General features: G+C 65.2%; 50 protein-coding genes (1 of these 50 running past the window's edge). 19 read left to right on the forward strand and 31 right to left on the reverse strand.

What is annotated here, in order from left to right; translation table 11 throughout:
- Positions 1-369 precede the first annotated feature (369 nt).
- From NR187_RS30750 to NR187_RS30760, 3 genes are all read left to right on the forward strand, one after another.
- Positions 370-1,575 carry an efflux RND transporter periplasmic adaptor subunit gene (locus NR187_RS30750; protein ID WP_211384066.1) on the forward strand — a complete coding sequence of 402 codons (1,206 nt, stop codon included), beginning with the start codon at positions 370-372 and terminating at the stop codon, positions 1,573-1,575.
- Entirely contained in the window at positions 1,572-4,739 is a 3,168-nt protein-coding gene (locus NR187_RS30755; protein ID WP_256808870.1) for an efflux RND transporter permease subunit, read from the forward strand. The genes NR187_RS30750 and NR187_RS30755 overlap by 4 nt, the downstream gene beginning before the upstream one ends.
- A 164-nt stretch (positions 4,740-4,903) precedes the next feature.
- Positions 4,904-6,094: an ABC transporter substrate-binding protein gene (locus tag NR187_RS30760; RefSeq protein WP_211384068.1), complete on the forward strand. Its 1,191-nt coding sequence runs from the start codon at positions 4,904-4,906 to the stop codon at positions 6,092-6,094.
- Positions 6,095-6,176: 82 nt separating this feature from the next.
- Here NR187_RS30760 and NR187_RS30765 read toward each other — a convergent pair whose 3' ends face one another.
- From NR187_RS30765 to NR187_RS30780, 4 genes are read right to left on the reverse strand one after another with little or no spacing between them, the layout of a single operon-like run.
- A complete protein-coding gene (locus tag NR187_RS30765) occupies positions 6,177-6,563 on the reverse strand; it encodes an MAPEG family protein (protein WP_256808872.1) in 387 nt (128 codons plus the stop codon).
- A 27-nt stretch (positions 6,564-6,590) separates the two neighbouring features.
- Positions 6,591-7,673, reverse strand: coding sequence for a lipocalin-like domain-containing protein (locus NR187_RS30770; protein ID WP_256808874.1), 1,083 nt, complete (start codon positions 7,671-7,673; stop codon positions 6,591-6,593).
- Positions 7,663-10,125, reverse strand: a complete 2,463-nt coding sequence (locus NR187_RS30775) for an ABC transporter permease (RefSeq protein WP_256808875.1) — start codon at positions 10,123-10,125, stop codon at positions 7,663-7,665. The genes NR187_RS30770 and NR187_RS30775 overlap by 11 nt, the downstream gene beginning before the upstream one ends.
- On the reverse strand, positions 10,122-10,775 hold the full coding sequence (locus tag NR187_RS30780; protein WP_256808877.1) for an ABC transporter ATP-binding protein: 654 nt from the start codon (positions 10,773-10,775) through the stop codon (positions 10,122-10,124). Before NR187_RS30780 ends, NR187_RS30775 begins: the two co-directional genes overlap by 4 nt.
- 143 nt (positions 10,776-10,918) lie before the next feature.
- On the opposite strand from NR187_RS30780, the gene NR187_RS30785 reads away from it, so the two are divergent.
- On the forward strand, positions 10,919-12,244 hold the full coding sequence (locus tag NR187_RS30785; RefSeq protein WP_256808878.1) for an MFS transporter: 1,326 nt from the start codon (positions 10,919-10,921) through the stop codon (positions 12,242-12,244).
- A gap of 109 nt (positions 12,245-12,353) precedes the next feature.
- On the opposite strand, the gene NR187_RS30790 is transcribed toward NR187_RS30785, so the two are convergent.
- The 10 genes from NR187_RS30790 to soxX form a co-directional block, all read right to left on the reverse strand.
- Positions 12,354-13,562, reverse strand: coding sequence for an MFS transporter (locus NR187_RS30790; protein WP_256808879.1), 1,209 nt, complete (start codon positions 13,560-13,562; stop codon positions 12,354-12,356).
- A 156-nt stretch (positions 13,563-13,718) separates the two neighbouring features.
- Positions 13,719-13,892, reverse strand: coding sequence for a hypothetical protein (locus NR187_RS30795; RefSeq protein ID WP_256808880.1), 174 nt, complete (start codon positions 13,890-13,892; stop codon positions 13,719-13,721).
- Positions 13,893-13,980: 88 nt separating this feature from the next.
- Complete coding sequence (locus NR187_RS30800) at positions 13,981-15,021, reverse strand: MBL fold metallo-hydrolase (protein ID WP_256808881.1); 1,041 nt, start codon at positions 15,019-15,021, stop codon at positions 13,981-13,983.
- Between the two features lie 153 nt (positions 15,022-15,174).
- Positions 15,175-15,630: a hypothetical protein gene (locus tag NR187_RS30805; RefSeq protein ID WP_256808882.1), complete on the reverse strand. Its 456-nt coding sequence runs from the start codon at positions 15,628-15,630 to the stop codon at positions 15,175-15,177.
- 5 nt (positions 15,631-15,635) lie between these two features.
- Positions 15,636-17,381 (reverse strand): thiosulfohydrolase SoxB, encoded by a 1,746-nt coding sequence (soxB, locus tag NR187_RS30810; RefSeq protein ID WP_211384077.1) that lies wholly within the window; start codon positions 17,379-17,381, stop codon positions 15,636-15,638.
- A gap of 55 nt (positions 17,382-17,436) precedes the next feature.
- Positions 17,437-17,754 carry a hypothetical protein gene (locus NR187_RS30815; RefSeq protein WP_211384078.1) on the reverse strand — a complete coding sequence of 106 codons (318 nt, stop codon included), beginning with the start codon at positions 17,752-17,754 and terminating at the stop codon, positions 17,437-17,439.
- Positions 17,751-18,614 carry a sulfur oxidation c-type cytochrome SoxA gene (gene soxA, locus NR187_RS30820; RefSeq protein WP_211384079.1) on the reverse strand — a complete coding sequence of 288 codons (864 nt, stop codon included), beginning with the start codon at positions 18,612-18,614 and terminating at the stop codon, positions 17,751-17,753. The genes NR187_RS30815 and soxA overlap by 4 nt, the downstream gene beginning before the upstream one ends.
- Entirely contained in the window at positions 18,614-18,925 is a 312-nt protein-coding gene (gene soxZ, locus NR187_RS30825; protein WP_211384080.1) for a thiosulfate oxidation carrier complex protein SoxZ, read from the reverse strand. Before soxZ ends, soxA begins: the two co-directional genes overlap by 1 nt.
- Before the next feature lie 11 nt (positions 18,926-18,936).
- On the reverse strand, positions 18,937-19,422 hold the full coding sequence (soxY, locus tag NR187_RS30830; protein WP_211384081.1) for a thiosulfate oxidation carrier protein SoxY: 486 nt from the start codon (positions 19,420-19,422) through the stop codon (positions 18,937-18,939).
- Positions 19,423-19,459: 37 nt separating this feature from the next.
- Positions 19,460-19,813 (reverse strand): sulfur oxidation c-type cytochrome SoxX, encoded by a 354-nt coding sequence (gene soxX / locus NR187_RS30835; RefSeq protein WP_211384082.1) that lies wholly within the window; start codon positions 19,811-19,813, stop codon positions 19,460-19,462.
- A gap of 301 nt (positions 19,814-20,114) precedes the next feature.
- On the opposite strand from soxX, the gene NR187_RS30840 reads away from it, so the two are divergent.
- Positions 20,115-20,789: a DUF938 domain-containing protein gene (locus tag NR187_RS30840; protein WP_211384083.1), complete on the forward strand. Its 675-nt coding sequence runs from the start codon at positions 20,115-20,117 to the stop codon at positions 20,787-20,789.
- A 177-nt stretch (positions 20,790-20,966) separates the two neighbouring features.
- On the opposite strand, the gene NR187_RS30845 is transcribed toward NR187_RS30840, so the two are convergent.
- Complete coding sequence (locus tag NR187_RS30845; RefSeq protein WP_211384084.1) at positions 20,967-23,036, reverse strand: prolyl oligopeptidase family protein; 2,070 nt, start codon at positions 23,034-23,036, stop codon at positions 20,967-20,969.
- Between the two features lie 199 nt (positions 23,037-23,235).
- Here NR187_RS30845 and NR187_RS30850 point away from each other — a divergent pair, with 199 nt between their 5' ends.
- Positions 23,236-24,483 carry an MFS transporter gene (locus NR187_RS30850; RefSeq protein ID WP_211384085.1) on the forward strand — a complete coding sequence of 416 codons (1,248 nt, stop codon included), beginning with the start codon at positions 23,236-23,238 and terminating at the stop codon, positions 24,481-24,483.
- A 130-nt stretch (positions 24,484-24,613) separates the two neighbouring features.
- Positions 24,614-25,852, forward strand: a complete 1,239-nt coding sequence (locus NR187_RS30855; RefSeq protein ID WP_256808884.1) for an MFS transporter — start codon at positions 24,614-24,616, stop codon at positions 25,850-25,852.
- Between the two features lie 69 nt (positions 25,853-25,921).
- Here the strand turns inward: NR187_RS30855 and NR187_RS30860 are convergent, their stop codons facing one another.
- A complete protein-coding gene (locus NR187_RS30860; protein ID WP_211384087.1) occupies positions 25,922-26,416 on the reverse strand; it encodes a VOC family protein in 495 nt (164 codons plus the stop codon).
- Positions 26,417-26,505: 89 nt separating this feature from the next.
- The gene (locus NR187_RS30865; protein WP_211384088.1) at positions 26,506-27,051 is read right to left on the reverse strand and encodes a carboxymuconolactone decarboxylase family protein; all 546 of its coding nucleotides are present in this window, start codon (positions 27,049-27,051) and stop codon (positions 26,506-26,508) included.
- 139 nt (positions 27,052-27,190) lie between these two features.
- On the opposite strand from NR187_RS30865, the gene NR187_RS30870 reads away from it, so the two are divergent.
- Positions 27,191-28,390, forward strand: coding sequence for an acyl-CoA dehydrogenase family protein (locus tag NR187_RS30870; RefSeq protein WP_256808885.1), 1,200 nt, complete (start codon positions 27,191-27,193; stop codon positions 28,388-28,390).
- Positions 28,391-28,536: 146 nt separating this feature from the next.
- Entirely contained in the window at positions 28,537-29,676 is a 1,140-nt protein-coding gene (locus NR187_RS30875) for an acyl-CoA dehydrogenase family protein (protein ID WP_211384090.1), read from the forward strand.
- Positions 29,677-29,917: 241 nt separating this feature from the next.
- Here the strand turns inward: NR187_RS30875 and NR187_RS30880 are convergent, their stop codons facing one another.
- From NR187_RS30880 to NR187_RS30940, 13 genes are all read right to left on the reverse strand, one after another.
- Positions 29,918-30,955 (reverse strand): amino acid ABC transporter substrate-binding protein, encoded by a 1,038-nt coding sequence (locus NR187_RS30880; RefSeq protein ID WP_211384217.1) that lies wholly within the window; start codon positions 30,953-30,955, stop codon positions 29,918-29,920.
- A 132-nt stretch (positions 30,956-31,087) separates the two neighbouring features.
- On the reverse strand, positions 31,088-31,681 hold the full coding sequence (locus NR187_RS30885) for a L,D-transpeptidase (protein ID WP_211384091.1): 594 nt from the start codon (positions 31,679-31,681) through the stop codon (positions 31,088-31,090).
- A 241-nt stretch (positions 31,682-31,922) separates the two neighbouring features.
- Entirely contained in the window at positions 31,923-32,897 is a 975-nt protein-coding gene (locus NR187_RS30890) for a hypothetical protein (RefSeq protein ID WP_256808886.1), read from the reverse strand.
- Positions 32,898-33,003: 106 nt separating this feature from the next.
- On the reverse strand, positions 33,004-33,132 hold the full coding sequence (locus NR187_RS30895; protein ID WP_211384093.1) for a DUF2474 domain-containing protein: 129 nt from the start codon (positions 33,130-33,132) through the stop codon (positions 33,004-33,006).
- Positions 33,132-34,142 (reverse strand): cytochrome d ubiquinol oxidase subunit II, encoded by a 1,011-nt coding sequence (cydB, locus tag NR187_RS30900; RefSeq protein ID WP_256808887.1) that lies wholly within the window; start codon positions 34,140-34,142, stop codon positions 33,132-33,134. Before cydB ends, NR187_RS30895 begins: the two co-directional genes overlap by 1 nt.
- Entirely contained in the window at positions 34,139-35,548 is a 1,410-nt protein-coding gene (locus NR187_RS30905) for a cytochrome ubiquinol oxidase subunit I (RefSeq protein ID WP_211384095.1), read from the reverse strand. The genes cydB and NR187_RS30905 overlap by 4 nt, the downstream gene beginning before the upstream one ends.
- 142 nt (positions 35,549-35,690) lie before the next feature.
- Complete coding sequence (locus tag NR187_RS30910) at positions 35,691-36,254, reverse strand: thioredoxin family protein (RefSeq protein WP_211384096.1); 564 nt, start codon at positions 36,252-36,254, stop codon at positions 35,691-35,693.
- Positions 36,255-36,285: 31 nt separating this feature from the next.
- Complete coding sequence (locus NR187_RS30915; RefSeq protein ID WP_211384097.1) at positions 36,286-36,984, reverse strand: cytochrome c biogenesis CcdA family protein; 699 nt, start codon at positions 36,982-36,984, stop codon at positions 36,286-36,288.
- A gap of 506 nt (positions 36,985-37,490) precedes the next feature.
- Entirely contained in the window at positions 37,491-38,102 is a 612-nt protein-coding gene (locus NR187_RS30920; protein WP_211384098.1) for a sigma-70 family RNA polymerase sigma factor, read from the reverse strand.
- 302 nt (positions 38,103-38,404) lie between these two features.
- The gene (locus NR187_RS30925; RefSeq protein ID WP_256808888.1) at positions 38,405-39,142 is read right to left on the reverse strand and encodes a response regulator; all 738 of its coding nucleotides are present in this window, start codon (positions 39,140-39,142) and stop codon (positions 38,405-38,407) included.
- A gap of 10 nt (positions 39,143-39,152) precedes the next feature.
- Positions 39,153-40,898 carry a DUF3369 domain-containing protein gene (locus NR187_RS30930; RefSeq protein WP_211384100.1) on the reverse strand — a complete coding sequence of 582 codons (1,746 nt, stop codon included), beginning with the start codon at positions 40,896-40,898 and terminating at the stop codon, positions 39,153-39,155.
- The gene (locus NR187_RS30935; protein WP_256808935.1) at positions 40,868-42,898 is read right to left on the reverse strand and encodes an ATP-binding protein; all 2,031 of its coding nucleotides are present in this window, start codon (positions 42,896-42,898) and stop codon (positions 40,868-40,870) included. Before NR187_RS30935 ends, NR187_RS30930 begins: the two co-directional genes overlap by 31 nt.
- A gap of 54 nt (positions 42,899-42,952) precedes the next feature.
- The gene (locus tag NR187_RS30940; RefSeq protein WP_256808889.1) at positions 42,953-43,948 is read right to left on the reverse strand and encodes a TRAP transporter substrate-binding protein; all 996 of its coding nucleotides are present in this window, start codon (positions 43,946-43,948) and stop codon (positions 42,953-42,955) included.
- Positions 43,949-44,110: 162 nt separating this feature from the next.
- Between NR187_RS30940 and ugpB the strand changes: the two genes are divergently transcribed.
- The 10 genes from ugpB to NR187_RS30990 all read left to right on the forward strand — a co-directional run bounded on the left by ugpB (position 44,111) and on the right by NR187_RS30990 (position 55,357).
- Positions 44,111-45,475 carry a sn-glycerol-3-phosphate ABC transporter substrate-binding protein UgpB gene (ugpB, locus tag NR187_RS30945; protein WP_256808890.1) on the forward strand — a complete coding sequence of 455 codons (1,365 nt, stop codon included), beginning with the start codon at positions 44,111-44,113 and terminating at the stop codon, positions 45,473-45,475.
- Positions 45,476-45,697: 222 nt separating this feature from the next.
- Positions 45,698-46,657: a phosphotransferase gene (locus NR187_RS30950; protein WP_256808891.1), complete on the forward strand. Its 960-nt coding sequence runs from the start codon at positions 45,698-45,700 to the stop codon at positions 46,655-46,657.
- A gap of 235 nt (positions 46,658-46,892) precedes the next feature.
- On the forward strand, positions 46,893-48,515 hold the full coding sequence (locus NR187_RS30955; protein ID WP_256808892.1) for an ABC transporter substrate-binding protein: 1,623 nt from the start codon (positions 46,893-46,895) through the stop codon (positions 48,513-48,515).
- Between the two features lie 200 nt (positions 48,516-48,715).
- Positions 48,716-49,729: an ABC transporter permease gene (locus NR187_RS30960; RefSeq protein ID WP_211384105.1), complete on the forward strand. Its 1,014-nt coding sequence runs from the start codon at positions 48,716-48,718 to the stop codon at positions 49,727-49,729.
- Positions 49,730-49,732: 3 nt separating this feature from the next.
- Positions 49,733-50,632, forward strand: a complete 900-nt coding sequence (locus NR187_RS30965) for an ABC transporter permease (protein WP_211384106.1) — start codon at positions 49,733-49,735, stop codon at positions 50,630-50,632.
- A gap of 190 nt (positions 50,633-50,822) precedes the next feature.
- Positions 50,823-52,625, forward strand: coding sequence for an ABC transporter ATP-binding protein (locus NR187_RS30970; protein ID WP_256808893.1), 1,803 nt, complete (start codon positions 50,823-50,825; stop codon positions 52,623-52,625).
- Between the two features lie 26 nt (positions 52,626-52,651).
- Complete coding sequence (locus NR187_RS30975; protein WP_211384108.1) at positions 52,652-52,831, forward strand: DUF4089 domain-containing protein; 180 nt, start codon at positions 52,652-52,654, stop codon at positions 52,829-52,831.
- A 7-nt stretch (positions 52,832-52,838) separates the two neighbouring features.
- Positions 52,839-54,236, forward strand: a complete 1,398-nt coding sequence (locus NR187_RS30980; protein ID WP_256808894.1) for an AtzE family amidohydrolase — start codon at positions 52,839-52,841, stop codon at positions 54,234-54,236.
- A 1-nt stretch (position 54,237) separates the two neighbouring features.
- Entirely contained in the window at positions 54,238-54,630 is a 393-nt protein-coding gene (hpxZ, locus tag NR187_RS30985; RefSeq protein WP_211384110.1) for an oxalurate catabolism protein HpxZ, read from the forward strand.
- Positions 54,631-54,634: 4 nt separating this feature from the next.
- On the forward strand, positions 54,635-55,357 hold the full coding sequence (locus tag NR187_RS30990; RefSeq protein ID WP_211384111.1) for a GntR family transcriptional regulator: 723 nt from the start codon (positions 54,635-54,637) through the stop codon (positions 55,355-55,357).
- Positions 55,358-55,530: 173 nt separating this feature from the next.
- On the opposite strand, the gene atzF is transcribed toward NR187_RS30990, so the two are convergent.
- On the reverse strand, positions 55,531-57,203 hold the 3' portion of the coding sequence (gene atzF / locus NR187_RS30995) for an allophanate hydrolase (protein WP_249129081.1). 133 nt of this gene lie beyond the right edge of the window; 1,673 of the gene's 1,806 nt are visible here — the last part of the coding sequence; the start codon falls outside the window, past its right edge; the stop codon is at positions 55,531-55,533.

Raw genomic sequence — 57,203 nt, forward strand, 5'->3', positions numbered from 1 at the left:
GGCCTGCATGGTTCGAGACGCCCGCTTTGGCGGGCTCCTCACCATGAGGGTCTGATATCTCACCGCAAAACGCGACCTCATCCTGAGGGCCCGCCGTAGGCGGGCGTCTCGAAGGATGGGCCGCAGGCAAGCTGCCCGCCACGCTTTTCTTCATATGCGATTCCCCTGCCCTCCAGGGGAGGGTGACACCTTCAATGCGGCTCGGGCGCAGTCGACCATCCATCTGTCAACCCGCCATCCGGCCAGGGCGTCGCTCAAAGCAATGCGCGCGCTTTGGTCTTGAAGAGTTCATCATTGCCACCCATCTTGTGGCGCCCGCGGGGGGAAGAGTACCCTGCTTTTTCCGCGGCTTTTATGCGAGGACCTGGGATGGCTGGACCGGACGGAAGCGAGCAGTTTGTCAAAAAGCACGATTTCGTTTCGCCTCGGCCTTACACAATTGCCGGGCTTCTCGCCGCGGCGTTCGCGCTCACCGGTTGCGGACAGCCGACTTCGCAGGCGGGCGCCCCGCCGCCAGCGCCGGTCACCGTCGCTCAGCCGGTCAAGCGCACCGTCACCGATTGGGATGAGTTCACCGGCCGTTTCGAGGCGGTCGAGGAGGTGCAGGTGCGCCCCCGCGTCGGCGGCTTCGTCAACTCCGTCGAGTTCCAGGACGGCGCCATCGTGCACCAGGGCGATCTGCTCTACGTGATCGACCCGCGTCCGTTCGAGGCGGTGGCCGAACAGGCCGACGGCCAGCTGTCCGATGCGCGCGCCAAGGTGGAGCTTGCCAAGCGCGAGCTCGACCGCGGCCTGAACCTGGTTCAGACCAGCGCGGTCTCGGAGCAGGTCGTCGACCAGCGCCGCCAGGCCCTGCAGGCCGCACACGCCGCGGTGTCGCAGGCCGAAGGTGCGCTGAAGGCCGCCCGGCTCAATATCGAGTTCACGCATGTGACCGCGCCGATCACCGGCCGCGTCAGCCGCCATCTCGTCAGTCCCGGCAATCTCGTGCAGGGCAGTGACAACGGCTCGTCGACGCTGCTGACGTCGATCGTCACGCTCGATCCGATCTACGTCTATTTCGACATGGATGAGACCACGTTCATGAAGTACAGCAAGCTGTGGTTCGAGGGTAAGCGCCCGAGCTCGCGCGATACCGCGAACCCCGTGCAGGTGACGCTGGCCGGCGAGACCAAGCCGTCGCATGACGGCTCGATCAACTTCCTCGATAACCGCCTCGACGTCTCGACCGGCACGCTGCGCAGCCGCGCCGTGGTCAAGAACACCGATCTCTCGATCCTGCCCGGCCAGTTCGGCCGTATCAGGCTGATCGGCAGCGCGCCCTACGAGGCGCTGCTGATTCCGGACGTGGCGGTCGCGACCGACCAGTCCCGCAAGATCGTGTTCGTGGTCAAGCCTGACGATACCGTGGAAGCGCGTGCCGTGGTGCTCGGACCGCTGGACGAAGGTTTGCGCGTGATCCGCGAAGGCCTGAAGCCGGACGACCGCGTCATCGTCAACGGCATTCAGCGCGCCCGCGTCGGCGCCAAGGTCGCCCCGCAGACCGCGCCAGCGCCGGGCGGTGGCAAATCATGAACCTGGGCCGTCTCTCCATCAACCAGCCCATCCTGGCGATGGTGCTGTCGATCGTGCTGCTGATCGTCGGCGCGCTCGCCTACACCACGCTGCCGGTCTCCGAATATCCGCAGGTGGTGCCGCCGACCGTCGTGGTCACCACGCAATATCCGGGCGCGTCGGCGCAAACCGTGTCCGACACCGTCGCCGCTCCGATAGAGCAACAGATCAACGGCGTCGAGGACATGCTGTATCTCTACAGCCAGGCGACCTCGAACGGCCAGCTCACCATCACCGTCACCTTCAAGCTCGGCACCGACCTCGACAAGGCGCAGGTGCTGGTGCAGAACCGCGTCGCGATCGCGCAGCCGCAACTGCCCGACGAGGTGCAGCGCAACGGCGTCGTCACCCGCAAGAACTCGCCCGACATCCTGATGGTCGTGTTCATGCTGTCGCCGGACGACACCTTCGACCAGCTCTACATCTCCAACTACGCGCTGCTCCAGGTCCGCGACCAGCTGCTGCGGATCGACGGCGTCGGCGACATCCAGATCTTCGGCGCACGCGACTATTCGATGCGGCTCTGGCTCGATCCCGACCGGATCGCCAATCTCGGCCTGACCTCGGCCGAAGTGCTCGCCGCGATCCGGGCGCAGAACGTGCAGATCGCGGGCGGCCAGATCGCCGAACCTCCGATCGCCGACCGCGCCTTCCAGCCCAATCTCACCTTCACCGGGCGCTTGAAAGACCAGAAGCAGTTCGAGGATATCCTGATCAAGGCCGGCTCTGATGGCCGCACGGTGCGCCTGCGCGACGTCGCGCGCATCGAGCTCGGGGCGCTGGCGTATTCCACCAACAGCTTCCTGCTGCGCAAATCGGCGGTCGCCATGCTGGTGACGCAGCGGCCGGGATCGAACGCGCTCGCCACGGCAAAGAACATCTCCGACACCATGACGAAGCTCAAGGAGAGCTTTCCGAAGGGGCTCGACTACAATATCGGCTACAACCCGACCGAGTTCATCGCACAGTCGGTCCACGAGCTGATCAAGACCATCTACGAGGCCATGCTGCTCGTGGTGGTCGTCGTGCTGGTGTTCCTGCAAGGCTGGCGGCCGGCGATCATTCCGATCATCGCGATCCCGGTCTCGCTGGTCGGCACATTTGCAGTGATGGCGGCGCTGGGCTTCTCCATCAACAACCTTACCCTGTTCGGCCTCGTGCTCGCCGTCGGCATCGTGGTCGACGACGCCATCGTGGTGGTCGAGAATGTCGAGCGACATCTCGAGCACGGCATGAGCAGGCGCGATGCCGCGCTCAAGACCATGGAGGAGGTCGGCGGCGCGCTGGTCTCGATCGCGCTGGTGCTGTGTGCCGTGTTCGTCCCGACCGCGTTCTTAGGGGGCATATCCGGGCAATTCTTCCAGCAATTCGCCGTCACCATCGCGGTCGCGACCGCGATCTCCTGCTTCTGCTCGCTGACGCTGTCGCCGGCGCTGGCCTCGCTTCTCCTCGTTCCGCACGAGGAGAAGCGGCCGCCGGCGCGCTGGAATATCCTCGCCCGCGGCTGGAGCGCGTTCACGGGTGCCTTCAACCGCGTGTTCGACCGGCTGGCGCACGGCTATGCCGGTGTCGCCAATTTCGTCATCCGGCATTCTGTGGTGATGATCCTGATCTATGTGGTCCTGATCGGCAGTGCCGGCTGGCTGATCGGGACCACGCCGCAGGGCTTTATTCCGGCGCAGGACCGCGGCTACGTCATCATCTCCGTGCAATTGCCGGGCGCGGCCTCGCTGGCGCGCACCACCGAGGTCGTGCGCGAGATCGAGCGGATCTCGCTGGATACGCCGGGCATCGTCCGCGTCGCGGCGTTCGCCGGCTTCTCCGGCGCCACGCGCACGCAGGCCGGCAACGCTGCGGCGCTGTTCCCGGTATTCGAGGAGCCCGAGGCACGAATCAAGAAGGGGCTTACCGCAAATGCCATCACGGTCGAGCTGCGCAAGCGCCTGGCAGCGATCCAGGGCGCCTTCATCATCGTGATTCCGCCGCCGGCTGTGCCCGGCATCGGCACTGGCGGCGGCTTCACCATCCGCATCCAGGACCGCCAGGGTCGCGGGCCTGAACTGCTCGCCGCAGCCACCGACGAGCTCGTCGCCGCGGCGCGCAAATCGCCCTTGCTGCTCGCTCCGACGGTGTTCTCGCCGTTCTCGGCCAACACTCCGCAGCTCTTCGTCGACATCGACCGCACCAAGGCGCAGAAGCTCGGGGTGCCGATCGCCAACATCAACGACACGATCCAGACCTATTTCGGATCGACCTATGTCAACGACTTCAACCTGTTCGGCCGGACCTATCACGTCACCGCGCAGGCCGATTTTCCGTTCCGCAAAGAGCCGACCGACCTCGCGCGGCTGCGCACGCGCAACGCCTCCGGCGACATGGTGATGCTCGGCAGCGTGGTCGACTTCAGGGATGTCTCCGGCCCCGACCGCGTCGCCCGCTACAATCTCTATGCAGCATCCGAGCTCCAGGGTGAGCCAGCGCCGGGCGTGAGCTCGACCACGGCGCTCAACACCATCAAGAAGCTTGCGGACGATACCTTGCCGAGCGGCTTCACTTTCGAATGGACCGACCTTTCCTACCAGCAAATCACCGGCGGCAATGCCGGCCTGCTGGTGTTCCCGATCTGCGTGCTGTTCGTCTATCTCGTGCTCGCCGCGCAATATGGCAGCTGGACGCTGCCGTTCGCGGTGATCCTGATCGTGCCGATGTGCCTGCTCGCTGCGACCATCGGTGTGCGCATCATGGGGCAGGACGTCAACATCCTCACCCAGATCGGATTTGTCGTTCTCGTGGGGCTCGCGGCGAAGAATGCGATCCTGATCGTTGAGTTTGCGCGCGACATCGAAAAAGAAGGCAAGCCGCGGCTGGAGGCCGTGATCGACGCCTGCCGCCTGCGCTTGCGGCCGATCCTGATGACCTCCTTCGCCTTCATCCTCGGCGTGCTGCCGCTGGTGATATCGTCCGGCTCGGGCTCGGAAATGCGTCAGGCTGTCGGCGTCGCCGTGTTCTTCGGCATGATCGGCGTCACCCTGTTCGGTCTTCTGTTCACACCGATCTTCTATGTGGTGGTGCGGAACCTGGCCGAGGGGCGGAACGACAAGAAGCCGGAGGTCGTGGCTCCATAGGGCCGGGGTTGACCACTGGCGTATCGACCACCTCGGTGTCGGGACGACGCCGTTTGCTTGGCGCGTCCTCCAACTAACGACCAACATGAAATGGATGGGCAGGCCCGGGGTTCTTCATTAGTATCCGCGCGATTTCAAAACAGAAAACTGCTGGGAGCCAACGAATGAAATCAGCACTTTTGGCCGCTGTCGCAACCTCTGCCCTGTTGCTGGCGGCGCCAGCCTCCGCGCAGGGCGTCAAGATCGGCATCCTCAACGACCAGTCCGGCGTCTATGCCGACTACGGCGGCAAGTACTCGGTCGAAGCCGCCAAGATGGCGATCGAGGATTTTGGCGGCGAAGTGCTCGGCCAGAAGGTCGAGATGATCACCGCCGATCACCAGAACAAGCCTGACCTCGCCACCTCCATTGCACGCCGCTGGTACGACGCCGACAATGTCGACATGATCACGGAACTCACGACGTCGTCGGTGGCGCTGGCCGTGCAGGACCTGTCGAAGGAAAAGAAGAAGATCGACATCGTGGTCGGCGCGGCGACCTCGAGCATCACCGGCAGCGCCTGCTCGCCCTATGGCTTCCACTGGGCGTTCGATACCCATGCACTCGCGGTCGGTACCGGCGGTGCGCTGACCAAGGCCGGCGGCGATACCTGGTTCTTCCTCACCGCGGACTACGCCTTCGGCTACGCGCTGGAGAAGGACACCAGCGAGATCGTCACCCACAATGGCGGCAAGGTGCTCGGCTCGGTCCGCGTTCCGCTCAACTCGTCGGACTTCTCCTCCTTCCTGCTGCAGGCGCAGAGCTCGAAGGCGAAGATCGTCGGCCTCGCCAATGCGGGCCAGGACACCACCAACTCGATCAAGCAGGCGGCCGAGTTCGGCATCGTCTCCGGCGGCCAGAAGCTCGCCGGTCTGTTGATGACGCTTGCGGAGGTGAACGGCCTCGGGTTGCAGGCGGCGCAAGGCCTAGTCCTGACCGAAGGCTTCTATTGGGATCATGACGATGCGTCGCGGGCATTCTCCGAGCGCTTCTTCAAGCGCACCGGGAGAATGCCGAGCATGATCCACGCCGGGACCTATTCGGCGACGCTCAGCTACCTGAAGGCGGTGAAGGCCGCCGGCACCAAGGACACCGAAGCGGTCGCCAAGAAGCTGAAGGAGCTGCCGGTCGACGACGCCTTTGCCAAGGGCAAGGTGCTGCAGAACGGTCGCATGGTCCACGACATGTATCTGTTCGAGGTCAAGAAGCCCTCGGAATCGAAGAAGCCGTGGGACTACTACAAGCAGCTCGCCGTGGTCCCCGGCGACCAGGCTTTCCTTACCGCCAAGGAAAGCGGCTGCCCGCTGACCAAGTGACGCGGGGACCGCGCTAATAGCTCCGCCGTCGTCCCGGCCTTCGCGCCGGGACGACACTGAGTGTGTTGAGGTTGCTCGAGCCTCACACCAGCCGCAGCACCACTGCCCCCAGAGCGCCTGCCCACAACGCAATCGCGGCGATGCCCTGGATCGCAAAGCCGGGGCCGCGCTTTGCGGCGGCCTTCGAATAGCCGATGAAATAGACGATGCGGCCGATGATCCAGACCGCGCCGATTCCGGCTGCGACGGCATCGCCGATATGGATCGCAAACAGCCAGAGTGCCGGCAGGAAGATCGGCATCCATTCCAGCGTGTTCATCTGGATGCGGAAGGCGCGCTCGAAATCGGGATGGCCTGTCATCGCCGGCACCCTGACGCCCGTTTTGGTCCGCGACCGCGAGACATTGATGCAGGTGAAGAAATAGAATGCGATCGCCAGCAGCGTGACGAGGGCGGTGAGATGATACATGGCGAATCCCTTTGAAGAGGTCGCGGTTCAATACCCGGTCAGCTCGAGATAGCCAACGCCGTCATGCGTGCCGGCGAAGCTGATCGGTCCTTCCCAATAGGAGAAGCCGGTCCCCATCCAGGCTTTGGGATTGAGCGGCTTGCAGCGGATCGAGAACGACCGCGAGGGAATCGCGATCTGCCATTCCACCGGCAGCTTGCGTCCCGCAACCTCCGCTGTTGCGCTCGGAAACATCTGGATGTCGTTGCCTGCAATCATCTGCGTGCCGCCTGCGGCGGTGATCCAGTTGCCGAACGGATAATTCCGACCGTCCTTCTGCCGCAGCCGGTACAGCATCAGCTTGTCGCCGGATGACAGGTGCAGCGACAGCCAGTCCCAGCCGGTCTGGTCGGCGTCGAGCGGCTGGCTGCTCCATTCGCGGTCCATCCAGGCCTGGCCGGAGACATCGGCCGGCTTGTCGTCGATGGTGAGCGTGCCCCGCGCGCGGTAGAACGGCTGGCTGTAATAGTACGACGCTTGCCCGCGCTCCGACTTGCGGCTGTAGCCGCCATCGCCCTGCAGCACCACGGGACGATCGGCCTCCAGTGTCAGCGCGTAGCTGAAGTCGGTACCCGCGGCCTTCAGCGTCAGCGGCGCCAGGGTGCGATCGTCGCTGCGCTCGAAACCCTTCATCTCCCAATCGTCGATCCAGGCCGCAAACGGTTTTGCCGTGACGCCGGCCTGTCCGATCCCGCCGCGGGAAAATACCTCGTTGAAGCGGTGGTTGTCCGCGCGCGTCACTGCGGCGTGCGCCATCCAGATCTGCTGATTGGCCCAGCCTTCGCCCTGCGGTCCCGGCTGCGCCGCCTGACGGAACAGCGTCCATTGCAGGCCGCAAGCCGCGCCGCTCGCGTCGACGAGATTTGCCGTGAGATACCACCACTCGATGCGAAAATCAGGATGCGGCCCGTGATCGGCGGGAAAGGCGAACGTCTTTCCCGGCGTGACCTTCGCAAAGCCGTCGGCCGTCTCGCCGAGCCCGGCATAGCCTTGCGCGCCCGCACGGCGTGCAAGCGCGAGCGCAGCGATGCCGCCGAACAAAGCGCGCCGCGAGATTATGTCAGCGCTCATTGGCAAACACCTTGACGAGGTCCGCCGGTTGCATCCGCGCCAGCCTTATCATCGGGAGCAGTGCAGCAAGCAGCGACGCGACCAGCGCCACCGCGACCAGCCCCACCAGTTGCAGCGGAAACACGTGGAACGGCAGCCGCCAGCCGAACGCCTTCACGTTGACGATCGCGATCAGGCACCACGCCACGAGCAGTCCGAGCGGCACGGCAAGGAGCGATGTGAACAGCGCGACCGACAGCGTCTTGGTCAGCTCGATCGCGGCGAGGCGCGGCCGCGTGATGCCGATCGCCCACAGCGGCGCGAGCTGCGGCAGGCGGGAATTCGCCAGCGTCAGCAGGCTGGTCAGCAGCGCGATGCCCGCGACGCCGAGCGTGAAGGCGTTCAACGCCGACGTCACCGCAAAGGTGCGGTTGAAGATGCGGATCGATTCCGCCTTCACCGTCGCCTGGTCGGCGACGCTGCGGTCGTCGAGCGCAAACTGCTTCTGCAACGTCGCGATCAGGCCTGGGATGTTCTGCTTCGCGACGATGAGGCCGATCCGCGTCTGTGGCGTCTGCGGAAACTGTCGAATGAGCGCGGCGACGTTGACGGCGAGCTGCCCCTTGGGGTTGCCGTAATCGGCATAGATCCCGGCGATGTCGAGCTCCCAGCTCCCGCCCGGCGCCGGGACGTCGATGACATCGCCGACCCGGACGTTCAGGCGCCGGCTCAGCTGCTCGCTGATGAAGGCGGCGTTGCCCGGCACGAGCAGGGTCCAGGCGCGCGGCGCGGCTTCCAGCAGCGGCCAGCGCTCGCGATAGAGCGGGTGATCGGGTAGGCCGAGCAATTCGACCGGCTGGCCCTGAACCTGCGTCTCGGCGCGCCCGCCCGAGAGGATCGCCTGCACGTCGCTACGCTCCTTCAGCCAGCTCCGGATCGCGACGCCTTGCGCATTGTCGGAGGCGCTGATGTAGACGTCGGCCGCGAGCCGTCCGTTGAGCCAGCCGATGAAGGTGCGGCTGAACGTTTCCACCATGGTGGAGACCCCGACGTTGACGGCGAGCGCGAGCAGCAGCGCCATCAGTGCCAGCGACAATCCGGAAAGCTGCTGGCGGCTGTCCGCCCAGAACCACAGCGCCAGCGGGCCCCGTGCGAAACGCTGGCCCGCGAGCAGGAGGATCTCGAGGAAGGCCGGCAGGATCAGTGCCGCACCGAGCATCAGCGCTGCCAGCACGCCGAAGCCCGCGATCAGCGATTGTCCGTAGTGAAGCAGCAACAGTGCGACCGCGAACACGGCGCACGCCGCAGCACTTTGCAGGATCAGCCAGCGGCGCTGTCGCTGCTGCCAGGCATGCGGCTGCGCGGTGGCCAGCACCGGCATCCTGATCGCCTTGATCAGGCTGGTCGCCGCCGCAACAAGCGCGCCGGCAATGCTGATGCCAATGCCGGCGAGCCACCATTCAGGTCGCAAGCTGAGCTGTCCCGGGATCTGCGCGCCGTAGAGCCCGCGCAGCGACGCCGCAACGTCGGGCAAGAGCGCAGCCGCGATGAAATAGCCGCAGGCGAGCCCGATCAGTCCGGCGATCAGTGCCAATGCCACCAGCTCGACCACCAGCACGGTGTTGACCAGACGCGCCGAGGCACCGCAGGCTCGCAACGTCCGCAGCATCGGGAGCCGTTGTTCGAAAGCGAGGCCGACGGCGGAGTTGACGATGAAGAGGCCGACGAAGAACGACAGCAGGCCGAAGGCCGTGAGATTGAGATGGAAGCTGTCGGTGAGGCGTTCCAGCTCGGTCTCCGCATTCGGCTCGACCCGCTGCAATTGCTCGCCGACGACGCTTGCCAGCGGTGCGAGCTTGCCCCTGGGCTTGCCGATCAGCAGCCGCGAGACCTGGTCCGGCTTGTTCAGCAGCCGCTGCGCCACGCCGATGTCGACCACCAGCACATCGGGCACGAGCTGGGGCAATACGCGCAGCGGCGGCAGTTTTGCGCCGCTGCTGATCGCGGGTGCCGCGCCTTGCTGTTCCTGCAGATCGGCAAGCGTCTCTTGCGCGACCAATGTCTGGCCCGGCGCGGCAACAAAACTGCCCAGATCCGAAGCACCAAGGCGCGGCGCGTTGCCGACATCGGCCGGCAGCGTCACCGGCTCGATGCCGAGCAATCGCACTGCGCGTCCGTTGATCTGGACGCGTCCCTCCAGCATCGGCGAGACCGGCCAGCCGGCGCGGCGGAGCTTGACGAAAAGGTCCTGCGAGAAAGTCGCGGTATCAGGTGCGACCAGCATCGCCGTGCGAGTGCCGCCGAACGTTGCCGCCGCGCGGTCATAGGCGTTGCGGGCCTGCTGGTTGATCGCCTGCACGCCGCTCCACAGCGCGGTCGCCGCGATCAGCCCGATTAGGAGCGTCGCGAACTGCATCTTGTGGCGCCGCCAATGGCTGAGCAGCACCGCGAGGATCCACAGCGCGCGCTTCATGCGATCCGCCCCGCGTGCAAGGTGACGTGGCGGTCGAGCGTTGCGGCCAGATGCAGGCTGTGCGTCACCATCAGGAAGCCGCAGCCGTTGCGGATGACGAGATCGCGCGTCAGGGCCAGCACGTCCTCGGCGGTCGACTCATCCAGATTGCCGGTCGGCTCGTCCGCGAGCAGCAACGATGGCCTTGTCGCCAGCGCCCGGCCGATCGCGACCCGTTGCTGCTGTCCGCCTGATAATTGTTCCGGATAACGCTTGAGCAGGCCGCCGAGCCCGAGCCGCTCGATCAATTCCCTGGACCAGGCCGCATCGTGGCGGCCGGCGATCCGCGCCTGGAAAGCGAGATTGTCCGCGACGGAAAGGCTCGGGATCAGATTGAACTGCTGAAAAACCAGGCCGATCCGGTCGCGGCGCAGCTGCGCGCGCCCGGCATCGGAAAGCTTGGTGACCTCCGTGTCTTCCAGCCGGATCGTGCCGCCATCGGCGGCATCGAGCCCCGCGACGAGGTGCAGCAGCGTGCTCTTGCCGCTGCCGGACTCGCCGGTCAGCGCGACGCGTTCGCCGGCCTTGAGATCGAGATCGACACCGCGCAGCACATGGACCGGCTCGCCGGCCGAAGAGAATGTCTTGGAGAGGTTTCGGATACTCAGCACGATGGATGGCGCCGGACGGAATTAACGGAATTGCTGCGTAGCACACCTGCTGCGGAAATGCCGGGTTGCGTTGGTCTCGAAGCCGTTGTTAGCTCGCAAAACGACCAAATCAAAAAAGTGCCAAAAAGACGACGGGGAGAATCATGAGCGCTCAAGGAACGCCCAAGGTGGCGAGCGAGACGACCGGGACGCCAAAGGGAGCCTGGACCGTCACCTTTCTGCTGTTTCTGTTCATGCTGGTAAACTTCGCCGACAAGATCGTCGTCGGCCTCGCCGGCGTGCCGATCATGTCGGACCTGAAGCTCGAGCCGGAGCAGTTTGGCCTGCTCGGCTCCTCGTTCTTCTTCCTGTTCTCGATCTCCGCGATCGTTGTCGGCTTCATCGTCAACAAGGTGCCGACGCGCTGGGTGCTGCTCGCGCTCGCGGTGGTCTGGGCGCTGGCGCAGTTTCCGATGGTCGGCACCGTCTCCTTCACCACGCTCTTGATCTGCCGCATCGTGCTGGGCGCGGGCGAAGGCCCGGCCTTCTCGGTCGCCGCGCACGCGATCTACAAATGGTTTCCCGACGAGAAGCGGACGCTGCCGACCGCGATCCTGTCGCAGGGCTCGGCCTTCGGCGTCATCCTCGCGGTGCCGGCGCTGAACTGGGTCATCGTCAATCATTCCTGGCACTACGCCTTCGGCGCGCTCGGTGTCGTCGGCCTGATGTGGGTCTGTGCCTGGCTCGCGTTCGGCAAGGAAGGCCCGCTCGAGGATACCCAGGCACTGGCGGCGGCCGAGACGAAGATTCCCTACATTCAGCTGCTCACCTCCCGCACGTTCCTCGGCTGCGTCGCGGCGACGTTCGGCGCTTACTGGGCGCTGTCGCTCGGGCTGACCTGGTTCACGCCGTTCATCATCAAGGGCCTCGGCTTCTCGCAGAGCCAGGCCGGCTGGATCTCGACCCTGCCATGGCTGTTCGGCGCCACCATCGTGATCCTGACCGGCTGGATCTCGCAGCTGATGATGGCCCGCGGCTCGACCACGCGCATCGCCCGCGGCGTGCTCGGCTCCGTGCCGCTGGTCATCGGCGGCCTGATCCTGGCCACGATGCCGCATGTCCAAGGCGCGGCCCTTCAGCTCACCTTGCTCGTGGTCGGAACGGGCCTGTGCGGCGCCATCTACGTGGTCTGCCCGCCGATGCTCGGCGAGTTCACGCCGACCTCGCAACGCGGCGCGATCCTCGCAATCTACGGCGCGCTCTACACGCTTTCGGGCATCATCGCGCCCGCCGTGATGGGCACCGTGATCCAGCGGGCCGGCAGCATGCTCGACGGCTACATGACCGGCTTCACCATCAACGCCGCGATCATGGTCGGCTCCGGTCTGCTCGGGCTGCTCCTGCTCTGGCCGAACACTGAAAAGGCCCGGCTGACCGGCGCCGCCGCGCCGCAGGCCGGCGCGTTGAAGGGCGCGGTGTCGCCGATGTAGGGTCGGTGTTTCGCCCGCTCCAATCAATAGCTTCGTCCCGGCAAAGGTCGGGACGACATCCAGTGTGTTGATGCGGGACGACGATTGAATTTGTAGCGACCTTCGCCGCTCACGAACCGGTTTTCGCCCGCCGTTCGGTGAACGGCGACAGCACCACCGTTGCGAGCATGAAGATCACGGACGCCCCGAATACCCAGTGCGGCGCGCTCTGGTCCATGATCCAGCCGAACAGCAGCGGGCTGACGATGCCGCCGAGATTGAAGCCGGTGGAGACGATGCCGAAGGCGCGGCCGGCGGCACCGGGCGGCGCGGCATTACGCACCAGCATGTCGCGCGAGGGCGCGATCACGCCGGAGAGGAAGCCCGCGGCCGTCATCGTCGCGGTCAAAGCCCAGCCCGGCAGCGTCACCAAAGCGATCAGCAGCACGATTCCCGCGTTCGCGGCAAAGCAGGCCGCGGCGACGTATCCGTGACGCTCGGTATGGTCGGCGAGGAAGCCGCCCGCGAGCACGCCCGCGGCGCTGGCGCCGAGAAATGCGGTGAGCGCGATATTGGCGGCCGAATAGGACGTGCCATAGCCACTCATCAGCGCCACCACGCCGAAATTGTTGATGCCGGCGACCGACAGGCTGAGCAGCATGAACAGCGCCGTGAGCGTGATCAGCGCCGGGGTGATCACGGCCTGCTTCGGCGCGTTCGCTGCGCCCGGCTTTGCCTTGTGGGCACCGGCATCGGGAATGTTCATGACGACCAGCAGCAACGCCACCGCAACGCCGATCGCACCCGCTGCGATCAAAGCCCCGACACCGCCGGACACGACAACCAGCGCGGCGACAATCGCCGGCGCCACCGCGCCGCCGAAATAGCCGGCAAAGGTGTGGATCGAGAAGGCGCGGCCCATCCGCGCCTCGTCCATGTGCTCGGCGAGGATGGCGTAATCGGCGGGATGGTAGACGCTGTTGGCGAGCCCGAGCAGCACGGCGCAGGCGATCAGCGAGGCGTAGCTGAGGTGCAGGCCAAGCAGGATCAGCGCGACGCCGCCGAGCGTGAGGCCGCCCAGCAGGATCCTTCGCGCGCCAAAATGGTCGACGAGATAGCCGGTCGGCGCCTGCGTCAGCCCCGACACCACCGCGGACACGGTGAGCGCGAAGCCGAGCTCGATATAGCCAACGCCGAGCTGGCCTTTGAGGAACGGAAACAGCATCGGCAGGACCAGCAGATGGAAATGGCTGACCCAATGCGCGATCGAGATTCCGGTCAGCGTGCGCAGTGCACTGTCCGCCTTGCCTTGCTGCGGTGCAGCGAGAACGTCGACCATTGCAGTTCCGTTTTACGTTCCTTGGGGACGCGCAAACTATCGGGCACAGCGGTTATTTGTCCATGAACGCGGGCGCATGGCAGCTAGCGCGGGTCGGGGCGAAGGCGGAGTTTGCAGCGCGAGCAGGTGTTTAGAACGTCCGCCGCCGATCGCTGCTTACAGGGGCTCGTCATCCGGCCCGTAGCGGTCGCGCTTCGGCGTCGCGATGTCGCCGTCTTCGTAATCATCGTCGTCGGTGTCGCGCGTAGGCGGGGGCTTCTTCGCCTTGTCTTCCGCTGGCTTGTCGTCCGCAATTTTGGGCGGCGCGCTCGGCTTGCCGATCTTGGCCATGGCTGATCCCGGATGGTGATGCGTCATCCGACCCTATCCCGAAAACATGTGGGGAGCCTGACCTATCTCAAGGATCGCGGCAAAGACGTCAGCCGTGCACCACCGGCCCGCCGGCCTTCTTCCAGGCGTCGATGCCACCGGCGATATGCGCGGTGTTGGTGAGCCCGGCCTCCTTGGCGGCGGCCACCGCCATCGCCGAGCGTTCGCCGAAGGCGCAGAAGAACACGACGCGGCGGCCCGTCGCGGCCGCAACCTCGCGCAGCATGCCGCCGGGCTTCAGGCTCTCCTCGACGGACGGATAGGGCGTGTGCAGTGCGCCTTCGAGCATGCCGTGCTTCATCCGCTCGTTGGTCTCGCGCAGATCGACCAGCAGGATATCGGGTCGCCCGAGGACGCGGATCGCCTCGACCGCGCTCAGCGCGCGGCCCTCCTTCTCCAGCTCCTCCTGATGCAGGCCGACATGCATGTTGGCGGGCACCGCGACGTCCATCATCTTCGGATTGGGCAGCTTCAGATTGGCCATCAGCTCGATATATTCGTCGACCGAGCGCACCTGGAGCCGCGGATTGTAGCGCTTCTCCTCGCCGATGGTGGAGACGGTGTCGCCCTTGTAGTCGTGCGCCGGGAACACCATCGTCTCGTCGGGCAGCTTGAGCAGGCGGTTGAAGATCGACTCGTACTGCGCACGCGACGAGCCGTTCTGAAAGTCGGTGCGGCCGGTGCCGCGGATCAGCAGCGTGTCGCCGGTGAAGACGCGGTCGCCCATCAGATAGGAATAGGAATCGTCGGTGTGGCCGGGCGTGTACATCACGTCGAGCGACAGGCCCTCGATCGTCACCTTGTCGCCGTCGGCGACCCGCATCGCCACAACGTCGGCCTTGGTCTGGTCGCCCATCACGGTCATGCAATGGGTGCGGTCGCGCAACTCGCCGAGGCCAGTGACGTGGTCGGCGTGGAGATGCGTGTCCACCGCCTTGACCAGCTTGAGGTCGAGCTCGCGCAGCAGCTGGCAGTAGCGGTCGACCTTCTCCAGCACGGGATCGAGGATCAGCGCCTCGCCGCCGGGGCGGCTCGCGAGGACGTAGCTGTAGGTGCCCGAAACGCTGTCGAAGAGTTGGCGGAAGATCATGGCAGGGAGTCCGGCAATGGAACTGATTTCCAAGATTCTACTATGCCGAGGGCTATAAAGAGAAGCAATTCACTGTGTAAACAAGAAAATTTAGAAGATTCTTATTGCGGTGACGAGCTCCTGTCCTGCCCTCAAACTCGACGGGGGAGGGCCCTACGGCCGCACCAGCGTATACCCGTTCTCGCTGAGGAACAGGATCTGCCCGACCCCGACCTGCACCGGCGTGGCAGCGGGAATGAACTCAGGCCGCTTGCCCGTCTCCCGCTCCATCGTATCGACCGTGTTGAGGCAGATATCGAAGCGCACGCCCTGCGCGATCAGGCTTTCCACCTGCTTGCGGCGCTCGCTGCCGGACAGCAGCAGAGCGATGCCGGGGCCGAACGCCACCACCTCGATCGCGACCTTGTCGGGATCGTAGGCCTTCAGCAAATTGTTGGCGACGCTGAGCACCAGCGCCTGCTTCTTCGCGTCGCCGTCGGAGAGCTGCAGCACGATCCTGTGCTCGGCGAACGGCTTGTCCTGCAGCGGCACCTGTTGCGCAAAAGCGAGCGGTGTCGCGGCGCAGGTGAGCAGCACAAGCGCCAGCGCGCGAAAGACGAGCGACTGCATTATTACTATTCCGCAATGCCGGGGTTGTCCTCGACGCCTTTCAACGTGACGCCGTACCCAAGCCGTTCCGGCAACGTCCGGCCCGAGCGCAGATATTTGCCGACGACGTCCCACACCGGCGCTCCTTGCTGGCCGTTGATCGAGGCCCAGCCGGCGACCTTGTAGCGGTGGTTCGCGCTGAGGGCTTTGCCGTTGCCGAGCTTGAGATCGGAGATGCGGCTGCCGATCGCGGCCGTCGGCGTGCAGGTGTAGCTGAGCCCGCCGGCGCGCACCATGTCGCCGCCCTGCTGGTAGTATGGATCGGCATTGAAGAGATTGTCGCAGATGTCTTCCAGCACGTCCTTGATCTGGCCGCCGGTCATCGCCTGCACATAGGTCTCGGGATAGGTGATCGCGGTTTCCGCGAGCACATCCTCCATGGTCAGCGCCTGGCCGGACAGCGCGGTGACGCCCCAGCGAAAGCCCGGCGACAGCGCGATCTCGGCGTCGAGCTCGGTGCGCAGCGCGGTGCAGATCAATTCGTCGACGGGGCCGGAGAAATTGCCGCGGCGATAGAGCAGGCGGTCGAGCGTTGCGACCTTCTCCGACCAGTCGGTGACGTGCGGGGCGCGCAGTCGCCCGATCAGCTCGGCCATGGCGGGGTCGGGCTTGAGCAGCTCGGAATAGACCGGCAGCAGATGATATCGGACGTCGCCGACCTTGCCTTTTTCGAGCGTGAGATCGAGCACGCCCAAAAACTTCCCGTTGGAGCCGGCATTGGTGACGAGCGTCGTGCCGCCGGCATTCTTCACGGGGATGGGCTGCGGCACGGCGTCATGGGTGTGACCGCCGAGGATGACGTCGATGCCGGTGACCCGGCTCGCGAGCTTGAGGTCGACATCCATGCCGTTATGGGACAGCAGGATCACGGCATCGACCTTGTCGTGGCCGCGCAACGCGTCGACGTGCTTCTGCAATTCCTCCTCGCGGATGCCGAAGGTCCAGTCCGGCGTGAACCGTTTTGGATGTGCGATCGGCACGTAAGGGAAAGCCTGGCCGACGATCGCGACGCGATGGCCGCCGAGATCCTTGATCACAGACGGCTTGAACACGCGCCCCGTGGCCTTGTCGAAGGCGATCGCGTCGTTGAAGGCGGCTTCCTCGGTCAGGAAGACGTTCTGCGCCAGAAACTCGCCCTTGAAGCGCTCGAGATTGTCGCGCAGCACCTGCTCGCCATAGGTGAATTCCCAATGCCCGGTCATCGCCTCGATGCCGAGCAGATTGGCGACCTCGACCATGTCGCGGCCCTGCATGACATTGGCAAGCCCGGTGCCCTGCCAGAGATCGCCGCCGTCGACGAGCAGCGAACGGGCCTCGCCGACATCGCTGCGCAGACGATCGACCAGTGTCTTCAGATGAGCGAAGCCGCCGAGCTTGCCGAAGCGGCCCGCGGACTTCTCGAACTCCAGGCAGGTGAAGGCGTAGGCATCGGCACTGTTGGGCCGGATGCCGAATCGCTCGAGGAAGGCGCGGCCGACCAGGTGCGGCGGCCGGCCCGCCATCTCGCCGATGCCGATATTGACGCTGGGCTCGCGGAAATAGACCGGATTGAGCTGCGCATGGGTGTCGGTGAGGTGCAGGACCCGCGCATTGCCGAACCGTTCGAGGTCGTAGATGCCGGCGGTCTCGGCGCCGCGCGCGAGCTGCGGCAGGCCGAGCGATGCGGCCGCAAGGCCTGCACCCTTCAGGAAATCGCGGCGGCGGATCGCCATCCAGAAATTCTCCGCGCCCCTCAATGGTCGCAAGGCTGTTCCACTGGCGAACAGTCTAGCGGATTTCCATCGCCTTCCAGGCTTCTTTTTCGGACGTGGCCTGGAAGATCGACGCCTTGGCCAGCGCCTCGGCCTCCCTGGCTGCGGCCACGGCACGGTCGAAATCGCCGCCGTCCCCCGCCTTCTTCGCCGCGGCCAGCGCCGAGACGGTCACGGTCCATTGGTGACGCAAGCCGGCAGCCTCCTTCGATGCGGCGTCCGCGGCAGCGTAGGCCGCCTTGTAATCCGCCTCATTTGCCGCGCGCGCCGCCGGCGCGAGGCCCAGGGCGAGCATGGGGGCGAGCAGCATGGCCAGGACAAATGACCACTTCATGGCCGCGCTCCCGGGCCCGATATCGGCAGGCCGTTGGCGACGTAGGAGAGGAAATATTCGACGTCGCGATATTCATCCGCCTGCGGCTCCAGCGGAACCGCGCGAGTCTGGCTGTTGCAGGTGACGAAGCGGCGGCTGGTCGTGCCCATGCCGCTCCATTCGGAGCGGTAGATCGGCATCGCGTTCAGGATGCCGAGCGCCGGCGCCAGGATCTCGGCGCGGATACGTTCGCCCGGGCTCTGCACATGGCAGCTCGCGCAGGAAAAATTCATCTGGCCGCGGCGGGTGTAGAAATAACGCTTGCCGTTCTCGAATGCCGCCAGTGCGCGCGGATCATCGGGAATCTTGATGTCCATCGGCTTGCCGCGCGAGGTGAACGCCATGTAGGCGGTGAGCGAGGCCATCTCGTCCTTGACGTAGGAATAGGGCGCCTCGCCATTGGCTTCGCGGCAGCGGTTGAGCGCGAGCTCCAGCGTGACGACCTTGCCTTCCTTCGTGTCGAAGTAAGGATAGTTCTGGCGGATGCCGATGCCGCCGTTCGGGAAGCAGTCGGCATAGGTCTTGCCGTTCTTGAACGGCGTCGTGAACATGTCCTTGCCGGCGTCGAGCGCGAACTCGTAAGGCGGGAATTCCTCTTTCTCCTGCCACTGCCGCTTCATGTCGGCATTCATCGAATAGGGACCGTTGACGAAATCCTCGTGCTTCACGTTGGGGAATTTCTGGAAGAAGAAGTTCTGGAACGCTTTCGCGTCGGCCACGGGATCGACCTTGTCGGCGGCCACCACGCGCGGAGAGGTGAGGGCGAACGCGACGAGCGCGGCGCCGAGCGAGCCAAGCAGGAGGGCGGACCGGGCCTTCATCACGAGATCTTCGCGGTGGTCGTATCCGACGCACCCTTGTTGTCGGTCCAGGATACCTTGAGGTCGTCGCCCTTCCTGGCGCCCTTGAAGCTGAACTTGACGTAGGGGTCCTTGGAGACCGCGGTGCCCCAATCGGCGATGAAGACGTCCTTGCCGTTACATTCGAACTTCAGCTCCTGGATGAAATGCGCCGGGATCAGTTCGCCCTTGGAATCCTTGACGAAGCCGGAGTCCATGGGATGCTGGATCAGCGCCTGCACCTCGGTGGTGTCGCCGTTGGCGGTGGCGCGGACGCGAATGCTGGATGCCATCTCGGTTCTCCCTAGCCGCCGCAGCCGCCGACGGTGACCTTGACCTCTTTGGTCGCGCTGTAGAGCTTGCCGTCGGCTTCCACGATCGCGGTCAATTTGGTGGTCTTTGCCATCTTCAGGCGGTTGGCGACACTCGGCATGGTGCCGTCGGGAATCCTGTAGCTTGCCGCGAGCGCGTTCGGATTCTCGGCCACGAAGAACGAGATCGAGGTGACCTTGTCGAGCGTCGTCGTCACCGAGATCGGCACGACGCCGCCGTTTTCGGCGATCTCGGGGGCATCGAGCTTGACCTTGTCGGACGGCTCGGCGGTCTTGCCATAGAGCGCCTTGATCGCATCGGCCTCGTTCTTCTGCTTGAAGGCGTCTTCCGGATATTTGTCGTTGGCCGCGGCGCGGGCGGGAGCGAACGGCAGATTGCCAAGGCCGAGCAGCGCGACCGAGGCCGCGCCCTGAAGGAGCAGGCGCCGCGTCGGATGAGGGCCGGTGGTCGTGGTCATCAGAGGTCTCCTGGACAATCTCTTGGCGTGCCGGCGGTCACAGTGTTTGCAGGAAATCAACGATCGCGCTGATTTCCTGCTCGGTCAAAATCCTGTTCCGGCCGAACGGCGGCATCATGGTCTGCGGATTGCGCTTGGTCTCGTCGAAGATGATCGCGCTCAGCTCGTTGCGGTCGGGGTACTTCGCCTTGAGGTCCTTCAGTTCCGGCCCGATCGTGCCCGGCAGGTCGCCGCCCTTGATGACGTGGCAGGTCAGGCAATTGCCCTTGCCGCGGTCGAAGGCGAGCTTCTGGCCCTCGGCCACGGCGGATTGCGCCAGCGCCGGGCCGGCGAGGCCGGCGGCGAAGGCCAGCAGGAGGAGCAGGGCAGGCGTCCGGGAAAAAGCGGTCAAGGCGTCATTCCGAGGCGTTATGTCGTTGGTCTCGATCGCGGAAATAGAAGCGTTCCAAAGCACAAAGGGCATCGCCTGACAATCAAGACTATGCACGGGGCAAAATGGAGTTAATATCTTCCGCATTGCAACTAAAGAGATTGTCTGTTCGGCGGGTTTGGCCCCGAGAGTAAGGTCACTGGCGCGGGGGGCGGCTGTTTTCTCGGCGTATTTCCTGGACGTGTTTCCTCGACGTGTTTCCTAGGCGTTTGGGCGCTCATCCTGTTTTCATCGCGTTCTCGTTTTTTCAAGGGGACCTCACTTGGCGGACTATGTCGTCGAATTTGGCAGGGATGGCGGACGGGTCGAGCCGGACGGCCGGCTCGATGCGCCGGCATTTCATCGCAATCACGAACCGCTCTGGGCAGCACTGCAGAAGCATCTTGCGGGCTGCACCGGCAACGTCGTCGAGCTCGGCAGCGGAACCGGCCAGCATGTGGTCCATTTTGCCCGCCATTCGCCGGGCCTGATCTGGTGGCCCAGCGACCTCAACCAGCGCCACCTCAAGAGCATCGAGGCCTGGCGCGTTCATTCGGGCCTGCAAAACATCCGCTCGCCGCTGCGGATCGATCTCACCGATCCGGACTGGTGTCCTGAGATGAAAAGCGGACAGGCGCCGACAAGCCTTGCCGCATTGTTCTGCGCCAATGTCATCCACATCGCGCCATGGAGCGTGGCCGAGGGCCTGTTCGCCGGCGCCGGCCGCCACCTGCGGGCGGACGGCAAGCTGTTCCTCTACGGCCCGTTCAAGCGCGACGGCAAGCACACTGCGCTCAGCAATGCGGTGTTCGACACGTCCTTGCGCGAAGGCAATCCCGATTGGGGCGTGCGCGACATCAGCGATGTCGAGACGCTCGCTCGCGGGGTTGGCCTCCGTCTCGTCGATACGATCGACATGCCCGCCAATAATCTCACGCTGGTGTTTGCGCGGGCTTGAGGCGCGGCGTTGCTGCGAAGCCGCTCGGCCTCTATGGTTCGAGACGCGCCGTAAGGCGGCGCTCCTCACCATGAGGGTCTAGGACTTCGCCGCGAAACGAGACCTCATCCTGAGGAGTCGCGGAGCGACGTCTCGAAGGATGGCCGCGAAGCTCCTGCATCTCAGAACACTAGCCCGTCACGCCTCGCCGTCCCGCCAGCCGATCTTGTCCTTCAGGAACCGGAAGCCGAGCACCTCGAAGCCGGCGCGCTCCCTGTTGTCCTTGCCGTAGCCGTGGCCGCCGGCTTCCGGCTCGTAGAACCAGGCCTCATAACCCATCGCCTGGAGTTTTGCCGTCATCTTGCGCGCATGGCCGGGATGGACGCGGTCGTCGCGCCGCGTGGTGGCGATCAGGATCGGCGGATAGGTTTGGCCGGCTTTGACGTTGTGATAGGCCGAGTAGGTCTTCAGCCAGTCCCACTCCTCCGGCTTGTCTGGGTCGCCATATTCCGCGATCCAGCTCGCGCCGGCGAGCAGCCTGGTGTAGCGGCGCATGTCGATCAGCGGGATGGTGCAGAACAGCGCGCCGAACCGTTCGGGGTAGCGCACCAGCATGTTGGTGATGAGGATTCCGCCGTTCGATCCGCCTTGCGCGGCGATGCGCTTTGCGCGCGTCACGCCACGGCGGACCAGATCGGCGGCAACGGCCGCGAAATCATCATGCGACAGCTTCTTGCCGGCGAGCCGGCCGGCATCGTGCCAGCGCGTGCCGAATTCGCCGCCGCCGCGCAAATTCGCCTGCACCGTCGTGCCGCCGCGCTCCAGCCACAGCTTGCCGAGCGAGGCGTTGTAATAGGGCTTCACCGAATGGGCGAAGCCGCCATAGGCGCTCATATAGACCGGCGCATCCCCGGTCTCGCCGGCGGGACCGGTCTGAACATAGGGAATGCGCTCGCCGTCGATCGAGATCGCCTCGTGCTGCGTCACCACCAGACCGTCGGCGGTGAACGTCTTCGGCGCCTGTTTCAGCACGGTCGGACCTGCAACGCCGCGTTCCATCAGCAGCAGCGACGGCGGCGTCAGCGGGTCCTGCACATTGGCGAGCAAATCGCCATTGCTTTCGGAGGGATGGCGGTCGAGCGGCCAGATGTCGACGACGCCGATCTGCGGCAGGCCGGGAAGCGTCTCGCGGCTCCAGCCGGTGGCTGATGGCGTGCAGATCTCGAAGCGCGGCCTGAGCTCGTCGAGGATCGAGAGCACCAGCCTGTCTGCCGCCCAGAAGAAGCCCTGGACGGCGCGGCGCGGCGCCGGCTCGAACAGCACCGTGAATTCGCGGCCGCCGGCCAGAAAGACCGAAAGCGAGATGCCGAGCACGGCATCGGCCTTGTACGTCCGTCCGTCCACCGGCCAATCCGCGCGCGGCTTGACCGTGAGCCAGTCGCCCTGGGCTTGCAGTTCTATGTTGGTGGGAAGGTCCATCTTCGAGAGCGGACCGGTCTGGTCTCCGATCGAGACGCTGAAGTTGAAGAAATCCAGCATGCGGCCGAACCATATCGTTCGGTTTGATGTCATGCGATCGACATGGCAATACGCCGCCATATCGCTCGCCGAGGCTTCGAACAGCACCGTGGCCTGTTCGACCGGTTGGCCGCGCCGCCACAGCCGCACGGTTCGTGCATAGCCGGATGTCGTCGCCATGCCCTCGCCATGGGCGCTCGCCAGCAGCAGCGCGTCGGCATCGAGCCAGTCCACGCCGCCTTTCGCTTCCGGCAACGCAAAACCGTCCGCAACGAAGCTCTTCGTATCGAGGTCGAATTCGCGCAAGGTCACGGCGTCGCTGCCGCCGCGCGACAGGCTCAGAATGGCGCGCGAGCTTCCCGGCATCGTGGCGATGCCGCTCAGCAGCCAGTCTTCGCCTTCCTTCGCCGCGAGCCGGTCGACATCCAGCATGATCTCCCACGCCGGATCGGCCTTGCGAAATTCCGCCAGCGTGGTCCGCCGCCACAGGCCGCGCGGATTGGTGGCGTCCTTCCAGAGGTTGTGCAGATCGTCGCCGCGCCGGCTGACATAGGGAATGTTATCCGGGCGATCGTAGATCGCCGCGAGAATGTCGCGGTCGCGCGCGAAGGCCGCGCCGCCGAACGCGTCGAGCGTCAGGCTGTTCTGCCGCGCGACGAAATCGAGCGCCTGCTTGCCTTCGATCTCCTCCAGCCAGAGCCAGGGATCGTCGTCGGGAGCGCTGAGCGTGGGCCTGTCGTCGACGGTCATGAACGAAACTCCCGGAAGATTGCGGCGGATAGGATTTGATCGAGCGCAAGCCGTCAAGAGCGCGGCCCGCTATCATCCGTTTGATTGCGTCAGAGGCATGGCCTGCGCCCGTTTGCGCCGGTTGCCCGCCCTCCCGCGCCCCTCCATAGTGCCGGGAATCAACAGAGCCCCTTGAAGGCCCTTTGGGGCGGAAATGCCGATGCTAGACGTGACTTCAGCCAACGAGATCGTCGACGACGTCCGCGTGCGCGCCAACGTGGTGCGCCTTGCCGCCGCGCAGGCGCTGACCGGCGCCAACTCGGCGGTGATCTTCGCGACGGGCTCGATCGTCGGCGCCACGCTCGCGCCGGACATGTCGTTCGCGACCGTGCCGATCTCGATGTATGTGCTTGGGCTCGCCGCTGGCACGCTGCCGACCGGTGCGATCTCGCGCCGCTTCGGCCGCCGCGCCGCCTTCATCGTCGGCACGGGTCTGGGCACGCTCACCGGCCTGTGCGGCTCCTTCGCGATCCTGCGCGGCTCGTTCGCGCTGTTCTGTCTGGCGACCTTCCTCGGCGGTCTCTACGGCGCGGTGGCGCAATCCTATCGCTTCGCCGCCGCCGACGGCGCCAGCGCAGCTTACCGGCCCAAGGCGGTGTCGTGGGTGATGGCGGGCGGCGTGTTTGCCGGCGTGCTCGGTCCGCAGCTCGTGCAATGGACCATGGACGTCTGGTCGCCCTATCTGTTCGCCTTCAGCTTCCTGGTGCAGGCGGCGGTGGCGTTGGTCGCCATGGGCATCGTCGCCGGCGTCGACATGCCGAAGCCGGCCCCGGCCGATCTGCATGGCGGCCGTCCGCTCATGACGATCGTGACCCAACCGCGCTTCATCGCGGCCGCTTTGTGCGGCGTCATCTCCTATCCCATGATGAACCTGGTGATGACTTCGGCGCCGCTCGCCATGAAGCTGTGCGGGCTGAGCGTCAGCGATTCCAATTTCGGCATTCAATGGCACATCGTCGCCATGTACGGGCCGAGCTTCTTTACGGGCGCGCTGATAAGCCGCCTCGGCGCGCCCAAGACCGTCGCGATTGGCCTGTTGCTGGAAGCCGGAGCGGCCACCATCGGTCTTTCCGGCATCACCGCGATGCACTTCTGGGCCACGCTGATCGTGCTCGGTATCGGCTGGAATTTCTCCTTCATCGGCGCCTCCGCGCTGGTGCTGGAGACGCACCGGCCGCAGGAGCGCAACAAGGTGCAGGCCTTCAACGATTTCCTGGTGTTCGGCATGATGGCGATCGGCTCGTTCTCGTCCGGCCAGTTGCTCGCCAATTACGGCTGGTCCGCGGTGAACATGGTGGTGTTCCCGCCGGTGGTGCTCGGCCTCGTCGTGCTCTTGCTGGTCTCCAGGGCGCGCCGCCGCAAGGCGCGGCTGGAAGCGGCGATGGGCGAGTTCCCGGATGCGATCTGAGTTGGCAGGAGGCTGTCAGCAGCGTTGATACTTCGATCGCGGTCGAAGTGATTTTCTGCTCCCACGTCGATACATGATGGTCGTCATGGACGGAAAATCACAACGCGGGGGATGCGAAGGAGAAGCGCAAATGCTCGACAATCCCCGTCACGGCGCACCGATCGACGAATCCTCCCTCCGTTACGAAGGCTGGCGCATCGTCGCGGTCTGCTTCCTGCTCGCGACCTTCGGCTGGGGGCTCGGCTTCTACGGCCAGAGCGTCTACGTCGCCGAGCTCCAGCGTGCGCACGGCTGGTCGGCCTCGCTGATCTCCTCGGGCACGACGTTCTTCTATCTGTTCGGCGCGCTGCTCGTCGTGTTCGTCGGCGAAGCCGTCCGGAAATATGGTCCGCGGCTCTGCCTGATCGCGGGCACGCTGGCGATGGCGGCCGCCGCGGTCGCGATCGGCGCGGTGCGCGAGCCCTGGCAGCTCTATCTCGCCGATGCCGTGCTCGCCTTCGGCTGGGCCGGCACCAGTCTGGCCATGATCACCAACACCATCAGCCTGTGGTTCGACCACAAGCGCGGCATGGCCATCAGCCTCGCGCTGAACGGCGCAAGCTTCGGCGGCATCGTCGGCGTGCCGCTGCTGGTGACCTTGATCGGCCATACCGGCTTCGCCAGTGCGATGTTTAGCGTCGCCGGCGCCATGCTGATGCTGCTCGTGCCGGTGATCCTGATCGTCGTCGGCCGGCCGCCTGATCTGGATGGTTGGCACGCGGCGACGAATGCGAAGCCGCAATCGTCGGCGCAGATCCGCAAGGCCGCGCTGCGCGACGTTGGCTTCCTCACGGTGACGATCGCCTTCGCGCTGGTGCTGTTCGCGCAGGTCGGCTTCATCGTCCACCTGATCTCGTTCCTCGATCCCGTGATCGGGCGCGAGCGCGCCGCCGTGGCTGTCGCGGTGCTGACGGCGATGGCCGTGGTCGGCCGGGTGCTGTTCTCGCTGGTGATCGACCGGATCAACCAGCGCCTCGCCTCCGCGCTGTCGTTCCTGAGCCAGGCGGCGGCGCTTCTGGTCGTCATCAACCTGCACAACGACTACGTGCTGATCGCGGCCTGCGCGGTGTTCGGCTTCTCGGTCGGCAACCTCATCACCCTGCCGTCGCTGATCGTCCAGCAGGAGTTCGATTCCGCCTCGTTCGGCGTGCTGATCAGCCTCAACACCGCGATCAACCAGGTGACCTATGCCTTCGGTCCCGGCGTCGTCGGCTTCCTGCGCGATCTCTCCGGCGGCTATTCGCTGCCGTTTTATCTCTGCATCGCGCTGGAGGTGGCGGCCGCGGCGCTGATCATGGTGCGGGGTGCGCCACACGCGAAGACTTCGTAGAGACGCGGCGCCTCGACACACTCCGTCATTGCTTCGCTGCGCTCGCAATGACGAGAGGCGAAAGCGACGTCACGCCTCCCGCTGTCGCAGCAGCTCCTCGACGTCCAGCCGCTTGGTGATCATCGCAAGCTTGCCGTCCGGCCCGAACGGCCACTGCTCCTTCGGCCGGTCCCGATACAGCTCCACGCCATTCTGGTCCGGATCGCGCAGATACAGCGCTTCGGACACGCCATGGTCGCTCGCCCCATCCAACGCAATGCCCGCCGACAGCACGCGGTGCAGCGCGTCCGCCAGCGCGGGGCGCGTCGGATAGAGGATCGCGGTGTGATAGAGCCCGGTGGTGCCTGGCGGTGGCGGCGAGCCGCCCTTGCTCTCCCAGGTGTTGAGCCCGATGTGGTGGTGATAGCCGCCGGCCGAGATGAAGGCCGCGCCCGACCCCATGCGCTGCATCAGCTCGAAACCGAGCACGCCGCAATAGAAGCCGAGCGCGCGATCGAGATCGGCGACCTTGAGGTGGACGTGGCCGATCCTGGTGCCGGCATGGACGGCTTGGTTTTGCGACATCGTGCTGCTCCGTTGATCACCTCACATAAGGCGGACCTCGGGACAGTGCTACCGGCCTATCCCGAAACCCAGCGTTTCCAGTTGGGCAATCAAGCCAGCTCCGACACCTCACCCTCGGGCAGGCCGAACTCGAACGTGTTCAGCGTCATCGACACCAGCGTGTAATAGCCACACAGCCCGATCACCTCGACCACGCCGCGCTCGCCGAGCAGCTTCACGGCCTCATGATAGAGGCCCTTCTCGACGCCGTGGCCCTCATGCAGCGACTTTGCCACGTCGTAGATCATCCTGCCCTTGGGGTCGTCGAACTCAGGCGTGCGGCGGTCGCGGATGGCGTCGATGATCTCGGGCTTCATGCCGCCTGCAAGCGCGAGGCGCTTGTGCGCATACCATTCGTAATGAGCGGTCCAGTGCCGCGCCGTCACCAGGATCGCGATCTCCGAAAGCTTTGCCGGGAATATCGTGTCGTAGCGCAGGACCTCGCCGAGCCGCGTGGCATGACGCGCCATGTCGGGACTGTTGAGCCAGGCCATCATCGGCGCCGGCGGCTTGCCGCGCTTGCCGGCAATCGACTCGTCATAGGTCTGCCGCTGGCTCTCGTTCATTTCGCCAGGCGAAAGAAGTTTCAGGCGCATTGTTGTTTCCTCTTTGTTTTCAAGCCTCGCCGTGGCCGCGACTATAGCCGAATGCAGCGGCACGGAAGTGGTTGAATTCCACGAGACGATGGCCCAGAGTCGCGACCAATAAGTCGATTTTGCCTGATGGAAACGACCCATGACAGATTCTGAAACGGCTGATCTCGAACAATTCCGCAGCGAGACGCGCGCCTGGCTCGAAGCCAATTGCCCGCCGGAGATGCGCAAGCCCGCGACCTCCGACGCAGACGTGTTCTGGGGCGGACGCAATACGAAGTTCTCCTCCGAGCCGCAGCGCATCTGGTTCGAGCGCATGCGCGACAAGGGCTGGACCGTGCCGGACTGGCCTAGGGAATATGGCGGCGGCGGTCTGAGCGCGGCCGAGCACAAGGTGCTGCGCGCGGAGATGGCGAAGATCGGCGCGCGTCCGCCGCTGTCGAGCTTCGGCATCTGGATGCTCGGGCCGGCGCTGCTCAAATACGGCAACGAGGCGCAGAAGCAGGAACATCTGCCGAAGATCGCGGCGGGCCTGATCCGCTGGTGCCAGGGCTATTCCGAGCCGAACGCCGGCTCCGATCTCGCGTCGCTCCAGACCCGCGCCGAGAGCGACGGCGACGACTTCGTCATCACGGGGTCGAAGATCTGGACCTCCTACGCCAATTACGCCGACTGGATATTCTGTCTCGTCCGTACCGATTCCACGGCGAAGAAGCACGACGGCATCAGCTTCATCCTGTTCGACATGACCTCGAAGGGCGTGACGACCAAGCCGATTCTGTTGATCTCGGGCTACTCGCCGTTCTGCGAGACCTTCTTCGACGGCGTCCGCGTGCCGAAGTCGCATGTGGTCGGCACCGTCAACCGCGGCTGGGACGTCGCGAAATACCTGCTTCAGCACGAGCGCGCGATGATCTCGGGCATGGGCGAGCGCGGCGTCGGTCGTCCGCTCGGCCAGATCGCGGCCGATTCCGTCGGCGCCGACGCGCAAGGGCGGCTCGACGATGCGATGCTGCGCGGACGGATCGCCACCTTCGATGTCGATGAAGCCGCGCTTGCGGCCTGCGCCGAGCGCGCGGTCGATCTGGCCAAGGCGGGGCAGGCGCATCCGGCGTTCTCCTCGGCGATGAAATATTACGGCACCGAGCTCAACAAGCGCCGCTACGAGATCCTGATGTCGGCCGGCGGCGTCGATGCGCTGGAATGGGAGAGCGAGCGCTCCAGGCAAGGCGCCCGTCCGCGCGCCTGGCTGCGCACCAAGGCCAACTCGATCGAGGGCGGTACGAGCGAGGTGATGCTTGGCATCGTCGCCAAGCGTATCCTCGATCTGCCGGGGGCGTGAGGCTTTGCGTCATTCCGGGGCGCGCGAAGCGCGAACCCGGAATCCATTCATCCACCAACTCTGCCGCTCAATGGATTCCGGGTCTGGCCCTTCGGGCCATCCCGGAATGACGAAGCAAAAACAGATTTCGAATCGGAACCACGCACATGGCCCTCGTCCTCACCGAAGAACAATCGATGCTCCGCGATTCAGCGCGTGGACTGATCAGCGACAAGGCGCCGGTGCCGCATCTGCGCCAATTGCGCGATAGCAAGGATCCCACCGGCTTCTCCAAGGAGTTCTGGCATTCCTTCGCCGAGATGGGCTTTGCCGGCTTGCTGGTGCCGGAAGAGTTCGGCGGCTCCGGTCTCGGCTTCGTCGAGGCCGGCGTGGTGATGGAGGAGATCGGCCGCACCTTGATGCCGTCGCCGTTCCTCGCCACCAGCGTGGTCGCGGCCTCGGCGCTGAACCGCGGCGGCAATGCCGCGCAGAAATCCGAGTACCTGCCAAAAATCTCCAACGGCTCGCTGCTGGCGACGCTCGCGATCGACGAGGGCGCAAAGCATCGCCCGCTCCAGACCAGCCTCCAGGCAGTGCGCGCCGGCAACGGTTTCAGGCTGAGCGGTGCCAAGGCACTGGTCGTCGACGGCCACGTCGCCGACCTCTTCATCGTCGCCGCGCGCACCGCGGGTTCGGCCGGCGAGCGCGAGGGGCTGACGCTGTTCCTGGTCAACCCCAAGGCCAAGGGCGTTGCAATCGAGCGCACCATCATGGTGGACGCGCACAACGCGGCACGGATCGAGCTTGCCAATGTCGAGGTCAATGCCGACAGCGTGCTCGGCGAAATCGATCAGGGCGCCGGCCTGCTCGATGGCGTGCTCGACATCGGGCGCGGCGCGGTCGCCTCCGAAATGGTGGGCCTCAGCGAAGAGGTGTTCGGCCGCACCGTCGAGTATCTGAAGAGCCGCAAGCAGTTCGGCAAGCTGATCGGCGAATTCCAGGCGCTGCAGCACCGCGCCGCCGAGCTCTATGTCGACATCGAGATCACCCGCGCCGCCGTGATGAAGGCGCTGCAGGCGCTGGATACTGACGTTGCCAAGGCCACGTCAGCCGTCGCAGTCGCAAAGGCGCGCGCCGGCACCACCGCCACCCGCGCGGTGCAGGAAGGCGTGCAGATGCATGGCGGCATGGGCATGACCGACCAGTTCGACATCGGCTTCTTCATGAAGCGCGCGCGGGTGTGCGAGGAATTGTTCGGCGACGCCAATTACCACACCGAGCAGCTGGCCCGGGCGCGGGGGTATTGAGGCGGGGGCGGGGCAACACGGCACCCTGCGCTCCCTCCCCCCTTGCGGGGGAGGGCGGGGGAGAGGGGTAGCCCAGGAAAAGGTGCGTCCGTCGCGACAGAGCCGCACGCCTCACGTAGAGCGCGAAGGATAGAGTGTGCCGTGTGGCACCCCTCTCCCTAACCCTCCCCCGCAAGGGGGGAGGGAACGCAGCGTACGCTTTGGCAACACCGTCAACGCAATGACGGCGGTTAGACCGCCCTTACCGCATCGGCGGCGCGTACTGCACGCCGCCGGCATTCCACAGCTGGTTCATGCCGCGCGGAATCTTCAGCTTGGACTTCGCGCCGATATTGCGCTCGTACATCTCGCCGTAATTGCCGACGTGGCGGATGATGCGGACGACCCAGTCCTTGGTGAGGCCAAGTTGCTCGCCGTAATTGCCCTCGGTGCCGACGAGGCGCATCACTTCCGGCTTCTTCGACTTCAGGGCCTCGTCGATGTTCTCGGAACTGACACCCAGCTCTTCCGCGTTGATCATCGCGTAGAGCGTCCACTTCACGATCATCATCCAGTCGTCGTCACGCTGGCGCACCACGGGGGCGAGCGGCTCCTTGGAGATCATGTCCGGCAGGATCATGTGGTCGCCGGGCTTCGACAGGTTCAGCCGCAGCGCGTAGAGCTGGGAGACGTCCGCGGAGAGCGTGTCGCACTTGCCGGTGTCGTAGGCCTTCACGACGTCGTCGAGCTTGTCGAACTTCATCTCTTCGTACTTCATGTTGTTGGCACGGAAGTAGTCGGCGACGTTGAGCAGCGTGGTGGTGCCGGACTGGACGCAGACCTTGCTTCCGGTCAGGTCCAGCGACGTCTCCTTGTTGCGTGCGCGCGGCAGCATGAAGCCGGCGCCGTCGTAATAGGCGACCGCGGGGAAATAGAGGTCGTAGTCGAGCTCGCGCGCCATGCTCCAGGTCGAGTTGCGCGAGAGGATGTCGACTTTCCGGCTCTGCAATTCCTTGAAGCGCTCGCTGGCGTCGAGCGGAACGAACTTCGCCTTGCCCGGATCGTCGAAGATCGCAGACGCCACCGCGCGGCAGAAATCCACGTCGAAGCCGGTCCAGTTGCCCTTGTCGTCCGGGATCGAGAAGCCCGGCAGGCCCTTGTTGACGCCGCACAGAACCTCGCCGCGGCGAACCGTGCGCTTCAGGGTGCGGGTGTCGTAGAACTCATAGATGATGGCCAGAACCGCGACCAGCACGGCAACCGCGAGCCCGATCAGCAGGCCGCCTCGAAATGTGCGCATCATGTTGCTCTCTCGAAATAATCGGGAAAAGGAGTCCGAAGGAAGGCTGAGAGCATGATCCGGGCCCGGAGGGCCGCGCTAGCGCAAAGTGCGAAGCGCCTTTCCGGAAAGATCATGCTCAAATTACAAGACTTAGATTTCGGGCTTCTGCCGGATGACCACCTTGGTGCCAACAGGGACGCGATCGTAAAGATCGGCGACGTCATTGTTGACGAGACGGAAGCAGCCCGAGGACACCTTGGTCCCGATCGTATCGGGGCGGTTGGTGCCATGGATGCGGTAGACGGTGGTGCCGAGATACATGGCGCGGGCGCCGAGCGGATTGCCGGGGCCGCCGGCCATGAAGCGCGGCAGATAGGGCTGGCGCTGGATCATTTCCGCCGGCGGCGTCCAGTCCGGCCATTCCTTCTTGTTGGTGATGTTCACCAGCCCCTGCCACTGGAAGCCGTCGCGGCCGACGCCGATGCCGTAGCGGATCGCGCGCCCGCCGGGCTGCACCAGATAGAGGTGACGCTCGGAGGTCGAAATGATGATGGTGCCCGGCGCTTCGGTCGTGCGGTAGTAGACGACCTGCTTCTGCCATTCCGGATCGAGCTGGTAGGAATCGTCGGCGACCAGGCCGGGCTCGTCGCCGCGGTCGGGCTGCTGTGCGAAGGCTTGGGGTGCGGACAAGATCAGGCCGATCGCAGCCACAAACGCCCCGGTCAGGCGACGAAAATCCGTCATTTCAAGCTCTCCCCGCTGCCACAGCGCAAATCATTCGGAACCATCAAATCTCAGGGCCATGTTCATGGCAAGTTGATGGCGCGCCCGGCTGGTATGTCACGAGAATGCTTTGCTTTTTTGACGGTATCGGGCAATGCCACAAACAGGGGATGGCGCGAAAAGCCCAGATTGCTGCCCACGATGGCGGTGCGCTCCCTCCGCCGCGGTGAGATCAACTTCGCCAATTCGCGCTGGATGCCAGCTAAATCTTGTTGCTCTCCGGCGCGATCCCGAGCCGCCGGACGATTTCGGTCCCCACGGCGCGCGCCTCGAGCCGCGAGCCGATGCGCGGACTGCGAAACCGCTGTCCGGACTGCAATCGGATCACCACGATGCAATGCTCGTCCTCGGACCGGCCACGGCGCTCGACCGTGATCGTCTTCACCTCGCGCCCCGCGATATGGTCGGCGCGCAAGCTGCCGTCGCCCCACAGGCGCTCGACGCGAATGTCCTCCGGCCGAATGATCCAGAAGGCGCCGGTCACGAGATTGGCATATCTGTGCACGGCGAAAGCGGCGATCGCACCAACCGGCAGCAGCATGATGTCGACCGGGCCGGGCGGCAGGCCGCGCCAGAGCTTGTAGGCGTAGGGAACGGCACACAATGCGACGACGATCAGCGCGACGATCCTGATATCCCTTGCGGGAAACGGCTCGAGCGGATCGCCGAGACGCATCTCGGGATTGCTGGCATCGAGCGGATTGAGCGGTGCCTCGACGTCGGGGACGTCGAACTGCGCCGCGATCCGCGCCACCGTGTCGCGCACATGCGTGACGTCGGAGATCGGCGGGGAGGTCAGGCGCTCGCCCGAAGCCAGCGTGAAGGCCAATTGGAAGCGGGCTTTCGCCCTCTTGCTGCCTGGGACCTGCAATCCGCTGATGTCGTCCTTGGCGACGATCCGCGTGCGGAGCTTTCCGAACGGACGTTGTTGCCCGATCAGGATCTCGGTCGGCGTGATGATCCACACCACCGCGGGCGCCAGCATGATGCCGGTGACGAACGCCGCTCCCAGCAGGAGCGCCGCCACGGAGATGGTCACCTCCATGGCGTCGTGGGTGAAAAGGCCCGGCGTGAAGCACAGCGCGACGGCGGCCGCGGAGCCGGCCATCACTAGCCGCTGCGCGATCGAGGAGCCTTCACGAAGGCGGATGTCGTTGCTGGTGGTCGCGTCGTCCATTGCGGGCGGCTGATTTCAAGGCCGCGAAACTCCACGGACGGGTCCGTGGAGTCAAGCCGCATCGGGGCCTGCCGCGTCAGCTATTGGGGTTCAGCGGCCGGGCCGATCATTTCGGCGCAAGCCACAGTCTGAGACCGAACGAAATCGCGGTCACGGCGCCCACCCCGCCGAGCCAGAGGATGGCGAACCACATCAGCCGCCGCCCGAGCTGCCCTGGCTCTGCCCTGCGCGGCATCAGTGATAACCGCTCCCGGCCCGGACCTTGCCGCGGAACACCCAATAGGCCCAGCCGGTGTAGCCGAGAATCAGCGGCACCAGTCCAGCCACGCCGACCAGCATGAAGATCTGACTGTTCTGCGGCGCGGCTGCCTGCCAGATCGTGATGCTCTGCGGCACGATGTAGGGATACATGCTGATACCGAGCCCGGCATAGGACAGGGCGAACAACATCAGCGAGAGCAGGAACGGTCGCGAGTCCTGCTTTTGCGCGAGGCTGCGCATCAGAAGCGCGGTGACCCCGGCGACCGCGATCGGAACCGGCGCGGCCAGGACGACGCTTGGCCAGGCGAACCAGCGCTGCGCGTACTGGATGCTGAGAAACGGCGTGGCGATGCTGACCAGAGCAATCGCCGCGAGCATCCCGAACAGCAGATACCAGCTCAGCCGATAGGCCTTGTCGCGCAGGGCGCCCTCGGTCTTCAGGATGAGCCAGGTGGCGCCCAGCAGGGAATAGCCGATGATCAGGGCGACGCCCGTCAATATGCTGAACGGCGTCAGCCAATCCCACCAGCCGCCGGCATAGTGTCGCGCCTCGACGTGCACGCCTTGCAGGATGGCGCCGAGCGCGACGCCCTGCGCCAGCGTCGCCAGCAGCGATCCGCCGGCAAAGGCAATGTCCCAGCGGTTTCGTGTGGCCGTGGTGCGCCAGCGGAATTCGAAGGCAACGCCGCGGAACACCAGACCGATCAGCATCGCGATCATGGGTGTGTAGAGCGCCGGCATCAGCACCGCATAGGCGAGCGGAAAGGCCGCCATCAGGCCGCCGCCGCCCAGCACCAGCCAGGTCTCGTTGCCGTCCCAGACCGGCGCCACCGTGTTCATAATGACGTCGCGGTCGGCCTTGGCGGGAAATAGGGGGAACAGCATTCCGAGGCCGAGATCGAATCCATCCATCACGACATAGACGAACACCGCGAAGGCGATGATGAATGCCCAGACTGTAGCGAGGTCAATGACGGCGATCATGACAGCGCCCCTTGTCCCGCGACGCCCGACGCCGGCGTGATTCCGGCGGCGCGCGTCGGCATGTCGCCGCCTGGCCCCTGCTCGCCGTGATGCGGCGAGGCCGCCATCAGACGCAGAATGTAGATGGCGCCCGCCGCGAACACGATGAAATAGACGGCTACGAAAGCCAGCAACGACGAGCCGACCGCGGGCGCGGCCAGCGGCGAGACGGCGTCGGCGGTTCGCAACAGGCCGTAGACCGTGAAGGGCTGCCGGCCGGTCTCGGTGGTGATCCAGCCAGCGAGCACCGCGATAAACCCCGCCGGCCCCATCGTCAGCGCGAAAATATGCAGCGGCCGGGAGACAAACAGGGTGCCGCGCCAGCGCGTCCACAGGCTGAACAGCCCCAGCGCGAAGATCAGGAAGCCGAGCGCGATCATGATGCGGAACGACCAGAATGTGATCGGCACCGGCGGCCAGTTTTCGCGCGGTACGGTATCGAGTCCCGCGAGCGGCGCGTCGAGAGAGTGCTTCAGAATCAGCGACGACAGTTTCGGGATGGCGATCTGATAGTCGACCCTGCCGGCCGCCTGATCGGGCAAGCCGAACAGGACCAGCGGCGCGCCGTCGGGATGGCTCTGGTAATGCCCTTCCATCGCCATCACCTTGGCCGGCTGATGCTCCAGCGTGTTGAGGCCGTGCTGGTCGCCCGCCAGGATCTGGATCGGCGCGACGATCGCCGCCATCCACATCGCCATCGAGAACATCACCCGCGGACCGGCAAGATGCGGGTCGCGCAGCAGGTGATAGGCGCCGACGGCGCCGACCACGAGCGACGTCGTCAGATAGGCAGCGAGCACCATGTGCACGAGACGGTAGGGAAAGGACGGATTGAAGATCACCTTGAACCAGTCGGCGACCACGAACTGGCCGTCGGCATTCACGGCGTAGCCGGCCGGGGTTTGCATCCACGAATTGGCCGAGAGGATCCAGAACGCCGAGATCAGGGTGCCGATCGCGACCATCAGCGTCGCGACGAAGTGCAGCCGCGGGCCGACGCGTTCGAGACCGAACAGCATGACGCCGAGGAAGCCCGCCTCGAGGAAGAACGCGGTCAGCACCTCGTAGGCCATCAAGGGACCGATCACCGGCCCGGTCTTGTCGGCGAAGACCGACCAGTTGGTGCCGAACTGGTAGGACATCACGATGCCGGACACCACGCCCATGCCGAAAGCGATCGCGAAGATCTTCAGCCAGTAGTGGAACAGGTTGATGAAGACCTCGCGGCCGGTCCATAGCCAGAGCGCTTCGAGCACCGCCAGGTAGCTGGCAAGCCCGATCGAGAACGCCGGAAACACGATGTGAAACGACATCGTGAAGGCAAACTGCGCGCGTGCGAGCACGATCGGATCAAGGTTCGATAACATCGGCGCTCCCGTCCAACACGACAAGTCGTGGCGATGCGGGCGCCGATCTGGCGGCTCAGCTAAGCCATCGCGCCCCGGCCAGTGCATTGATGACCCATGCCGTGCTCGCATCCTATAGGACTCTTTGTCTACCTCCACGAAATCAGCTGCTGGCGTTCAGCAGCTTTGCCACGGTGCGGTCGATCTCGTCGTAGCGGCCTTCGCCGGCGTGCTGGAACACGATCTTGCCGTTCTGGTCGATGATGTATTGCGCCGGCCAATACTGGTTGCTGTAGGCGTTCCAGGTCTTGGAATCATTGTCCTGCGCCACCGGATAAGTGATGCCATGGCGCTTCAGCGCGGCCTGCACGTTGGAGGCCGAGCGCTCGAACGGGAATTCCGGCGTGTGCACGCCGACCACGACGAGGCCCTTGTCCTTGTATTTTGCATAGAGGTCGGTGACGTGCGGCAGTGTGTTGACGCAGTTGACGCAGCCATAGGTCCAGAAGTCGACCAGCACGACCTTGCCGCGGAGATCGGCAATGTTGAGCGGCTTCGAGTTGAACCAGGTGCTGATCCCGGTGAAGTCGGGCGCGGTCTGTAGGCTCGCGGCCGCGACCTGGATCGGCGCCGCGGGCGTGGCCTCGTCGCAGATGCCCGGAATGGCGGCGCCGGTCAGGGCGAAGCCGATCAGCGAGGCAGACACGGCGAGCAATTTCAGGGTCATTGAAGCGTCCTCCGGTTGAGATGCAGGGTGATCACAGGCCGATCTGGCCGGTGGGATAGAAGCCGGTGAGCCACGCCACGATCAGCGTGTCGTATTGGAAGTAGGCGGCGACCGCGAAGGCGATCACGACGAGTCCAAAACCCTGCTGGAGCCGCGGCGAGATGCGCGAAAGACTGCGCACCCGCGTGGTCGCGGCCTGTCCGCCATAGGCGATCGCCAGCATCGGGATCGCCGCGCCGATGGCGTAGGCGATCAGCAGCGTGCCGGCCCAGGCAAGATTTTTCGACGTCGCAACCAGCGTCAGGATCGAGCCGAGCACCGGGCCGGCGCAGGGCGTCCAGACCAGGCCGAGCGTGGTGCCGAGCACCAGCCCGCCGAGCGCGCCCTCGCGTTGCGTCGTGCTCGCATTGCCGAGATCGAGCCAGCCATTGAGGCGGATCGACAGCCATTCGAACGGCGCCGGCCACAGCATCAACAGGCCGAAGCCGAGCAGCAGGATCGAGGCGGCCTCGCGCAGCACGTTCGGATCGAAATCGAATGCCTGCGTGATCGCACCCAGCAGCAGCGCGGCCGCCGAGAACGAGACGACGAAGCCGAGCGCGATCATCGCGGGCCGCAGATGCCCCGCGCGCCCGATCGAAGCACCGAGCAGGATCGGCAGCATGGGCAACGTGCAGGGCGCGGCGATGGTGAGGATGCCGGCAAGGACGGCGAAGGTCAGCTCGAGCATGGGGCACTCGTGGAGGGAGTCACGAGGGCAGTTCGGGCCGGATGTGCCGGTCGTTACGTGGCGTCACACGTTCGTGACGTGTGGCTGCGTCGCGAGGCAACTGTGCCGGCGACGACGGTGGTGCGCTCCCTCCCCCCTTGCGGGGGAGGGCAGGGGAGGGGGGTAGCCCCAAGCGAGGTCGGAGTTCGTGGCACCCCCCTCCCTGCCCCTCCCCCGCAAGGGGGGAGGGAATGAGAAAGTGGTGGCCGCCTCACTCAAGTGGGCCACCGACGCCGGAGCTAGTAGCCGACAGGTAAGCCCCAGATACAAAACGACCCGGAGGGGGGCATCCCGTCCGGGTCGTTGGAGGTCTTGGGAGGTTTAAGCGAAACCGTGTGTGAGCTTTATAGGAGGGAAGTTTTTCCGCCTGATGTTGTGCTTTGTTTCAATTGTTTCGTCGGCGGTAACACTTCCGTGTCCGGGGACAGGGCCGAATGGGCGGTCCTATCCCGTTGAAATCCTTGGCCTTAGGCGGCGAAACGGTCGACGCCGGCGACCTTAAGCAACTCGGCCAATTGCTTGCGGGCGTAGAACATCCGGGTCTTCACCGTGCTCTGGGGGATGCCGATGATCTGGCCGACCTCCTCCACCGACTTCTCGTGATAGTAGACGAGGGTGATGATCTCGCGATGTGCGGGTGACAGTTTTTGCACGCAGGCGCGCAGGATGGCGCTGGTGTCGCTGCGGTCGAGCGAGGTCTCCGGCGTGTCGCAATCATCCGCGATCTGGCGCACGTCTTCCTGGTCGATGTCCTCGAAGCGGCGCTGGCGCATCGCGGTCAGCGCCTTGAAGCGGGCGATCGAGAGCAGCCAGGTCGAAACCTGCGAGCGGCCCTGGAATTGACCGGCGGTCCGCCACACGTCCAGAAACACCTGGCTGACGAGGTCTTCCGCCGTGGTGGCATCGCGCACGATGCGCAGGATGAAGCGGTAGACGCGCACATTGTGACGGCAATAAAGGATGTGCATCGACGTCCGGTTGCCGTCGGCAATGCTTTCAAGAAGCATGTCGTCCGAGGTCGCCTGAGCGGCAATGATGCTCTGGCTGGCTTGGGCGTTGATGGCGATGACGTTCGGCATTGACTTGGCTCCCCGTAGCGCCGCAACCGAGCGGCGTTTCCTTGGACCAAAGTGTTAATGAGCCAACGTTTCGGGACGTCTGCACGAAAAGCGGAAAATGGTTTCGTGCGCCGCCAAATTGTTTCGTGGGACAGGGCGCGACGAAACATTCGGGGTAAAAAAGCGTGTAATTTCAATGTGCGGAAAATACGGGGGTCGAGATTTGGAGGCCGTCCGAGGCGCCGGGAACGAATTTCCGTCTGTTGCGTTCGGTTGCTGCCTCAATCTCGATGTCGTCCCGGCGAAGGCTGTTGTTATCGCCGCTACGCCTTCTCGCCTCCGGGCGAGAACAGATAGCCGCCGCCGCGGATGGTGCGGATCACGGCGGGTTTTGCGGGATCGGGCTCGATCTTGCGGCGGATGCGCATGATGCGCAGATCCACGGCGCGGTCGAAGGCTTCGGCGTCGCGCGCGTTGGCTAATTCCAGCAGGCGCTCGCGCGACAGCACGCGCTTCGGATTGGCCGCGAACACCTTCAAGAGCCCGAATTCGGATGCGGTCAGCGGGTGCTCGTTGCCTTCGTCGTCGCGCAAGGCCTGGGCTTCGAGATCGAGCCACTTTGTCCCGAACCGTACCAATTGATCCTTGTCCGATTTCGCAGCCGCCGTTTCCGTCGCCGCCGCCTTCACCGGTGCGCTCCGGCGCAGCACCGAGCGGATGCGCGCCATCAGTTCGCGCAGCTCGCACGGCTTTGCCACGTAATCGTCGGCGCCGAGCTCGAGGCCGACGACGCGGTCGATCGGGCTCGCCGTCGCGGTGAGCATGATCACCGGCACGTTGATGCGGCTCTTGAGGTCGCGGATGATCGAGAGCCCGTCTTCCTCGGGCATGTTGAGGTCGAGCACGACCAGATCGGGCATGCCGCCCTGGATCGCGGTGCGCAAGCTCTTGCCGCCGTCGCACAGCGTCACGGTGAAGCCGTGCATCTTGAGGTAATCGCCGACCATCTCCCGGGCCGGGGCCTCGTCGTCGACGATCATGATGTGCTGGCTTTGGGTCATGGTCTCAACATCACGGCATTTCGGTCGCGGGAAGGGCGATGGTGAAGGTCGAGCCCTTGCCGGGGCCCTCGCTGTCGGCGGTCACTTCGCCGCCATGCATGTCGATAATACGCTTGACGATCGACAACCCAAGCCCCGTCGAGCTCTCGCCCGCGGTCGGTTTTGCCGACAGCCGCTGGAACCGGCCGAACAGGCGGCCGAGGTCTTCCGGCGACAGGCCGGCGCCCTCGTCGCTGACGCGGATGACGGTGTCGCCGCCCTCATGGCTGACGACGACGCCGATCTTGCCGCCGATCGGCGAGTATTTGATGGCGTTGCTGATGAGGTTGTCGATCGCCTCGCGGATGCGGTCGGTGTCGCACATGGTGACGATGTTGGACGGCGCGGTGACGCTGATCGCCTGCTGCTTGTTGACGGCGAGCGGCTGGTTGGCCTCGGCGACCTCCTTGACCAGGGCTGCGACGTCGACCGGCTCGCGGCGGATGGTGATGTCGAAGGCATCGGCCATCGCGTCCGAGATCAGGTGATCGACCATCGTGGTCAGGCGCTTGGTGGCGTCGCGGATGTGGTCGACCTGGGCGACCACTCCGCCTTCCGACGCGCCGGTCGAGATCAGCTCCTTCAACATCTCGGTGCGGCCGAGGATGACGCCGAGCGGGTTCTTCAGGTCGTGCGCGACGGTGCCCAGAATCTCGTTCTTGAAGCCATTGGCACGCTGCAGCCGCAGCCATTGCGCCGAGAGGCGGCGGTTGGCCTGCATCAGGGCGCGGGTGCGCTGGGCGACGCGGTCCTCGAGCTGCGTGTTGGCAGCCTGGAGCTGCTGGTAGAGGATGACGTTGTCGAACGCGATCGAGAGCCGGCTGGAGAAGATCTCGACCAGCGAGCGGTCGGTCTCGGACAGCTCGCGCTCGGCCTGGAGCAGCACCACCACCTCGCGGCCGCTTCCGGTGCGCAGATAGATCACGCTGCGATGGTCGGCGAATTCGTTCTTGCGGCGCTGGAAGGCGTCCTCCACCATCTGGCGCAGCTCCGGGTCGAGCGTCTTCGACGTGGTCATGCCGATGAAGCGGCTGTAGCAGCCGCTCCCGGCGAGCACCGAGAGCTCGGGGTCGACGCCGCCATTGTCGCGCAGGACCAGTATGCCGGCGCAATCGACGTTGAGCAGCGAGGCGAGCTGGGTCAGCACGCCCTCGGCGAGCCGCTGCATCGACTTGAAGTCGTACAGCGTCGAGGCGGCGTCGATGATGATCTCGAGCCCGCGCCGAGTCTGCAACATGCGCTCGAGCTGCTGGTAGGAGCGCAGTGCCGCGGTCAGCGACGTGAACAGCTTGTCGGCGGTGAGCTCGGTCTTGGCCTTGTAGTCGTTGATGTCGTACTGCACGATCACGCGCCGCTCGGGCGCCTGGCCCGGCTGGCCGGTGCGCAGGATGATGCGCACTGTCTCGTTCTTGAGCTCGTTGCGGATGAACTCGACGAGATCGAGGCCGGCGACATCGGTCTCCATGATGACGTCGAGCAGCACGGCGGCGATGTCGCTATGCGCGGCCATCAGCTTGCGACCTTCCGCCGCGGAATGGGCCGACAGGATCTCCAGGCCCTGGCCGTTGAGGCTGTAGTCGGACAGCGCGAAGCGGGTGCCGTCGTGCACGGCCTGATCGTCGTCGATGACGGCGATCTTCCATTTCCGGGCGTCCGTATCCTCCGACGCGCTACCGGTGTCGTCGATCAGGTGGAGGACATCGTCCTGTTCGGCCATTGAGAAGTCCCGTCGGTCTCTGTGCTTTGCGTGCCGCCCTTGGCGACCCGCGGCATGATAATGCGAAAAGTAGTGCCTTGTCCCAGCTTGGATTCCAGCATCATGCGGCCGCCGAGCTGCTGGGTGACGAGGTTATAGACGATATGCAGGCCAAGTCCCGTGCCACCTTCATTGCGCCGGGTGGTAAAGAATGGGTCAAAGGCCTGGCGCTGCACGTCGGGGGTCATGCCGGCCCCGTCATCGCTGAAGATGATCTCGACGTCGTCGGCCCCCCGCGGCCGCGCCGAGATCGTGATGGTACCGGCCCGGCCGTCGGCAAAGGCGTGGTTGGCGGCGTTGAGGAAGAGGTTGGTCAGGATCTGGCCGTAGGAGCCGGGGTAGCCGTCGAGCAGCAGCCCCTCCGGCATGTCGACCTGGAGCGTGGTCGGCGAGCGCTTCAGCACCGGGCGCAGGCTCGCGATGATCTGGTCGGTGGCTTCGCTCAAGGAAAACTGCCGCCGCTCGGCATGCGAGCGGTCGACCGCGACCTGCTTGAACGACTGGATCAGTTCGCCGGCGCGCTGGAGGTTGCCGACCAGCTGCTGCGAGGCGTCGCGCGAGGACTGCACGAATTCCTCCAGCTGCGAGCGGCGCAGGCCGCCTTCGCCCTTGAGCTGGGCCTCGAACATCTCGGTGCGCCGGGCAAGGCTGGACGCCACCGTGAGGCTGATGCCGATCGGGTTGTTGACCTCGTGCGCGACGCCGGCGACGAGGCCGCCGAGCGCCGCGAGCCGCTCGGCGTCGATCAGATTTTGCTGCGCGGCGTTGAGCTCGAGCAGCGCGCTCTCGGCCTTCTCCTTGGACGCGCGCAACTCGTCCTCGGTCTGGCGCTTGGCGATCGCGTTCTCGCGGAACACTTCCACCGCGCGCGCCATGGCGCCGACCTCGTCGCGCGCCGTGATGCCCTGTACCTCGCGGTCGAGGTCGCCGAGCGTGATCGCGCGCATCGCCGCCATGATCTGCTGCAGCGGCAGCCGGATCGACAGCGCGATCAGCACGCCGGCGCTGAGGATGATGCCGAGGAAGATCACCGCGATCGACAGCACCCGCCGCGAAATATCGGCGAGCGCGCGGTCGAACGTCGCCTGCGCCTTCTGCTCGCGCTGGCGCATCTTGGTCGAGAGATCGTCGATGGCGCCGATGGCCTCGGCCTGGTTGGCGTCGATCGTGTTGCGCAACAGCTCGGTGCGGCTCGTGAGCTGCTCGGAGAGCTTTGCGAAGCCCTCGCGCAGCGCGGCGGTGCGGGTCCCGAGCCGTTGCAGCGCCATCCTCTGCAGGTCGTTGTCGGCGAGATCGATCATCACGGGGACGGTCTTCTCGATCGTCTCGGTGTTGCGGCGCGCGTCGTCTGCCGCGCCCGATGACAGCGACAGATAATAGGAATTGGCCGCGACCAGCATCGCGGTGAAGGCCTCGCGCGACTTGCCGAGCGACGGCCAGATCAGCGCGTCGCGATGGCCGGTGGCGCCTTCGATGATGGAGTAGAGGCCGGCCATGTCCTTGGCCGGTCCCTGCACCTGCTCCTCATAGGTCTTGGCGATGGTGGCCTGGACGCTGCGCAGCTCGCCAAAGCCGTTGAGGAAGCGGTCGGTGGTGCGCTCCAGCTCCTCGACCGAGCCCGACAGCATCGGGTCCTTGGCGGCGCGGTTGGTCAGCGTGCCCAGCACCGCCTCGCGCAGCAGCAGGATTTCGGCGAACAGGTCCGGGCTCGGCTGGTTGATGTAGCGGTGGATCAGATTGTGCAGCCGCCCGGTCTCGCTTTCGAGCAGCGCCAGAATCCGGTCGGATTCACGCACCTGGCGCACGTCGTCCCAGGCCGAGCCCAGCACCTGCGAGCCGTTCCAGATCAGCGCGACCAGCACCACCACCACGGCGGAATTCAGCGCCGCGATCGACAGGATGCGCCAGCGGATCGGCACCGCGCGGAGCACGCCGACGAGCCGCGCGCGCAGCCGCCCGATCGGGCCGGGCGGCCTGTCTGCGTGCTCGCTGTGTCCAAGCCCGGGCAAGAGGCCTCACTCCACCTTGCGGATGCGTTCGATCAAAGCGGCGGCGGCGGGATCGCGCTCGGCCCCGACATAGATCCTGACCATCGCGTCCTCGAACGGCTTGCGGTCGATGTCCCTGACGATGGTGACGCCCGCCTCCTGCGCCGTGCGCTGCGACTGCTCCTCGAGGTCGCGCCATTTCTCGCGCATGAAGCGGCTGGAGCGCTGGGCGGCCTCCCTGAAGATGGTCTGGTCGTCGGCCGACAGGCTCTTCCAGGCCTTCAGCGAGATCACCAGCACTTCGGGGCTCATCGTGTGCTCGGTGAGCGCGAGGTAGCCGGCATGTTTGTAATGGTCTGTCGTCACGAAGGATGGCCAGTTGTTTTCGGCGCCGTCGATCAGGTGGTTGGCAAGCCCGGCGAGCACCTGCCCATAGGGCATCTCGACCGGCTCCGCGCCGAGCGAGCGGATCATCTGGCTCATCAACTCCGACTGCTGCACCCGGATCCGCAATCCCTTGAGGTCCGCGATGCTCCTGACCGGGCGGACGCCGTTGTAGATCGACCGCGCGCCGGAATCGTAGAAGGCGAGCCCGACGAAGCCGTAGGGCTCGAAGCTGTTCAGGATCTCGCTGCCGATCGGCCCGTCCAGCACCTTCTGCATGTGCTCGATGGACCGGAACAGGAACGGCATCGCAAGCACGTTCATCGCCGGAACGAAGTTGCCGATCAGCGCGACATTGGTCCGGTTGAGGTCGATCGCGCCGGCCCGGGTCTGCTCGATGGTCTCCTTCTCCTCGCCGAGCTGGCGGGAATGAAATACCTTGATCTCGTGCCGGCCTCCGGTGCGCTCGGCGATCAGGGCGCCCATGTAGCGCAGCGCCTGCACGGTGGGGTAATCCTCGGTCTGGGTGTCGGCAGCGCGGAATTCGCGCGCAACGGCGCCCGTCGCGCAGATGGCGATCAGAAGCGCGACGAAAACCACCCCGGTCCGCGAAAATTCGGCACGGTTCAACACTGGCACACTCAACCCCTCAGTGGTGGAGTCTATGGCGGGAGCAAAAGGTTCAATGCAATCTAGCAGATGGTTAAGGGAAGGCCATCCCGCCGGGCGCCACGGCGTAATTGTGCGGCGCGGCCGGCGCGCATTCCCGGTTGAAACTGGAAATGCCGCGCCGTAAGCAGGATGCGTCGCCTTTTGCCGCGCGACACGGAAACAGCCATCGTGATTTCAGCATTGCGCTTTTTGCAGGTCGTTGCCGCCGCCGCGGCCTTTACGTTCTCCGCGCAGGCAAACGCCGCCACCGACATCGCACTGTGGCACGCCATGTCGGGCGAACTCGGCAAGCAGCTCGACAAGCTCACCTCCGACTTCAATGCCTCGCAGTCCGACTACCGCATCGTGCCGAGCTACAAGGGCAACTACACCGAAACGGTGACGGCGGCGATCTTCGCCTTCCGCTCGCGCAGCCAGCCCGCGATCGTGCAGGTCAACGAGGTTGCCACCGCCACCATGACCGCGGCCAAGGGCGCGATCTATCCGGTGTTCAGCCTGATGCGCGACCAGGGCGAGCCGTTCTCGCTCAACGATTACCTTCCCGCCGTATCCGGCTATTACACCGATGCGGCCGGCAATCTGTTGTCGTTCCCGTTCAACTCGTCGACGCCGATCCTCTACTACAACAAGACCATGTTCCGCGATGCGGGCCTCGACCCGGAGACGCCGCCGAAGACCTGGCCGGAGCTCGGTGCGGCTGCAAAGCGCCTGCGCGACCGCGGCGCCGTATGCGGCTTCACCACGTCCTGGCCGTCATGGATCCATGTCGAGAACTTTTCGGCATTTCACAATCTGCCGCTCGCAACCCGCACGAACGGCTTTGCCGGGTTGGATGCCGAGCTGACGATCAACAATCCGGTCGTCGTCAAACACGTTGCCCAGCTCGCCGAATGGCAGAAGACAAAACTGTTCGACTACAGCGGCCGCGGCCAGTCGGCCGAGCCGCGCTTCCAGAACGGCGAATGCGGCATCTTCATCGGTTCCTCGGCGACGCGCGCCGACATCAAGGCGAACTCGAAATTCGAGATCGGCTACGGCATGATGCCGTACTGGCCCGACGTGAAGGGCGCGCCGCAGAACTCGATCATCGGCGGCGCCACGCTGTGGGTGCTGCGCGACCGCCCGCGCGAGGAATACAAGGGCGTGGCGCGATTCTTCGCCTATCTGTCGCAGCCCGGCGTGCAGGCCGCCTGGCACCAGAACACCGGCTATCTGCCGGTCACCCGCGCCGCCTTCGAGCTGACGCGCGCGCAGGGTTTTTACGAGCGTACCCCGGGCTCCGCGATTTCGTTCGAGGAGATCACGCTGCATCCGCCGACCGAGAATTCGAAGGGCATCCGGCTCGGCTCCTTCGTGCTGATCCGCGGCGCCATCGAGGACGAGCTGGAGCAGGCCTTTGCCGGCCACAAGAGCGCGCAGGAAGCGCTCGATTCCGCGGTCGAGCGCGGCAACAAGCTGCTGCGCCAGTTCGAGCGCGCCAGCCCGGACCGGTAGCATGTCGCGATTGGATGTCGCTGCCGCCGCGAACGCGGTGCGCTCCCTCCCCCGCTTGCGGGGAAGGGTTGGGGAGAGGGTGTCTCCGCAACGGGATAATCGCCAGGAGGAGAGAACCCCGACCCGGCGCTTCGCGCCGACCTCCCCCGCAAGCGCGAGAGGTGCACCGTCTGCCTGGTTTGCATGGAATCAATCAAAACCCGCCTGGCTGAGCGGGCGCCCGTGACCAAAGCCACTTTGCACGAGCTCCCTCAGCTCGACGATGCAGCCAGCTTTCGCGCCTTTCGCTCCGACCCGCAGCAATGGCTCCCCATCGCACTCGACATCGCGCGTAGCCACGGTCTTAATACCAGTGCGCCGCACGTATTCTCGACCGGCACCAATCTCGTCGTCGGCCTCGGCGAAAGGCTGATCCTGAAGATTTTCCCGCCGCTGCTGCGCGCGCAATTCGTCTCCGAGCGCGGATCGCTGACGCAGCTTGCCGGCCGCCTTCCTCTGCCAATCCCCGAGATCGTCGCGGGTGGGACACGCGACGGCTGGCCCTATCTGATCATCACCCGTCTTGCCGGCACGCTCGGCTCGGAAATCTGGCCGCAACTCGCCGAAGCGCAGAAGGAGCGCCTGCTGCGCCAGATCGGCGAGATCATCGCGGCCGTGCAGTGCGCGCCGCTCGGCCCGCTCGCGCACATCGAACCACGCTGGCACGACTTCATGCGCGCCCAGATGCAGGGATGCAAGGCGCGGCACACGCGTCTCGGCCTTGCGCCCCAATTCCTTGCCGGCCTCGACGATCTCCTGCGCGACGCGGCCGCGCTGATCCCGATGGATGCGCCGCCGGTGATTTTGATCGGCGAATACATTCCGGAGAACTTTCTGCTCGCCTGCGATGACGGCCAATGGTCGCTGGCCGGACTGTTCGACTTCGGCGACGTTTTGGCGGGATGGCGCGACTACGATCTGCTCGGCCCCAGCGCCTTCATGGCGGCCGGCCGGCCGGGGAGGGTCCGCAGCCTGCTTGAAGGTTTTGGCTATGCGAAGCTGGATTTCGCACTCAAGCGCCGGCTGATGGCCCTGATGCTGCTGCACCGCGCCAGCGACCTCAACAGCCACGTCTGCATCGAGGGCTGGCAGGAGCAGGCGCGTGATCTGATCGAGCTTCAGGAGTTGATCTGGCCGGGGTGAAGCAGGTCCCGGTTTGCTTAATTCGAAAGCGCCCCATTTTGCCGCCTAATTTGAGAGCAAAATCGTCTCTTTGTATGCAATTGAAGGGGCTGCTCAAAATATGACCTGCGTGGCAAAAAGCCGATAATTCTTTATATATCAGCGCGTTAATGGCCGGATTAGCGCCCCGCTAAGTTTTGGCACGAACTTTGCGAATCCAGTTCCAACCAGAAACTTTTTGAGTTGGAGCCGTTTCATGAAACGCCGCGATTTCCTCAAGTCCGCCACCGGATTGGCCGCAGGCGCGGCGCTTCCGGCCATGCCGTCGGTGATTTCGTCCGCCCAGGCGGACGCGCGTTCGGAGACGCTGCTGATCGTCTCGGAGGGCGGGCCCAACAATCTCGACATCCACGGCGTCGGCACCAACGTGCCCGGCTATGAAGTGTCCTGGAATTGCTATGACCGGCTGATCAGCCACGAGATGAAGAGCGGTCCTGGCGGCGTGCCCTATTACGACCGCGACAAGTTCAAGGGCGAACTCGCCGAGGACATGAAGATCGACGACATGTCGGTCACCTTCAAGCTGAAGAAGAACGCCAAATTCCACGACGGTGCGCCTGTCACCGCGAAAGACGTGAAGTGGTCGCTCGATCGCGCCGTCAGCGTCGGCGGCTTCCCGACCTTCCAGATGAGCGCGGGGTCGCTGACCAAGCCGGAGCAGTTCGTCGTGATTGACGACCACACCGTGCGCGTGGATTTCCTCAAGAAGGACAGGCTGACGATTCCCGATCTCGCCGTCATCGTGCCCTGCATCATCAATTCCGAGCTGGTGAAGAAGAACGCCAGCGAGAAGGATCCCTGGGGCCTCGAATACACCAAGCAGCAGACCGCGGGTTCCGGCGCCTACAAGGTGACGAAGTGGACTGCCGGCACCGAAGTGGTGATGGAGCGCAACGAGGATTGGGTCGGGGGTCCCCTGCCGAAGATCAAGCGCGTGATCTGGCGCATGGTGCCGCAGGCCGGAAACCGCCGCGCGCTCCTGGAGCGCGGCGACGCCGACATCTCCTACGAGCTGCCGAACAAGGATTTCCAGGAGATGAAGGCGAACGGCAAGCTCAACGTCGTGTCGCTGCCGTTCTCCAACGGCATCCAGTATATCGGCATGAACGTCACCAAGCCGCCGTTCGACAATCCCAAGGTCCGTCAGGCGGTCGCCTATGCGCTTCCCTATCAGAAGATCATGGACGCCGTGATGTTCGGTCTGGCGAACCCGATGTTCGGCGCACCCAAGGACAAGCCGACCGAAGTGGCCTGGCCGCAACCGCACAAGTACAACACCGACATGGAGAAGGCGAAGGCGCTGATGGCCGAGGCCGGCCACGCCAACGGCTTCGAGACCACGATCTCGTTCGACCTGAATTTCGCCGGCGTCAACGAGCCGCTCTGCGTGCTGGTGCAGGAATCGCTCGCGCAGATCGGCATCAAGACCACCATCAACAAGGTGCCCGGCGCCAACTGGCGCACCGAGCTGAACAAGAAGGAAATGCCGCTCTTCACCAACGTGTTCTCGGGCTGGCTCGATTACCCCGAGTACTTCTTCTACTGGTGCTATCACGGCAACAATTCCGTCTTCAACACCATGAGCTACAAGTCGGCGGAGATGGACAAGCTGATCGACGGCGCGCGCACCGCCGCCGCCATCGCCGACAAGGCGACCTACGATGCCGACGTGAAGGGCTTTGTCGATCTCGCCTTTACCGACATCCCGCGCATCCCGCTGTACCAGCCCTTCGTCAACGTCGCGATGCAGAAGAACATCAGCGGCTACCAATACTGGTTCCACCGCCGCTTGGATTATCGCGCGATGGCAAAGGCGTGACGTGTCATGGGTGAGGTGAGCTCGCTCTTCAGGCTCCCTCCCCCCTTGCGGGGGAGGGTTGGAGAGAGGGGTAGCCACGAACTCAGACCTCGCTTGGTGCCACCCCTCTCCCTAGCCCCCCCCCGCAAGGGGGGAGGGAACGCAGCGGCGCAAGCCGTGCGAATTTGCTCCCAATTGCAAGGCAAAAGGAGAGCGCTCTTATGCTGACCATGATCGGCAAGCGCCTGATGTTCGCGATCCCCTCGCTGATCGGCGTCGTCATCGTCACCTTCCTGCTGACGCGCGCTCTGCCGGGTGATCCCGCCGCTTATTTCGCCGGCCCCGCCGCGACCAAGGAAGCCGTCGAGCAGATCCGCAAGAAGCTCGGCCTCGACAGGCCGCTGATCGAGCAGTTCTTCCGCTACACCAACGATCTCGCCCATGGCGATTTCGGCAACTCGCTCACCACGGGCCAGCCGGTCGCAGCCGAGATCCGCAACCGCCTGCCGGCCTCCGCCGAGCTGACGCTGCTCGGTCTCGTCGTCTCGATCGTGATCGCGATTCCACTCGGTGTGCTGGCGGCGACGCGGCCGGGATCATGGGTCGATCATCTCTGCCGGGTCACGACGACGGCCGGCGTCTCGCTGCCGGTGTTCTTCACCGGCCTCGTTCTCGTTTACGTTTTCTATTTCCGGCTCGGCTGGTCGCCCGCACCGCTCGGGCGTCTCGATGTGTTCTACAGCGCACCGCCGACGGTAACCGGCTTCTACCTGATCGACACCCTGATCGCGCGCGACTTCGAGGCGTTCCGTTCGGCGCTGAGCCAGCTGATCCTGCCGGCGACGACGCTTGCGATCTTCTCGCTGGCGCCGATCGCGCGCATGACCCGCGCCTCGATGCTGGCGGTGCTGTCGTCGGAGTTCGTTCGCACCGCGCGCGCCAGCGGCCTGTCGCCGGCAACCGTCATCGTCACCTACGCATTCCGCAACGCGATGCTGCCTGTCATCACCACGCTCAGCATGGTGTTCTCGTTCCTGCTGGGCGCCAACGTGCTGGTGGAGAAAGTGTTCGCCTGGCCCGGCATCGGCTCCTACGCCGTGGAAGCGCTGATCTCGTCGGACTTCGCGCCGGTGCAGGGTTTCGTGCTGACCATGGCGGTGATGTACGTGCTGCTCAATCTCGTGATCGACATTCTCTATGGCGTGATCGATCCGCGTGTCAGGTTGGAGGGCTGAACCATGAGCTCCGTTGCACCTGCTGTTGAACCCGCCGGCCCCGCACGCACCTCGGGACTGGTCGCGATCCTCGAACAGACCCGCTACGTTCTCGGCGAGAACAAGGTCACGGGATTTTCCTTCGCACTGCTGATCGTGATCCTGCTTGCCGCGATCTTCGGTCCCTATGTGGTGCCGTATGATCCGCTCGCCTCCGATACCGCGGCGGCGTTGAAAGCACCCTCGGCCGCGCATTGGTTCGGCACCGACCAGCTCGGCCGCGACATCTTCAGCCGCGTCGTGGTGGCGACGCGGCTCGACACGTTCATCGCGGTGGCCTCGGTCGTGCTGGTGTTCCTGATGGGCGGGCTCGCCGGCATCGCCGCCGGCTATTTCGGCGGCTGGACCGACCGCATCGTCGGCCGCATCGCCGACACCATCATGGCGTTCCCGCTGTTCGTGCTGGCGATGGGCATCGTCGCAGCCCTCGGCAACACCGTGCAGAACATTATCCTGGCGACCGCCATCGTGAACTTCCCGCTCTACGCCCGCGTGGCGCGCGCGGAGGCCAACGTCCGCCGCAATGCCGGCTTCGTGCAGGCTGCGCGACTGTCGGGCAATGGCGAATTCCGCATCCTGCTGGTGCACATTCTGCCGAACATCATGCCGATCATGATCGTGCAGATGTCGCTGACCATGGGCTACGCCATCCTCAATGCCGCGGGCCTGTCCTTTATCGGCCTCGGCGTCCGCCCGCCGACCGCCGAATGGGGCATCATGGTCGCCGAGGGCGCGGGCTTCATGGTGTCGGGCGAATGGTGGATCGCGCTGTTCCCGGGCCTTGCCCTGATGATCGCCGTGTTCTGCTTCAACCTCCTCGGCGACGGCCTGCGCGACATCGTCGATCCCCAGCGGAGGACGTGATGATTGCTTCCTCGTTCACCGGTGCGCTCCCTCCCCCTTTGCGGGGGAGGGCGGGGGAGAGGGTGGCCCCGGGCGGAATGAGAGAGCAGTGCCCGCCCTTACGCATTCTCCGGCGGAAAATCCCCAATGATTCCAATGCCATTCTACTGTGCATGGGGTTGTTTTCGACATTTTTGAGTGGGAGCCAGCCATGACCGCCCAGCCGCTCCTCGACGTCCAGGACCTCACGGTCGAATTCACCACCCGCCGCGGTATCGTCAAAGCCGTGCAGCACGTCAACATCTCCGTCGCCAAGGGCGAGACGCTCGCCATCGTCGGCGAGTCCGGCTCCGGCAAGTCGGTGACGTCCTATGCGGTGATGCGCATCCTCGACCGCGCGGGGCGGATCGCCGAGGGCTCGGTGATGTTCTCCGGCATCGACGTCAAGGCCGCGACCGAAGACCAGATGCGCGACCTGCGCGGCCGCGAGGTCTCGATGATCTTCCAGAACCCGCGCGCCGCGCTCAATCCGATCCGGAAAGTCGGCGACCAGATCGAGGACGTGCTGCGCACCCATGTGCAGCAGGCCATGGTTTCGGATCACGGCGAGAAGGCGATCGAGGCGCTGGAGCAGGTCAAGATCGCCCGTCCGCGCGAGCGCTATCACGCCTATCCGTTCGAGCTGTCAGGCGGCATGTGCCAGCGCGTCGTCATCGCGCTCGCGCTCGCCTGCAATCCGCAGCTGCTGATCGCGGACGAGCCGACCACCGGCCTCGACGTCACCACGCAGAAGGCGGTGATGGATTTGATCGTCGAGCTGACCAAGCGCAAGTCGATGTCGACCATCCTGATCACGCATGACCTAGGTCTTGCGGCGGCCTATTGCGACCGCGTCGTGGTGATGGAGAAGGGCCGCGTGGTCGAGACCGCCAAGGCCGCCGATATCTTCGCCAATCCGCAGCACCCCTACACCAAGAAGCTGATGCGCGCGACGCCCCGACTTGGCGTGTCGTTGCGCGATCTGTTGCCGGAGGAAGAGGCTCTTGCCTCTCCCCGCGCGCGGGGAGAGGCCGATGCACGAAGTGCGGCGGGTGAGGGGGGCTCTCCCAGCGCCGTGCTCGCGGAAACAGCCCCTCACCCCAACCCTCTCTCCGTGAAGGACGGGGAGAGGGAGAAGACGCCCCTTCTCCTGATCGAAAAGCTGGTCAAGGAATATCCCCGCCAGGGCGCCACTGCGACGCTCGGCAAATTGTTCGGTCGCAAGCCGCCGGTCGAGCCGGATGTTTTCCGCGCCGTCGACGGCATCAGCTTCTCGATCGGCCACGGCGAGAGCGTCGGCCTCGTCGGGGAATCCGGCTGCGGCAAATCGACCACCTCGATGATGGTGATGCGGCTGCTCGACCAGACCTCCGGCCTGATCCAGTTCGACGGCGAGGACATCGGCGCCATGCCGCCCGCCTCGTTTGCCCGGCTGCCGCAACGCAGCCGCATCCAGATGGTGTTCCAGGACCCGACCGACAGCCTCAACCCGCGCTTCACCGCCGTGCGCGCCATCGCCGATCCGATCATGCAGCTCGGCGACGTCAGGGGGCGCGACGCGCTCCGCGCCCGCTGCGAGGAGCTGGCCACCATGGTCGGATTGCCGCTCAACCTGCTGGATCGGTTTCCGCACCAATTGTCCGGCGGCCAGAAGGCCCGTGTCGGCATCGCCCGCGCCATCGCCCTGCATCCCAAGCTCGTCATTCTCGACGAGCCGACGGCGGCGCTCGATGTCTCGGTCCAGGCCGTGGTCCTGAACCTGCTCCAGGACCTCAAGGCGCGGCTAGGTATGAGCTATCTGTTCGTCTCGCATGATTTGAACGTAGTGCGCTTGTTGTGCGATCGTGTCATTGTGATGCGGACGGGTCGAATCGTCGAGGAAGGCTCTTCCGAGAGGGTTTTGAGCGATCCGCAGGACGACTACACCAAGGAGCTGTTGACGGCGATCCCGCATCCGCCGTTGCCAGTACACTGAGAGTGCACTGATTGTTTGGGAGCGTGATGGCCGAGCCGCTGGACGACTATATCGACGCCGTATCCAAGGCGCTGGCACTGCCGGTCGAGCAGGCCTGGAGGCCGGCGGTTCGCGCCAACCTCGAAGTGTCGCTGCGGCTCGGCCGCCTCGTCGACGAATTCGCGCTGCCGGACGAGACCGAGCCGGCGCCCGTATTCACCGTCTGACGCCGCCATGACGACCAAGCCAGAGATGACGGCTGCCGACATCGCCAAGGCGGTGGCCGGCGGCAAATTGTCCGCGCTCGATGCCACCGAAGCCGCGCTCGCGCGCATCAAGCAGCACGACACCATCCTCAATTCCTTCACCGACGTCACCGCCGATCGCGCCCGCGCCAAGGCGCGCGCGATCGATGCGGACATTGCCGCCGGCAAGACCGTCGGCCCGCTCGCCGGCGTGCCTTTCGCGGTGAAGAACCTGTTCGACGTCGCGGGCCTGCCCACGCGCGCAGGCTCGAAGATCAACCGCGATCTTGCACCCGCCAAGCGCGATGCCACGCTGATCGAACGCATGGAAGCCGCCGGCGCCGTGCTGGTCGGCGCACTCAACATGGGCGAATACGCCTACGACTTCACCGGCGAGAACGTCCATGACGGCCCCTCGCGCAACCCGCATGACACCACGCGGATGAGCGGCGGCTCCTCCGGCGGTTCGGGAAGCGCTGTCGGCGGCGCGCTGGTGCCGATCGCGCTCGGCTCGGACACCAACGGCTCGATCCGCGTGCCGTCCTCCTTCTGCGGCATCTTCGGCCTGAAGCCGACCTATGGCCGGCTGTCGCGCGCGCGGTCGTTTCCGTTCGTCGCGAGCTTCGATCATCTCGGCCCGTTCGCACGCTCCGTCACCGATCTCGCGCTCGCCTATGACGCGATGCAGGGGCCGGATGCCGACGATGCCGCCTGCACGGCCACACGCGGTCTGGAACCGACGACGCCGCTGCTCGCCAATCCGGTTTCGGACCTGCGCATCGCCGTCGCCGGCGGTTACTTCCAGAAGAACGTTTTCCCGGAAGCGGTCGAAGCCGTCAGCCGTGTCGCCAAGGCGCTCGGTGCGACGCAGGTCGTCGAGGTGCCCGAAGCCGCGCGCGCCCGTGCAGCGGCTTACGTCATCTCCACCACCGAAGGCGCCTCGCTGCATCTCGACCGGCTGCGCAAGCGCCCGAACGATTTCGATCCCGCCGTGCGCGACCGGCTGATTGCGGGCGCGATGGTGCCGGCACCGCTGGTCGACCGCGCGCAAAAGTTCCGCCGCTGGTACCGTGCGCAATTCGCCGAGATTTTCAAGTCGGTGGACGTGCTGATCGCGCCGGCAACGCCCTGCACCGCGCCAAAACTCGGCCAGGTGAATTTCACGCTCGACGGCGTCGAATTGCCGGTGCGCGCCAATATCGGCATTCACACCCAGCCGATCTCGTTCATCGGCCTGCCCGTCGTCGCCGTGCCGGTGCCGCTCGAGCCGCTGCCGATCGGCGTGCAGATCATCGCCGCGCCATGGCGCGAGGACATCGCGCTGCGCGTCGCGTACGCATTGGAGAAGATGGGCGTTGCGTCCGCGCCGTCGCCGAGAGGAATTTAAAATGGAGATCGATCTCCCCGAGGTGATCGCGGAAGTGAAGGCCGCGTTCGATCGTTACGAGCAGGCCCTCATCACCAACGACGTCGCCGTGCTCGGCGAGCTGTTCCGCAACGACCCCCGCACGCTGCGTTACGGCATCGGCGAGAACCTCTATGGCTATGAGGCGATCTCCGGTTTTCGCGCGGGCCGCTCGCCGGTCGGGCTCAACCGCCGCACTGCAAAAACCGTCATCTCCAGCTACGGTCGCGACGCGGCCGTGGCCTCCACCCTGTTTTATCGCGACACGGCTCCCGGCAAGGTCGGCCGGCAGATGCAGACCTGGATTCGTTTCCCGGAGGGCTGGCGCGTCGTCGCCGCCCATGTCAGCATCATCGACGAGTCGAAAGAGACCTGACCGTATGACGCTTGACGATCTTCCGCCCGGAGCATTGCCGGCCGAGCCGGTGGTGCCGCGCGTCGACCGGGCGCAACCCAGCGTGCACAAGGTCACGCGCGCCGAGGAGCTGCGCCTTCAGCTCGCCGACGAGATCGTGCGCGGGACCCTCGCCCCCGGCGCGCCGCTGGACGAGACCGATATCGCGCGGCGCTTCAACGTGTCGCGGACCCCGGTGCGCGAAGCGCTGCGTCAGCTCGTGGCAAGCGGTCTCGTCGAAGCGCGGGCCCATCGCGGCGCGGTGGTGGCGCAGCCTTCATTCGAACGGCTGACGGGCATGTTCGAAGCGATGGCGGAACTCGAGGCGCTGTGCGCCGGCCTCGCCGCCGAGCGCATGTCCGCGGCCGAGCGCCACGGCCTGGAAGCCATCCACGAAGAGTTGCGGGTGTTGAGCTATGCCGGCAATCCCGATCGCTTCCACGAGGTCAACGAGCGTTTCCACAACGCGATTTATGCGGGCTCGCAGAACGGCTACATCGCCGAGATCACGCTGGCGACGCGCGTGCGCGTGCAGCCGTTCCGCCGCGCCCAGTTCCGCAACCTCGGCCGTCTCGCCAAATCGCAAGCCGAGCACGACCGCGTCGTCGTCGCCATCATGCGCGGCGACAAGCAGGGCGCCGCCGCCGCCATGCGCGCGCATATCGAACTGGTGCGCGGGGAGTACGAGATCTACGCGGTGTCGGTGTAGTGACGGCGCTTCAACGAACTCCGTGTCGTCCCGGCGAAGGCCGGGACCCATAATCCCGGGGCTTAGTTGTGACGCGAAGCTGATAACTCCGAGTCTTCGCCAATTCCAATCCTGTGGGTATGGTTCCCGGCCTTCGCCGGGACGACAGCATTTGTTGGGCCCGCAGGGTTGTCCTACGTCGTCGCAGCTTCCGCCATATACGCGCGCCAGCCGCCATACGCGGTGATCTCGCGGGCTTCGCTCAGCACTTCCGGCTCGACGAGAAAGCCTTTTACGCTGCGGCCATCCGCCAAGCGAACAGTGCCGATCGCCATCGGCGAAGGGATCGCGTTGACGAACTTGCCGAAGGCGGAGGATGACAGCGACCAGATTTCCAGCTCGATCGACGCGCCCTTGCCGGCTTCGACGCGCAGCATGCCCGGCTTCGGCGGCGTGGTGTTCAATGCGTAGAGCTTGTAGTCCGGTGCCGTCTTGGTCGCTTCGATCAGCTTTCCGTTCAGCGCCTTCAATTCGCCGTTCAGCGCCATGCCAGACAGATGCGCGCCAACGACGGCGATCGGAATCTCATCGCTGCTGTCAGCGGGAAGCGGCACGAGTGTAGCCTGCGCCGCGCCCTTGGCTCCAACCGTCAGCCTGGTATCGGCGTGAAACACGCGGCCGATGCTCGCGAGCAGCGCATCGCGTCCCGCGGGAGCGAGCAACGTGATCCCGAACGGAATGCCGTCCGCGCGCATCGACGCCGGCACGGCGAGGCCACAGAGGTCGAGCAGATTGACGAAATTGGTGTAGGTGCCGAGCCGGCTGTTGAGCTCGACCGGATTGGCCAGCACCTGGGCGGTCGTATAGGCCGTCGGCGCCGTCGGCAGCACCAGCGCGTCGATATTGGCGAAGGTGCGCTCGGCGATCTTGCGCAGGCCCTGCAGGCGATAGAGCGCGGAGAAAGTGTCGGCCGCGGTCAGTCGCGCACCGGCGGCGGTGATCTCGCGCGTCACCGGATGGATCGAGTCGGGCGCAGAGGCGAGCAGATTCTTGATCACGAGGTAGCGCTCGGCGACCCAGGGTCCCTCGTAGAGCAGCCGCGCCGTCTCGTAGAACGGCTCGAGGTCGAATTCGACCAGCGTCGCGCCAAGCGCAGTCCAGCGCTTCAGTGCATCGGCGTAAGCGGCTTCCGCCTTCTTGTCGCCGAAGAAGATCAGCTGTCCGTTGCGCGGCACACCGAGGCGCAGGTTTGCCGGGAGCGGCGTAAGCGCGCCAAGCGGCCGGTCGCGCGAGAACGGATCGGCCTGGTCGGGGCCGGCCATCACGGAGAGCGCGAGCGCGGCGTCATCGACCGTCAGCGCGAACACCGAGATGCAGTCCAGTGTGCGGCAGGCCGGCACGAGGCCCGCGGTCGAGATCATGCCGAGACTCGGCTTCAGCCCGACGATGTTGTTGAGCATCGCCGGCACGCGGCCCGAGCCGGCGGTGTCGGTGCCCAGCGACAGCGGCACCAGCCCGGCGCCGACGGCGGTGGCCGATCCCGAACTCGATCCGCCGGGAATGAGATCCTCGCGGATCGAATTCCTGGGGATGCCATAGGGCGAGCGCACGCCGACGAGGCCGGTCGCGAACTGGTCCAGGTTAGTCTTGCCGACGATGATCGCACCGGCCGCGCGCAGCCGCTCCACCGCGGTCGAATCGTGCGCTGGCGCATAGGAGAAGGCGGGGCAGGCCGCGGTGGTCGGAAAGCCCAGCGCGTCGATATTGTCCTTCACCGCGACCGGGACGCCGTACAGCGGCAGGCTGGCGGCGTCCTTCGCGGCCAGCTTTTCGGCTTCTGCAATCGTGTCCTTCTCGTCACGCAGGC

Origin of the sequence: Bradyrhizobium sp. Bra64, assembly GCF_024519875.1 — a bacterium.
Classification (GTDB): Bacteria; Pseudomonadota; Alphaproteobacteria; order Rhizobiales; family Xanthobacteraceae; genus Bradyrhizobium; species Bradyrhizobium japonicum_G.

What these genes read in the sequence shown, in the direction of transcription:
- NR187_RS30750 (WP_211384066.1), top strand. Translation starts at nt 370, where the DNA reads ATGGCTGGACCGGACGGAAGCGAGCAGTTTGTCAAAAAGCACGATTTC.
- NR187_RS30755 (WP_256808870.1), top strand. Translation starts at nt 1,572, where the DNA reads ATGAACCTGGGCCGTCTCTCCATCAACCAGCCCATCCTGGCGATGGTG.
- NR187_RS30760 (WP_211384068.1), top strand. Translation starts at nt 4,904, where the DNA reads ATGAAATCAGCACTTTTGGCCGCTGTCGCAACCTCTGCCCTGTTGCTG.
- NR187_RS30765 (WP_256808872.1), bottom strand. Translation starts at nt 6,563, where the DNA reads ATGTATCATCTCACCGCCCTCGTCACGCTGCTGGCGATCGCATTCTAT.
- NR187_RS30770 (WP_256808874.1), bottom strand. Translation starts at nt 7,673, where the DNA reads ATGAGCGCTGACATAATCTCGCGGCGCGCTTTGTTCGGCGGCATCGCT.
- NR187_RS30775 (WP_256808875.1), bottom strand. Translation starts at nt 10,125, where the DNA reads ATGAAGCGCGCGCTGTGGATCCTCGCGGTGCTGCTCAGCCATTGGCGG.
- NR187_RS30785 (WP_256808878.1), top strand. Translation starts at nt 10,919, where the DNA reads ATGAGCGCTCAAGGAACGCCCAAGGTGGCGAGCGAGACGACCGGGACG.
- NR187_RS30790 (WP_256808879.1), bottom strand. Translation starts at nt 13,562, where the DNA reads ATGGTCGACGTTCTCGCTGCACCGCAGCAAGGCAAGGCGGACAGTGCA.
- NR187_RS30795 (WP_256808880.1), bottom strand. Translation starts at nt 13,892, where the DNA reads ATGGCCAAGATCGGCAAGCCGAGCGCGCCGCCCAAAATTGCGGACGAC.
- NR187_RS30800 (WP_256808881.1), bottom strand. Translation starts at nt 15,021, where the DNA reads ATGATCTTCCGCCAACTCTTCGACAGCGTTTCGGGCACCTACAGCTAC.
- NR187_RS30805 (WP_256808882.1), bottom strand. Translation starts at nt 15,630, where the DNA reads ATGCAGTCGCTCGTCTTTCGCGCGCTGGCGCTTGTGCTGCTCACCTGC.
- soxB (WP_211384077.1), bottom strand. Translation starts at nt 17,381, where the DNA reads ATGGCGATCCGCCGCCGCGATTTCCTGAAGGGTGCAGGCCTTGCGGCC.
- NR187_RS30815 (WP_211384078.1), bottom strand. Translation starts at nt 17,754, where the DNA reads ATGAAGTGGTCATTTGTCCTGGCCATGCTGCTCGCCCCCATGCTCGCC.
- soxA (WP_211384079.1), bottom strand. Translation starts at nt 18,614, where the DNA reads ATGAAGGCCCGGTCCGCCCTCCTGCTTGGCTCGCTCGGCGCCGCGCTC.
- soxZ (WP_211384080.1), bottom strand. Translation starts at nt 18,925, where the DNA reads ATGGCATCCAGCATTCGCGTCCGCGCCACCGCCAACGGCGACACCACC.
- soxY (WP_211384081.1), bottom strand. Translation starts at nt 19,422, where the DNA reads ATGACCACGACCACCGGCCCTCATCCGACGCGGCGCCTGCTCCTTCAG.
- NR187_RS30845 (WP_211384084.1), bottom strand. Translation starts at nt 23,036, where the DNA reads ATGACCGTCGACGACAGGCCCACGCTCAGCGCTCCCGACGACGATCCC.
- NR187_RS30850 (WP_211384085.1), top strand. Translation starts at nt 23,236, where the DNA reads ATGCTAGACGTGACTTCAGCCAACGAGATCGTCGACGACGTCCGCGTG.
- NR187_RS30855 (WP_256808884.1), top strand. Translation starts at nt 24,614, where the DNA reads ATGCTCGACAATCCCCGTCACGGCGCACCGATCGACGAATCCTCCCTC.
- NR187_RS30860 (WP_211384087.1), bottom strand. Translation starts at nt 26,416, where the DNA reads ATGTCGCAAAACCAAGCCGTCCATGCCGGCACCAGGATCGGCCACGTC.
- NR187_RS30865 (WP_211384088.1), bottom strand. Translation starts at nt 27,051, where the DNA reads ATGCGCCTGAAACTTCTTTCGCCTGGCGAAATGAACGAGAGCCAGCGG.
- NR187_RS30870 (WP_256808885.1), top strand. Translation starts at nt 27,191, where the DNA reads ATGACAGATTCTGAAACGGCTGATCTCGAACAATTCCGCAGCGAGACG.
- NR187_RS30875 (WP_211384090.1), top strand. Translation starts at nt 28,537, where the DNA reads ATGGCCCTCGTCCTCACCGAAGAACAATCGATGCTCCGCGATTCAGCG.
- NR187_RS30880 (WP_211384217.1), bottom strand. Translation starts at nt 30,955, where the DNA reads ATGCGCACATTTCGAGGCGGCCTGCTGATCGGGCTCGCGGTTGCCGTG.
- NR187_RS30885 (WP_211384091.1), bottom strand. Translation starts at nt 31,681, where the DNA reads ATGACGGATTTTCGTCGCCTGACCGGGGCGTTTGTGGCTGCGATCGGC.
- NR187_RS30890 (WP_256808886.1), bottom strand. Translation starts at nt 32,897, where the DNA reads ATGGACGACGCGACCACCAGCAACGACATCCGCCTTCGTGAAGGCTCC.
- NR187_RS30895 (WP_211384093.1), bottom strand. Translation starts at nt 33,132, where the DNA reads ATGCCGCGCAGGGCAGAGCCAGGGCAGCTCGGGCGGCGGCTGATGTGG.
- cydB (WP_256808887.1), bottom strand. Translation starts at nt 34,142, where the DNA reads ATGATCGCCGTCATTGACCTCGCTACAGTCTGGGCATTCATCATCGCC.
- NR187_RS30905 (WP_211384095.1), bottom strand. Translation starts at nt 35,548, where the DNA reads ATGTTATCGAACCTTGATCCGATCGTGCTCGCACGCGCGCAGTTTGCC.
- NR187_RS30910 (WP_211384096.1), bottom strand. Translation starts at nt 36,254, where the DNA reads ATGACCCTGAAATTGCTCGCCGTGTCTGCCTCGCTGATCGGCTTCGCC.
- NR187_RS30915 (WP_211384097.1), bottom strand. Translation starts at nt 36,984, where the DNA reads ATGCTCGAGCTGACCTTCGCCGTCCTTGCCGGCATCCTCACCATCGCC.
- NR187_RS30920 (WP_211384098.1), bottom strand. Translation starts at nt 38,102, where the DNA reads ATGCCGAACGTCATCGCCATCAACGCCCAAGCCAGCCAGAGCATCATT.
- NR187_RS30925 (WP_256808888.1), bottom strand. Translation starts at nt 39,142, where the DNA reads ATGACCCAAAGCCAGCACATCATGATCGTCGACGACGAGGCCCCGGCC.
- NR187_RS30930 (WP_211384100.1), bottom strand. Translation starts at nt 40,898, where the DNA reads ATGGCCGAACAGGACGATGTCCTCCACCTGATCGACGACACCGGTAGC.
- ugpB (WP_256808890.1), top strand. Translation starts at nt 44,111, where the DNA reads ATGCGTCGCCTTTTGCCGCGCGACACGGAAACAGCCATCGTGATTTCA.
- NR187_RS30955 (WP_256808892.1), top strand. Translation starts at nt 46,893, where the DNA reads ATGAAACGCCGCGATTTCCTCAAGTCCGCCACCGGATTGGCCGCAGGC.
- NR187_RS30960 (WP_211384105.1), top strand. Translation starts at nt 48,716, where the DNA reads ATGCTGACCATGATCGGCAAGCGCCTGATGTTCGCGATCCCCTCGCTG.
- NR187_RS30965 (WP_211384106.1), top strand. Translation starts at nt 49,733, where the DNA reads ATGAGCTCCGTTGCACCTGCTGTTGAACCCGCCGGCCCCGCACGCACC.
- NR187_RS30970 (WP_256808893.1), top strand. Translation starts at nt 50,823, where the DNA reads ATGACCGCCCAGCCGCTCCTCGACGTCCAGGACCTCACGGTCGAATTC.
- NR187_RS30975 (WP_211384108.1), top strand. Translation starts at nt 52,652, where the DNA reads ATGGCCGAGCCGCTGGACGACTATATCGACGCCGTATCCAAGGCGCTG.
- NR187_RS30980 (WP_256808894.1), top strand. Translation starts at nt 52,839, where the DNA reads ATGACGACCAAGCCAGAGATGACGGCTGCCGACATCGCCAAGGCGGTG.
- hpxZ (WP_211384110.1), top strand. Translation starts at nt 54,238, where the DNA reads ATGGAGATCGATCTCCCCGAGGTGATCGCGGAAGTGAAGGCCGCGTTC.
- NR187_RS30990 (WP_211384111.1), top strand. Translation starts at nt 54,635, where the DNA reads ATGACGCTTGACGATCTTCCGCCCGGAGCATTGCCGGCCGAGCCGGTG.